50 protein-coding genes and 3 pseudogenes are annotated in these 55,681 nt (G+C 67.2%); 30 read left to right on the plus strand and 23 right to left on the minus strand.

Going from position 1 to position 55,681, the window contains the following annotated elements; genetic code table 11:
• The coding region (locus tag ABZ909_RS40140; RefSeq protein ID WP_357011052.1) for an HNH endonuclease signature motif containing protein at positions 1-522 on the plus strand (522 nt) is incomplete at its 5' end.
• Between the two features lie 340 nt (positions 523-862).
• Positions 863-1,225 carry a hypothetical protein gene (locus ABZ909_RS40145; RefSeq protein WP_357011054.1) on the plus strand — a complete coding sequence of 121 codons (363 nt, stop codon included), beginning with the start codon at positions 863-865 and terminating at the stop codon, positions 1,223-1,225.
• 193 nt (positions 1,226-1,418) lie between these two features.
• On the opposite strand, the gene ABZ909_RS40150 is transcribed toward ABZ909_RS40145, so the two are convergent.
• Entirely contained in the window at positions 1,419-2,531 is a 1,113-nt protein-coding gene (locus tag ABZ909_RS40150) for a hypothetical protein (protein ID WP_357011056.1), read from the minus strand.
• Between the two features lie 3 nt (positions 2,532-2,534).
• Positions 2,535-3,671 carry a phosphotransferase family protein gene (locus tag ABZ909_RS40155; RefSeq protein WP_357011058.1) on the minus strand — a complete coding sequence of 379 codons (1,137 nt, stop codon included), beginning with the start codon at positions 3,669-3,671 and terminating at the stop codon, positions 2,535-2,537.
• Between the two features lie 324 nt (positions 3,672-3,995).
• Here ABZ909_RS40155 and ABZ909_RS40160 point away from each other — a divergent pair, with 324 nt between their 5' ends.
• Positions 3,996-5,354 (plus strand): DoxX family protein, encoded by a 1,359-nt coding sequence (locus ABZ909_RS40160; RefSeq protein ID WP_357011060.1) that lies wholly within the window; start codon positions 3,996-3,998, stop codon positions 5,352-5,354.
• Here the strand turns inward: ABZ909_RS40160 and ABZ909_RS40165 are convergent.
• Positions 5,341-6,300, minus strand: coding sequence for a hypothetical protein (locus ABZ909_RS40165; RefSeq protein WP_357011062.1), 960 nt, complete (start codon positions 6,298-6,300; stop codon positions 5,341-5,343). The genes ABZ909_RS40160 and ABZ909_RS40165 overlap by 14 nt on opposite strands.
• A 209-nt stretch (positions 6,301-6,509) precedes the next feature.
• Here ABZ909_RS40165 and cobA point away from each other — a divergent pair, with 209 nt between their 5' ends.
• Together cobA and ABZ909_RS40175 are read left to right on the plus strand one after the other, a co-directional pair.
• A complete protein-coding gene (gene cobA / locus ABZ909_RS40170) occupies positions 6,510-7,718 on the plus strand; it encodes a uroporphyrinogen-III C-methyltransferase (RefSeq protein ID WP_357011139.1) in 1,209 nt (402 codons plus the stop codon).
• Positions 7,719-7,794: 76 nt separating this feature from the next.
• Complete coding sequence (locus ABZ909_RS40175) at positions 7,795-9,258, plus strand: MFS transporter (RefSeq protein ID WP_357011141.1); 1,464 nt, start codon at positions 7,795-7,797, stop codon at positions 9,256-9,258.
• Positions 9,259-9,275: 17 nt separating this feature from the next.
• Here the strand turns inward: ABZ909_RS40175 and ABZ909_RS40180 are convergent, their stop codons facing one another.
• On the minus strand, positions 9,276-10,265 hold the full coding sequence (locus tag ABZ909_RS40180; RefSeq protein WP_357011064.1) for an SMP-30/gluconolactonase/LRE family protein: 990 nt from the start codon (positions 10,263-10,265) through the stop codon (positions 9,276-9,278).
• Between the two features lie 56 nt (positions 10,266-10,321).
• On the opposite strand from ABZ909_RS40180, the gene ABZ909_RS40185 reads away from it, so the two are divergent.
• Together ABZ909_RS40185 and ABZ909_RS40190 are read left to right on the plus strand one after the other, a co-directional pair.
• A complete protein-coding gene (locus ABZ909_RS40185; RefSeq protein ID WP_357011066.1) occupies positions 10,322-10,897 on the plus strand; it encodes a TetR family transcriptional regulator in 576 nt (191 codons plus the stop codon).
• A gap of 74 nt (positions 10,898-10,971) precedes the next feature.
• On the plus strand, positions 10,972-11,625 hold the full coding sequence (locus ABZ909_RS40190) for a metal-dependent phosphohydrolase (protein ID WP_357011068.1): 654 nt from the start codon (positions 10,972-10,974) through the stop codon (positions 11,623-11,625).
• 15 nt (positions 11,626-11,640) lie between these two features.
• Here ABZ909_RS40190 and ABZ909_RS40195 read toward each other — a convergent pair whose 3' ends face one another.
• The gene (locus tag ABZ909_RS40195) at positions 11,641-12,117 is read right to left on the minus strand and encodes an Lrp/AsnC family transcriptional regulator (protein WP_357011070.1); all 477 of its coding nucleotides are present in this window, start codon (positions 12,115-12,117) and stop codon (positions 11,641-11,643) included.
• A gap of 122 nt (positions 12,118-12,239) precedes the next feature.
• Here ABZ909_RS40195 and ABZ909_RS40200 point away from each other — a divergent pair, with 122 nt between their 5' ends.
• On the plus strand, positions 12,240-13,367 hold the full coding sequence (locus tag ABZ909_RS40200; RefSeq protein WP_357011072.1) for a metallophosphoesterase: 1,128 nt from the start codon (positions 12,240-12,242) through the stop codon (positions 13,365-13,367).
• A 10-nt stretch (positions 13,368-13,377) separates the two neighbouring features.
• Here the strand turns inward: ABZ909_RS40200 and ABZ909_RS40205 are convergent, their stop codons facing one another.
• The 4 genes from ABZ909_RS40205 to ABZ909_RS40220 all read right to left on the minus strand — a co-directional run bounded on the left by ABZ909_RS40205 (position 13,378) and on the right by ABZ909_RS40220 (position 19,478).
• Positions 13,378-14,793 carry an FAD-dependent oxidoreductase gene (locus tag ABZ909_RS40205; protein ID WP_357011074.1) on the minus strand — a complete coding sequence of 472 codons (1,416 nt, stop codon included), beginning with the start codon at positions 14,791-14,793 and terminating at the stop codon, positions 13,378-13,380.
• Positions 14,794-15,085: 292 nt separating this feature from the next.
• The gene (locus ABZ909_RS40210) at positions 15,086-16,558 is read right to left on the minus strand and encodes a gamma-aminobutyraldehyde dehydrogenase (protein WP_357011143.1); all 1,473 of its coding nucleotides are present in this window, start codon (positions 16,556-16,558) and stop codon (positions 15,086-15,088) included.
• Positions 16,559-16,610: 52 nt separating this feature from the next.
• Positions 16,611-17,975, minus strand: a complete 1,365-nt coding sequence (locus ABZ909_RS40215) for an aspartate aminotransferase family protein (protein WP_357011076.1) — start codon at positions 17,973-17,975, stop codon at positions 16,611-16,613.
• 12 nt (positions 17,976-17,987) lie between these two features.
• A complete protein-coding gene (locus ABZ909_RS40220; RefSeq protein WP_357011078.1) occupies positions 17,988-19,478 on the minus strand; it encodes a CoA-acylating methylmalonate-semialdehyde dehydrogenase in 1,491 nt (496 codons plus the stop codon).
• A 104-nt stretch (positions 19,479-19,582) separates the two neighbouring features.
• Here ABZ909_RS40220 and ABZ909_RS40225 point away from each other — a divergent pair, with 104 nt between their 5' ends.
• From ABZ909_RS40225 to ABZ909_RS40240, 4 genes are all read left to right on the plus strand, one after another.
• Positions 19,583-21,184, plus strand: coding sequence for a PucR family transcriptional regulator (locus ABZ909_RS40225; RefSeq protein ID WP_357011080.1), 1,602 nt, complete (start codon positions 19,583-19,585; stop codon positions 21,182-21,184).
• 44 nt (positions 21,185-21,228) lie between these two features.
• Positions 21,229-24,036: a BTAD domain-containing putative transcriptional regulator gene (locus tag ABZ909_RS40230; RefSeq protein WP_357011082.1), complete on the plus strand. Its 2,808-nt coding sequence runs from the start codon at positions 21,229-21,231 to the stop codon at positions 24,034-24,036.
• 80 nt (positions 24,037-24,116) lie between these two features.
• The gene (locus ABZ909_RS40235; protein ID WP_357011084.1) at positions 24,117-25,331 is read left to right on the plus strand and encodes an FAD-dependent monooxygenase; all 1,215 of its coding nucleotides are present in this window, start codon (positions 24,117-24,119) and stop codon (positions 25,329-25,331) included.
• A gap of 119 nt (positions 25,332-25,450) precedes the next feature.
• A complete protein-coding gene (locus tag ABZ909_RS40240; RefSeq protein WP_357011086.1) occupies positions 25,451-26,023 on the plus strand; it encodes an isoprenylcysteine carboxylmethyltransferase family protein in 573 nt (190 codons plus the stop codon).
• Between the two features lie 2 nt (positions 26,024-26,025).
• On the opposite strand, the gene ABZ909_RS40245 is transcribed toward ABZ909_RS40240, so the two are convergent.
• Positions 26,026-26,868: a hypothetical protein gene (locus tag ABZ909_RS40245; protein WP_357011087.1), complete on the minus strand. Its 843-nt coding sequence runs from the start codon at positions 26,866-26,868 to the stop codon at positions 26,026-26,028.
• A 250-nt stretch (positions 26,869-27,118) separates the two neighbouring features.
• On the opposite strand from ABZ909_RS40245, the gene ABZ909_RS40250 reads away from it, so the two are divergent.
• From ABZ909_RS40250 to ABZ909_RS40270, 5 genes are all read left to right on the plus strand, one after another.
• Positions 27,119-28,633 (plus strand): APC family permease, encoded by a 1,515-nt coding sequence (locus tag ABZ909_RS40250; RefSeq protein WP_357011089.1) that lies wholly within the window; start codon positions 27,119-27,121, stop codon positions 28,631-28,633.
• Positions 28,634-28,646: 13 nt separating this feature from the next.
• The gene (locus tag ABZ909_RS40255) at positions 28,647-30,035 is read left to right on the plus strand and encodes a cytosine permease (RefSeq protein WP_357011092.1); all 1,389 of its coding nucleotides are present in this window, start codon (positions 28,647-28,649) and stop codon (positions 30,033-30,035) included.
• 5 nt (positions 30,036-30,040) lie between these two features.
• Positions 30,041-30,490: a nucleoside deaminase gene (locus ABZ909_RS40260; RefSeq protein WP_357011094.1), complete on the plus strand. Its 450-nt coding sequence runs from the start codon at positions 30,041-30,043 to the stop codon at positions 30,488-30,490.
• Complete coding sequence (locus tag ABZ909_RS40265; protein ID WP_357011096.1) at positions 30,487-31,446, plus strand: 2-oxoglutarate and iron-dependent oxygenase domain-containing protein; 960 nt, start codon at positions 30,487-30,489, stop codon at positions 31,444-31,446. Before ABZ909_RS40260 ends, ABZ909_RS40265 begins: the two co-directional genes overlap by 4 nt.
• Positions 31,447-31,574: 128 nt before the next feature.
• Positions 31,575-32,252, plus strand: coding sequence for an NAD(P)-binding domain-containing protein (locus ABZ909_RS40270; protein ID WP_357011098.1), 678 nt, complete (start codon positions 31,575-31,577; stop codon positions 32,250-32,252).
• Positions 32,253-32,328: 76 nt separating this feature from the next.
• Here the strand turns inward: ABZ909_RS40270 and ABZ909_RS40275 are convergent, their stop codons facing one another.
• Entirely contained in the window at positions 32,329-32,691 is a 363-nt protein-coding gene (locus tag ABZ909_RS40275) for a DUF4189 domain-containing protein (protein WP_357011100.1), read from the minus strand.
• Positions 32,692-33,050: 359 nt separating this feature from the next.
• Between ABZ909_RS40275 and ABZ909_RS40280 the strand changes: the two genes are divergently transcribed.
• Both ABZ909_RS40280 and ABZ909_RS40285 read left to right on the plus strand, forming a co-directional pair.
• Positions 33,051-33,599, plus strand: coding sequence for a phosphoribosyltransferase family protein (locus ABZ909_RS40280; protein ID WP_357011101.1), 549 nt, complete (start codon positions 33,051-33,053; stop codon positions 33,597-33,599).
• Positions 33,600-33,865: 266 nt separating this feature from the next.
• Positions 33,866-35,131: an FAD-dependent monooxygenase gene (locus ABZ909_RS40285; RefSeq protein WP_357011103.1), complete on the plus strand. Its 1,266-nt coding sequence runs from the start codon at positions 33,866-33,868 to the stop codon at positions 35,129-35,131.
• A gap of 85 nt (positions 35,132-35,216) precedes the next feature.
• Here the strand turns inward: ABZ909_RS40285 and ABZ909_RS40290 are convergent, their stop codons facing one another.
• From ABZ909_RS40290 to ABZ909_RS40300, 3 genes are all read right to left on the minus strand, one after another.
• A complete protein-coding gene (locus ABZ909_RS40290; RefSeq protein WP_357011105.1) occupies positions 35,217-35,417 on the minus strand; it encodes a hypothetical protein in 201 nt (66 codons plus the stop codon).
• Positions 35,418-35,727: 310 nt separating this feature from the next.
• The gene (locus ABZ909_RS40295) at positions 35,728-36,651 is read right to left on the minus strand and encodes an NADP-dependent oxidoreductase (RefSeq protein WP_357011145.1); all 924 of its coding nucleotides are present in this window, start codon (positions 36,649-36,651) and stop codon (positions 35,728-35,730) included.
• A gap of 74 nt (positions 36,652-36,725) precedes the next feature.
• Positions 36,726-37,460, minus strand: a complete 735-nt coding sequence (locus tag ABZ909_RS40300) for an SDR family NAD(P)-dependent oxidoreductase (protein ID WP_357011107.1) — start codon at positions 37,458-37,460, stop codon at positions 36,726-36,728.
• On the opposite strand from ABZ909_RS40300, the gene ABZ909_RS40305 reads away from it, so the two are divergent.
• From ABZ909_RS40305 to mraY, 4 genes are all read left to right on the plus strand, one after another.
• Positions 37,344-38,405 carry a LysR family transcriptional regulator gene (locus ABZ909_RS40305; RefSeq protein WP_357011109.1) on the plus strand — a complete coding sequence of 354 codons (1,062 nt, stop codon included), beginning with the start codon at positions 37,344-37,346 and terminating at the stop codon, positions 38,403-38,405. The two genes, ABZ909_RS40300 and ABZ909_RS40305, sit on opposite strands and share 117 nt — an antisense overlap.
• Positions 38,406-38,957: 552 nt before the next feature.
• Entirely contained in the window at positions 38,958-39,830 is an 873-nt protein-coding gene (locus ABZ909_RS40310) for a DJ-1/PfpI family protein (RefSeq protein WP_357011111.1), read from the plus strand.
• Complete coding sequence (locus ABZ909_RS40315) at positions 39,827-40,381, plus strand: serine hydrolase domain-containing protein (protein ID WP_357011113.1); 555 nt, start codon at positions 39,827-39,829, stop codon at positions 40,379-40,381. Before ABZ909_RS40310 ends, ABZ909_RS40315 begins: the two co-directional genes overlap by 4 nt.
• Before the next feature lie 335 nt (positions 40,382-40,716).
• Positions 40,717-41,793: a phospho-N-acetylmuramoyl-pentapeptide-transferase gene (gene mraY, locus ABZ909_RS40320; protein ID WP_357011115.1), complete on the plus strand. Its 1,077-nt coding sequence runs from the start codon at positions 40,717-40,719 to the stop codon at positions 41,791-41,793.
• Positions 41,794-41,909: 116 nt separating this feature from the next.
• Here the strand turns inward: mraY and ABZ909_RS40325 are convergent, their stop codons facing one another.
• On the minus strand, positions 41,910-42,338 hold the full coding sequence (locus tag ABZ909_RS40325) for a hypothetical protein (protein ID WP_357011117.1): 429 nt from the start codon (positions 42,336-42,338) through the stop codon (positions 41,910-41,912).
• A gap of 274 nt (positions 42,339-42,612) precedes the next feature.
• Between ABZ909_RS40325 and ABZ909_RS40330 the strand changes: the two genes are divergently transcribed.
• Positions 42,613-42,756 carry a hypothetical protein gene (locus ABZ909_RS40330; protein WP_357011119.1) on the plus strand — a complete coding sequence of 48 codons (144 nt, stop codon included), beginning with the start codon at positions 42,613-42,615 and terminating at the stop codon, positions 42,754-42,756.
• Positions 42,757-42,924: 168 nt separating this feature from the next.
• Complete coding sequence (locus ABZ909_RS40335; protein WP_357011147.1) at positions 42,925-43,173, plus strand: DUF6400 family protein; 249 nt, start codon at positions 42,925-42,927, stop codon at positions 43,171-43,173.
• A 307-nt stretch (positions 43,174-43,480) separates the two neighbouring features.
• On the opposite strand, the pseudogene ABZ909_RS40340 reads toward ABZ909_RS40335, so the two are convergent.
• The 4 genes and pseudogenes from ABZ909_RS40340 to ABZ909_RS40355 form a co-directional block, all read right to left on the minus strand.
• Positions 43,481-43,630 (minus strand): annotated as a pseudogene (locus tag ABZ909_RS40340) (IS30 family transposase); the annotation flags it as partial.
• Between the two features lie 170 nt (positions 43,631-43,800).
• Positions 43,801-44,358 carry a dihydrofolate reductase family protein gene (locus tag ABZ909_RS40345; RefSeq protein WP_357011121.1) on the minus strand — a complete coding sequence of 186 codons (558 nt, stop codon included), beginning with the start codon at positions 44,356-44,358 and terminating at the stop codon, positions 43,801-43,803.
• Positions 44,359-45,057: 699 nt separating this feature from the next.
• Positions 45,058-45,342, minus strand: a pseudogene (locus tag ABZ909_RS40350) (response regulator transcription factor); the annotation flags it as partial.
• Positions 45,343-45,851: 509 nt separating this feature from the next.
• Positions 45,852-46,691 (minus strand): LysR family transcriptional regulator, encoded by an 840-nt coding sequence (locus ABZ909_RS40355; RefSeq protein ID WP_357011123.1) that lies wholly within the window; start codon positions 46,689-46,691, stop codon positions 45,852-45,854.
• Positions 46,692-46,796: 105 nt separating this feature from the next.
• Here ABZ909_RS40355 and ABZ909_RS40360 point away from each other — a divergent pair, with 105 nt between their 5' ends.
• The 4 genes from ABZ909_RS40360 (at position 46,797) to ABZ909_RS40375 (ending at position 50,522) form a co-directional block, all read left to right on the plus strand.
• Positions 46,797-47,522 carry an SDR family NAD(P)-dependent oxidoreductase gene (locus ABZ909_RS40360; RefSeq protein WP_357011125.1) on the plus strand — a complete coding sequence of 242 codons (726 nt, stop codon included), beginning with the start codon at positions 46,797-46,799 and terminating at the stop codon, positions 47,520-47,522.
• A gap of 525 nt (positions 47,523-48,047) precedes the next feature.
• Entirely contained in the window at positions 48,048-48,542 is a 495-nt protein-coding gene (coaD, locus tag ABZ909_RS40365) for a pantetheine-phosphate adenylyltransferase (protein ID WP_357011149.1), read from the plus strand.
• A 196-nt stretch (positions 48,543-48,738) separates the two neighbouring features.
• Entirely contained in the window at positions 48,739-49,722 is a 984-nt protein-coding gene (locus ABZ909_RS40370; protein ID WP_357011127.1) for a nitronate monooxygenase, read from the plus strand.
• Positions 49,723-50,054: 332 nt separating this feature from the next.
• Entirely contained in the window at positions 50,055-50,522 is a 468-nt protein-coding gene (locus ABZ909_RS40375; protein ID WP_357011129.1) for a hypothetical protein, read from the plus strand.
• A gap of 110 nt (positions 50,523-50,632) precedes the next feature.
• Here the strand turns inward: ABZ909_RS40375 and ABZ909_RS40380 are convergent, their stop codons facing one another.
• Positions 50,633-51,136 (minus strand): hypothetical protein, encoded by a 504-nt coding sequence (locus ABZ909_RS40380; RefSeq protein ID WP_357011131.1) that lies wholly within the window; start codon positions 51,134-51,136, stop codon positions 50,633-50,635.
• A gap of 450 nt (positions 51,137-51,586) precedes the next feature.
• Positions 51,587-51,985, minus strand: a complete 399-nt coding sequence (locus ABZ909_RS40385) for a DUF4870 domain-containing protein (RefSeq protein WP_357011133.1) — start codon at positions 51,983-51,985, stop codon at positions 51,587-51,589.
• 282 nt (positions 51,986-52,267) lie between these two features.
• On the opposite strand from ABZ909_RS40385, the pseudogene ABZ909_RS40390 reads away from it, so the two are divergent.
• Positions 52,268-53,399, plus strand: a pseudogene (locus ABZ909_RS40390) (FAD-binding oxidoreductase).
• Between the two features lie 282 nt (positions 53,400-53,681).
• On the opposite strand, the gene ABZ909_RS40395 reads toward ABZ909_RS40390, so the two are convergent.
• Together ABZ909_RS40395 and ABZ909_RS40400 are read right to left on the minus strand one after the other, a co-directional pair.
• Positions 53,682-54,197: a DUF4442 domain-containing protein gene (locus ABZ909_RS40395; protein ID WP_357011135.1), complete on the minus strand. Its 516-nt coding sequence runs from the start codon at positions 54,195-54,197 to the stop codon at positions 53,682-53,684.
• A gap of 233 nt (positions 54,198-54,430) precedes the next feature.
• Positions 54,431-55,048: a hypothetical protein gene (locus ABZ909_RS40400; protein ID WP_357011137.1), complete on the minus strand. Its 618-nt coding sequence runs from the start codon at positions 55,046-55,048 to the stop codon at positions 54,431-54,433.
• Positions 55,049-55,681: the final 633 nt, after the last annotated feature.

Raw genomic sequence — 55,681 nt, forward strand, 5'->3', positions numbered from 1 at the left:
GATCTCGAGCGTGGGGCCGGGGTCGCGACGACCGCTTCGGGTGGCCACGTGAGCATCAGCGAGGCGTTGAAGCTGGCCGAGGGCACCCGCCCGGTCCTGGCGGTCCTCGACGCGGACGGGTTGCCGCTGTTTCTGGGTCGCTGCCAGCGGCTGGCGACCCCGGCTCAGCGGTTGGCGTTGATCGCCCGCGACAAGGGCTGCACCCGCCCGGGCTGCGACGCACCGGCGAGTATATGCGCGGTGCACCACATCACCGACTGGGCCAAAGGCGGCCCCACCGATCTGAGCAACCTGACCTTGGTGTGCGATCGCTGCCACGCACTCGTGAACGACACCGCCGAGGGCTGGAAAACCGTTGTCATGGACAAGGATTCCCCCTATCGGGGGCGTGCAGGGTGGGTTGCCCCGAAACGTCTCGACCCCACCGGTATTCCGCGCGTGAACGACAGACATCACGTGGGGCAGTGGGTCGCGGCTGCGATCGATTCCAGTTGCCGGAGGTGGGGTTCACGGGCGGCGTGATTCCCGGACCGTTCATGTCGGGCTGGCGTGCGCAGCGTGACCGCCAGCAACCATCCCCGGGCACCGCCAGCTCACCGAGCATCTCCGATCCCCGAACGCCCGCACCGGCATTCCTGCCACCGCCACTGCCGCCGCCACCACGCCGTCGACAACCATCATGTGGCGACCCCAACCCCGTGATCTGAAGGAATACCTCCTCCTGCAGTAACCCCACATGCGGCTTCGAAGGTGAGCGGGCTGGTAGGCGCAGGCGCGGACGTGAGCCCGGCCCCCTCCCTTCTCTGCGTCCTTTGTCCTTTGGTCTTTTGTCTTTTGCGTTTTGTTCTTTATCTTTTGCCTTGTGGCCTATCCCACCCTGGTACCCGACGGCTGGCGCAGCTTCCTGATGTGGTGGCGTTTCTGGGGCACCGTCGGCTTCTGTGCCACAGCCTTCCTGTCCTTCCTCATCATCAGAGACCTGGACGGCATCCCAGAGTTCTGCGGCTGGCGGCACCCGTGCCCACCTCAGATCATCCTGGGTTTGGGCACGTTCCCTCTGTACACCTGGGCAGCCGGTGGAGCCGTCTCCTGGCAGCTCGGTCGCATGGCCCTACGCCATGGCTGGCGTCCCACCTGGGGAATCGCGATCGGTGCCCTGATCTTCGTCGCAGGCTTGGCACTCAGCATCTACATGGTCGTCAATTACTGGTGGCCCACCACCTGACCGGCCCCTCAACGGCCTCAGGGAGATCCGTCGTCGGGGAAGAGAATCGGGCTGAGGAGATATGGCCTGCGGCCCGGCCCCGGCTTGTTCGCGGGTTCGTGGCACGTCGGGCAGCCGTTCCCGCGGCTGAGACCCACACGCCGCAGCCCCCGCCGGGTGGTTGGATACCGGCGAGGGCTGCGGCTGTGCGCGATCAGGGTGCGACAGAACCCCAATCGGCGAATCCGGTCGGATCGTGGCGACCCATGGTGCCGTGCTCGAACAGTCCCCAGCCCTCGGCATCGCCGCAGCGCGCCTTGCCGACGTGGTCGATGACGCCGAACGGAATGCGCCCGGCGATGGCCGGGTCGGTCAGGTCGTAGAGCTTGCTCTCGGACCAGTCGCGACCCTTCCATTGGCCGTGCTGCCAATCGGGGTCGCCGCCGTAGCCGCAACCGACATTGAGGGCCATGAAGGTTCCGGCCTCGACCTCGACCTCGAGCGGCTTGCCGTCGGGTGTGGTGAGATCCAGGCGCACCCGCGTCGGGATGCGCGTGCCGGACTTGTACGTCAGATGCACACGGGGCCAGCCCAGTTGCTCGACTCGCCCGTCCTTCCAGATCCGGGTGGCGTCATTGAGCGTGCGGAAGCCGTTGGGCTCCTCCTGCACGATGACGATGATGGAGAACTCGTCGAACAGCAGCGGCACGTACAGCCACCAGAAGCCTTCGGACGGTTCGGACGCCAACCGGCCGGGGTGATCGGATTCGCCGACCGGACGGATCCCCCAGGAGCGGTCGCGGGTGCCGCACCAGGCGGACGGGTCCACGCTGATATCGGTGCCGTCGACATGCAGTGTGCCCGACCAGGTTCCGACCTGCGCGAAGCGCTGCGCGTCGATGATGGGCCGGTGCACGCCGGTGAGGATGGTGTGCGGCTGTTCGGCCATGGCTGGGAAGGAACCCTCCCAGGTCAGGTCGAAGGACAGGTCCTCGTGTTCGCAGAGCACGCGGATCTTCTGCAGCGGTTCGGCAATCTCGATCCGGTAGCCGCCGACCTCGGGCTCGAGGCTGCGCTCGGCCAGGGCGTCGGAGAACCGCACGGCTCGCTGCGTGTCGCCGCGGCGTACGGTCGCGAACGCGTCGGTCACGCCCAGGTTCGGGTACACGCCGAAACCGGTGACCAGGAAGGTGTCACTGCCGGTGTCGAGCGCGTTGAAGTAGTTGCGGTCGTAGAAGTTTCGATCACTGGTCCCGACCCGCGACATGGACAGCGGGGTCTGGTGGATCGGATATTCGTCGAGCGCGTTGATCTGATTCTGCGTCATCTCTCAATCCCACGAGTAGGTGCCGTCGAGCATGGCTTCCAGCAGATGCCGGTGCATCACGTAGTCGTCGCGATCGTCGTTGTCGGCCGCCTCGCCGAAGTGGATCATCCGCCGCCGGATACGAGCCATCACGATGCCGTGCCGTAGCGCGGCGTACATGAGGTACCAGTCCAAGTCGCGCACGGCGTGCCCGCTGGCCTCCTCGTAGAGCTTCTCCACATCCGCGCGCCGCATGTAGTCGGCCAGGCCCGGCTGATCGAACCGCGTGGCGATGTCCTGGAAGAACCGGTGGATGAGAATCGTCCAGGCCACGTCGAGTTCCCGCGGGCCGATGGCGGCCATCTCCCAGTCCAGGACCGCGACCGGATCGAACTCGTCGAACATGACATTGCCCGGCCGGGCGTCGCCCCAGCTCAGCACGTCCGGTCCGGTATCGGTGGGGAAGTTCTCCTCGAGCCAGTCGAAGGTGCGCTCCAGCAGCGGGATGCGGAAGCCGTCGCGCGCGAGCGCCCAGTCGTACCACGCCCGCTGGGACTCGAAGTGCCGCCGCAGCGCCGAGCCCTCGCCCGCCAGCATCGGGAACCGCTGGGCCGGATCGGGAATCGAGTGCACCTCGGCGATGATCTCGATGGTCCGGCGGGTCACCTGGTAGCGCTGCTCCGGCGTGGCCTCGTGCAGCCAGCCGATGAACACGTACGGCGGATTATCCTCGGGCACACGGCCGTTCACGCGTCGCATGACGAAGAACGGTGCGCCGAGCACATTGTCGGAACCGGTTTCCAGCCAGCACAGCGGCGGCACCGGCAGGTCGGTGGCCTCGGCGACCCCGGCCATGACCGCGAACTGCGTTGCCAGGTCGTAGTTCTCGAACACCGGGAAGGAGTTCTGATCGGGCGCGAGCCGCGCCACGAAGGACCCGCCGGCCGCCTGCCCCTGCTCGGTCCACTCGGCGTCGAAGAGCAGCGTGGTGCTGGACATGCCGCCGGCCTGCGGCCGGGTGATCGAGGTGACCTGCGGCGGCTCGTCGGCCTCGACCTTGGTCCCGAGCCACTGCGCGAGTTCGGTCGCGAGCTCGTCGAGGTTCTGGTCGGAGACGGTGAGTTCCATCCGCTGGTTGGGATCGGCGTGGGCCGAAGTCATGGGGTCCTCCCTGCGCGGGTGTGGCGAGTATGTCTGCGGGCTACCGGATGCGGCCGGGTCGCCGCTGTGGTAAGCCCGGTCGGCACGTTGGGTGAAATGTAACGCGTTCTAAATAGCTCCGGTAGGGGATCGGCGAGACCCGTTTCGCCAGTACCGGTGACCGGGATGCGGCTTGGTCGCCACGTCGCGGTCGTGCTGACACGTACTCCTCGAGAAGTAGTTCCTATCAGGCATATTCCGGGTCGGCTCAGGGTGATTCCGGAAGCGTGCGGGCCGCCGGACCGCCTACCGTCGAACCTTCCGAATGGAAGCGAGGGATGGGGCATGAGCGTGCAGACAATCGACACCACGACCGATCGGGGAGGGCAGGACACCGAACCGGGACGGTCATGGAATCCGATCGGACGCATTCTCTTCCGCTTCGGATTCCTCTACTTCGGACTGTTCTGCGTCCTGTATCCGCAACCGCTGTTCGCTTTCCTGGGGCCGATCGATCACTGGCTGCCGGCGAACTGGATGCGCCACTGGATGGAGGCGCCGCTGCCGGTGGTGAAGTGGGTGGGCCGCACCGTCTTCGGGGCCGATGTCGACCTGCACGACTCGGGTAGCGGCGACCAGGCCGTCTTCTGGGTCCTGGTGTTCTGCATCCTCGTGGTTGCGGTGGCCGGGACCGTGCTGTGGACCGTGCTGGACCGCCGTCGCGTCGAGTACCACCGGCTGTCCGCGTGGTTCCTGCTCTTCATCCGGCTCTGTCTGGCCGGTCAGATGCTGGGATACGGCTTCGCCAAGGCGATTCCGAACCAGATGCCGCAGCCGGCGCTCACCACCCTGCTGACGCCGTTCGGCGACTTCGCTCCCATGGGCGTGCTGTGGAGCCAGGTCGGCGTGTCGCCGGTGTACGAGAGCCTGCTGGGGACCGCGGAGGTGCTCGGCGGTCTGCTGCTGTTGCTGCCGCGCACCCAGCTGGCGGGGGTGCTGCTCAGCCTGGTCAGCATGGCGCAGGTGTGGGTGCTGAACATGACCTTCGATGTGCCGGTGAAGCTGCTCTCGTTCCATCTGATGCTGCTGTGCCTGGTCCTGCTGGTGCCCGAACTGCCGCGGCTCACCGCGCTGCTGACCGGCCGGGCAGCCGGTCCCGCGGCCACGCCGCAGCCGTTCCGCACACGCCGGGCGGTGCGCATCGCGGCGGTCGCACAGGTGCTGCTGGCCGTCTGGTTCTCGGCGGGCGATCTCTGGAACGGGGTACGCGGTTGGAACGAATACGGCTCCGGCAGCCCGAGATCCGAGCTGTACGGCATCTGGACCGTCACCGGCTTCGACCGCGACGGCCAGCCGGTCCCGCCGCTGCTGACCGACCAGACCCGCTGGCGGCGACTGGTTTTCGACCGGCCCGAGCTGGCGGTCGTCCAGCGCACGGACGACGAGCTGATGCCGTTCGGCGCGCAGATCGACAGCGGCGCACACCGATTGGTGCTGCACTCCGCGAAGGAGACCACCGATGTCGCCGACCTCACCTACGCACAACCGGCGCCGGATCGCCTGGTCCTCACCGGTCAGCTGGACGGCCACCCGGTCACCATCACCCTCGACCAGGTCGATCTCGATCGCATGCCGCTGCGTCGGAGCCGCGGACTGCACCTGATCCAGGAATATGCGAACTTCGGCAAGGTCATGGGCGAGTGATATCGCTGATCTGATTGGCCCAGACGGGATTCGGCGCGAGGAACTCGCCGGTCCCGGCGACGAAGGCCTGCTGGGCGTCCGCGCGGCCCAGCAGGCGGGCGGCCAGCCAGGCCGTCGGATAGCCGAGGTAGCCGGAGACGCCGGAGGTGCACGGCCAGGAGGCGTCGGCGCAATCCGGTTGGCCCTGAACATCATTGTGATTCGGGCCGACGAGAGTGCCCCACGCCTTCGTGATACCGGCGGGCACCGCGTCGTAGAAGGCTCGCAGTGATTGCAGGCCGACGGCCGTCGGCGGCAAGGTCTGCTCGGACGGTGAGATGACGGTGTCGGCCGAACCGTTCACGAAGAACACCGAACCGCCGGCCAGTCCGTGGGTATCGGGGCACGAGGCCAGGAGGCACGACAACTGGATGGGCAGCTCGATCGGCACCGCGGTCTTGATCCGGCCGCCCGAATGCATCATGGCGTTGAGGGCGCCGGTCGCTCCCTGCGAATGCCCCACCGCGCCGATCGCATCCGGGTCGAGCCGGTCGTGGAAGACGCTGCCCGGGTCCGTGGCCAGGGACAGCAGCCGGTCGACCGCCCCCGCGATGTCGATCCCCGACCCGGTGGCCGAGTTCTCGGTGGCGATCACCACGAACCCCCAGGACGCGAAATGCCGCAGCAGATACTCGTATTGGCGCGGATGCGCGTTGGTCCCGTCGCCCCAGGTGATGATCGGATGCCGGAACCCGTTGGCCCCCAGCTCGGTCGGATACCAGATATCGTAGGCCGCACCGGTCGAATCGCAGCAGGTGAAGGCGTGCTGTTCGGTCACGGCCCAGGGCCCCGGCTGCGCATAGACGGCCTCCACCGGTGGGTCCGCGTGACCGATGCCGAGGGGAACACCGAGCACCACCAGTGCGGCGAGCAGGCAACAGCGAACAAGCACCGTGGCACGTGTCATAGCTATTCAGCATAGAAATGACCGGCGTGTTAACGGCACACGATGGCCGCGACCGTTGTGAACTCTGTATCGATTGCCACCCGGATGCCGGGCGATTGTCGTGCGCCGCCGCTCACGCCGTACGCTGAATCCTTGTGCAGAACCCCGTAGCCACCCCCGATGACCAGCCGGTTCCCGAGTCCCGGGTCGACACCGGTGATCCGAACTACCTGGTCGGCCTCGATCTGAACGGTCGCCGCGTGGTCGTGGTCGGTGGTGGCACGGTGGCGCAGCGGCGGCTCGGGCTGCTCATCGCCTCCGGCGCGGATGTGCACGTGATCAGCCGCGAGGCCACGCCCGCGGTCGAGGGCATGGCCACTTCGGGACAGCTGACCCTGGAGTTGCGCGCCTACGCCGACGGCGATCTCGACGGCGCCTGGTACGCCATGGCCTGCACCGACGAGCCCGAGACCAATGCGGCCGTGGTCGCGGAGGCCACCCGCCGCCGCGTGTTCTGTGTCCGCGCCGACACCGCGCGGCTGGGCACCGCGGTCACCCCGGCCACCGCGCGCTACGACGGCATGACGCTGGGCGTGCTGGCCGGCGGTCAGCACCGTCGCTCGGCCGCGGTGCGCAACGCGCTGCTGGAAGCCCTGCAATCCGGTGTGGTGACCGATGATTCGGCCCCCGTGACCCCGGGCGTGGCGCTGGTCGGCGGCGGCCCCGGCGATCCGGATCTCATCACGGTGCGCGGCCGCCGCCTGCTGGCCCGCGCGAATCTCGTTGTCGCCGACCGGCTTGCGCCGCCGGAGCTGCTGGCCGAGCTCGGGCCGGAGGTGGAGGTCATCGACGCGGCCAAGATTCCCTACGGCCGGGCCATGGCGCAGGAGGCCATCAATGCCGCGCTCATCGAGGGCGCGAAGGCGGGCAAGTTCGTGGTGCGGCTCAAGGGCGGCGACAACTATGTCTTCGGGCGTGGCTACGAGGAACTCGAAGCCTGCGTCGACGCCGGTATCCCGGTGACCGTGGTTCCCGGTGTCACCAGCGCGATCTCGGTGCCGGCCCTGGCCGGTATCCCGGTCACCCACCGCGGTGTCACGCACGAGTTCGTGGTCGTCAGTGGCCATGTCGCCCCCGACCACCCGGATTCGCTGGTCGACTGGCCCGCGCTGGCCCGGCTGCGCGGCACCATCGTGCTGCTGATGGCGGTGGAGCGGATCGAGAAGTTCGCCGATGCGCTGATCTCGGGTGGCCGTGCCGCCGACACCCCGGTCACGGTCATCCAGGAGGGCAGCCTGCGCACCCAGCGCATTCTGCGCGCCGATCTGGCCACCGTCGCCGAGCGGGTGCGAGCCGAGGGCATTCGCCCACCCGCGATCATCGTCATCGGCCCGACCGCGGGCTTCACGGCGGGGGCGCCGGACCAGGACAACTCCTGACGTCGCGTGATGAGTTCGGTTCGCCGGATAGCGCATCCATTACAGTGGGCGGGTGCTCGATAACCCCGCTGCGACGATGCAGTATCCGGTGACCAAGCGGGCGTTCGGGCTCGCGATTCTCGTCCTCAGCGGGCTTCAGCTGATGGTCGTGCTGGACGGCACCGTCATGATCCTGGCGCTCCCGCGACTTCAAGAACAGCTCGGCCTCTCCAGCGCGGGCAGTGCGTGGACGGTCACGGCCTATGGCCTTCCGTTCGCGGGCCTCATGCTCTTGGGTGGGCGACTCGGCGACTCGTTCGGCCGCAAGCGGATGCTGATTCTCGGCGTCGCACTGTTCACCCTCGCCTCGGCGCTGTGCGGCACCGCGCAGAACGAGGCCTGGCTGATCGCGGCCCGCGCCCTGCAGGGCACCGGCGCGGCCATTGCCGCGCCGACCGCCTTCGCACTGGTGGCGAGCACCTACGCGCCCGGCCCGGCCCGCAATCAGGCGGTCGCCATCTTCGGATCCATGGTCGGTATCGGCTCGGTCGGCGGTCTGGTCATCGGCGGCGCGCTCACCCAGGTCGACTGGCGCTGGATCTTCTGGATCAATGTGCCGATCGGCCTGCTCATCGTGTGGGGCGCGATCTTCCAGCTGCGCGACACCGCCCACCGGCGCATGTCCATGGATGTGCGCGGCGCGATCCTGGGCACGCTGGCCTGTGTGTCGATCGTCTTCGGCGCGACCGAGGGACCCGAAATGGGCTGGGGCAGCCCGGTCATCCTGGGCGCGGTGATCGGCGGCCTGATCCTGCTGATCGTGTTCGTCTTCGCCGAGCGCGATGTGGAGAACCCGCTGCTGCCGTGGTCGCTGTTCTACAGCCGCGACCGTGTGATCACCTTCGTGGCCATCTTCCTGACCTCCGGCGTGCTCGGCGCGACCACCTTCTTCGTGGCGCAGTTCCTGCAGAACGTGTTGCGCTACAGCCCCTTGCAGGCTGGTCTGGCCAGCATCCCGTTCACCCTCGGCGCGGGTGTGGGCACCGCGGTGGCGTCCAAGGCGTGCATGTACGTCCGAGCGCGCTGGCTGCTGCTGGCGGCGGCCCTCGTGCTTGCCGGTGCGCTGTATTTCGGTTCCACGCTGGACAGTTCGGCCGACTACTTCCCGACGCTGCTGGTCATGATGTCGGTCGTCGGCTTCTGTGTCGGCACCGCGATCGTGATCCTGCCGCTGTGTGTCCTGGTCGGCGTCGACATGGCCCATATCGGCCCGTTGTCCGCGGTGGGGCAGATGTTCATGAACATGGGCACACCGTTCGCGGTCGGCATTCTGAGCCCGGTCGCCCTGTCGCGCACGCTGTCGCTGGACAAGAGCGCGACGGGCAAGGTGAGCGAGATGTCGCAGCATCAGATCGACGCGCTCGGCAGCGGGTACACCCTCGTCCTGCTGGTGTGCGCCATCGGCACCGCGATCATGGGCCTGCTGGCGCTGACGTTGCGGTACACGCCGCCGCAGCTGGCCCAGGCGCAGCACGCGCAGGACGAGGCTCAGAAGAGCTAGGACACAGCTCGGCGGAGTCAGGGCACCCGGGTCACGGCGATCGCCGGTTCCGAGAGGCTGCCCAGATAGATCGTGCCGTCCTGCTCCGCCACCCCGGTGACCATGGCGTAGTCGGTGCCCTCGCGCTGCAGGTCGTGGACGAGATTCCCGTCGAAGTCGAAGGCCTGCACCCACACCGTGCGCGCCGGTTTCGGTTGCAGCGCTTCGGGAATCGCCCACACCAGGCGCCGCAGCACGCCGGGAAGCGGAAGTAGCGTGTCCAGCAGCGGATTTCGCGGCGACACCAGCGCCACCCAGGCCAGCCCGTCGCTGCCGAGGCCCATATTGTCGGGGAAGGCGGGCAGGTTCTCGGCGAAGTAGTCGTGGGTGCCCGCTTTCGGCCCGGTCAGCCAGTAGCGGGTGATGCTGTAGCCGCCGGTCTCCGCGACCAGCACACACGAGCGGTCCGGGGCCAGCACGATGCCGTTGGCGAATTTCAGCCCGTCGACCAGGGTTTCGACGCTGCCGTCGGGATTGCGCCGCAGCAGCCGCCCGGTCTCGGAGTGCTCGAGCATGTCGCCCATGTACTCGCCGAGTTTCCAGTGCCGGGTGGATTCGGAGAAATAGATGGTGTCGCCGTCGGCTACCACATTGCTGGCGAAGTTCAACGGCACCCCGTCGACCTCCGACACCAGCACCTCGATCTGTCCGCCCGGCTTGTCGAGACGGAGGAGTCCGCGCTCGGCGTCGCAGATCAGCAGTGAGCCATCGGCATTGGCGTGCAGTCCCAACGGCCGTCCGCCGGTGTGCCCGATGCGCTCGACCGCGCCGTCGGCCGACTCGACCGCGACGAGGGTCCCGTCCGCGAGTCCGGCGAGAACTCTGCCGTCGGGGGCGATCACCACATCTTCCGGCCCGTCTCCGGGCACCTCGAGCCGCCGCACGGGCGGCATGGGTGGCGCGCTGTGGTTTTCGTGGGCGCGGGCCGTCGCCTTGGGCGGCGTCCAGCGCTTGGGCTGCATGGACATGGCACACTGTAACCCGGCACTTGGTAGTCAACAGTTGTTGGCCTACACTTGTGGGCATGACTGTGGAGACGGGTCCGCGGCGGTCGGATGCGACCCGCGCGGCAATTCTGGAGGCAGCGCGCCGCCGCTTCGCCGAGGACGGCTACCGGAAGGCGACCATCCGGGCGATCGCGGCCGACGCCGGGATCGACCCGTCGATGGTGATGCGCTACTACGGCAACAAGGACGGATTGTTCGACGCCGCACTGGATGTCGACCTGGAGCTGCCGGATCTCGGTGCGGCCGCGCCGGATTCGCTGGGCGCCCTGTTGGCCGAGCGCTTCCTGGAGCTGTGGGAGCAGCCGCCGACCAGCGAGATCCTGCTCACCCTCATCCGTTCGTCGCTGACCGACGAGGCCGTGGTGGAACGTACCCAGCGCATCTTCGCCCAGCAGCTCATGCCAGCCGTGCTGCGTTTCGGCGATCCGGCCGACGCGCCGCATCGCGCGGGCCTGATCGCCACCCAGATCCTGGGACTCGCCCTGTGCCGCTACGTCTTACGGCTGCCGCCGGTGGTGGCGCTGAGCTCGGAGCAGGTCGTGGCCGACATCGGACCCACCATTCAGCGCTACCTCACGCTCGGGAACGCTTGACCGTATGTGCCAGTGGTGAAAACCACGCTGCCGGAGGGGTTTTCTCCGGGCCGAAGATTCGGCACACTGCCCGGATGGGGATGAGTCTGGACGCGGATCTGCTGGACCGCTGGACGAAATTGGCGGGGCCGCAGGCGCGCGTGGTGGGGGAGGACCTGGTCCGCCGCTACCGTGAGCCGCACCGCCGCTATCACACCGTCGAGCACCTGGCCGCCATGCTGGCGGTCATCGACGATCTGGCCGCCGACGCCGAAGATCTGGACGCGGTGCGCTATGCCGCCTTCTTCCACGACGCGGTCTACGCCGTCGACGGCACCGACAACGAGGAGGCCAGCGCCCGCCTGGCCGAAACCGCCCTGCCCGCACTGGGAGTCGGCGCGGGCACGGTGGCGGAGGCCGCACGGCTGGTCCGGCTGACCGGCGGCCACCACCCCGACCCGTCGGACCGCAATGGCGCGGTGCTCTGCGATGCCGATCTGGCGATCCTCGCGGCAGACACGGCCGCCTACGCCGCGTACACCGCAGCCGTCCGCGCCGAGTACGCCCACGTCCCCGACCCGCTCTTCCGCTCGGGCCGGGCGGCCGTGCTGGCGGCGCTCGCCGGGCAGCCCGCCCTCTTCCGCACGCCTACCGCCCGGGCCCGCTACGAGTCCGCGGCCCGCGCCAACCTCGCGGCCGAACTCGCCACGCTCACCGTGGAGCAGGCGCGCGAACCCGGGGCCGAGTGAGGGTTCGCGACCCGATCAGCGGGTGCCGTACTTGTAGGTCTGCTTGCGCAGCTTGAGGTACACCATGATCTCGGCGTGCCGGACCCCGGCCAGTCCGCGGATGCGGTTGGACACCAGGTCGAGCAGGGCTTCGTCGTCCGGGCACACGGCCTCGCAGAGAATGTCGTAGCGGCCGGCGCACACCACGACATAGTTGATTTCCTCGATGGCCGCCAAGGCGTCGGCCACCTGCTGCACCGGCCCATCGACGGTGATGGCGATCATGGCCTGCCGGAACAACCCCACCTGCAGGGGATCGGTGACCGCCACGATCTGGATCACCCCGGCATCGGCCAGCTTCTGCACGCGCTGGCGGACGGCGGCCTCCGAGAGACCGACGGCCTTGCCGATGGTGGCATACGCGCGCCGCCCGTCCTCTTGGAGCTGGGCGATGATCCGCTTGGAGATGTCGTCGAGGATCGGAGCTCCCCGGCCGGAGTACTGGTCGATCACGAGATCATCCTTCCTCATCGCGGCCGGTCGGGCGAACGCCCGACCGGCGGCCGCGAGCGCGCGGGTATGTTGGGATCGGTCGCCGGGTCCGGCGGTTCTCGGTCCGACAAGGATGATCTCCCGTGAAGTACGTTCCGCGCGCGGTTCTGTTCCTCGCCATTCCCGCACTCCTGTTCGTCCTCCCCTGGTGGCTGCTGGTCTATACGACGATGTCCGGGACGTGGTTCTGGCTCGGGTCGGCGGTGTTCCTGCTCGGCTATCTGGCCCTGCCCGCGGGCATGCTGCTCGGGCACGGCCCGCGGCAGTCCGACGCGGCGTCGCTGGTGGGCGACACCATGCTGGGTGTCATGTGGGTGGTGTTCACCTGGTCGGTGATCGGCGCCGCCGTCCGCGGTGCGCTCGCTGTCGCGGGGGTGGATGATCCGGTGCGCTCGCGGGTGGTGGCCGTCGGGGTGCTGGCGGTGTCGGTCGTGCTGTCCGCCTGGGCGATCTACGAGGCGCGCCGGGTACCGCGCGTGCGTACGGTCGAGGTCGAGATCCCCGGTCTCGGTGCGGGTTTGGACGGCTTCCGGCTGGTGGTCGTCACCGACACCCATTACGCCGCGACCGATCGGTTGCGCTGGTCGGAGCGGGTGGTCGAGGAGGTCAACGCGCTGCGTCCCGATATCGCCTGCCACGCGGGCGATCTCGCCGACGGCTCGGTGGACAAGCGCAGGGCGCAGGTCGACCCGCTGGGCAAGGTCGAGGCCGAGTACGGCCGTTTCTACATCACCGGCAATCACGAATACTTCGGCGACGCACCGGGCTGGATCGACCACATGTCCGGCCTGGGCTGGCAGCCGCTGCGCAACCAGCACGAGGTCATCACCCGCGACGGCGACAGCCTCGTGCTGGCGGGCATCGACGACCCCACCGGTCGCAGCCTGCCCGGCCACGGGCCCGATATCACCGCGGCGCTCGCCGGTGCCGATCCGGCACTGCCGGTGGTCCTGCTGGCCCATCAGCCCAAACAGGTCACCGATGCGGTGTCGGCCGGTGTGGCCCTGCAGATTTCGGGCCACACCCATGGCGGGCAGATCTGGCCCTTCCGGTACCTGGTCCGCCTGGATCAGCCCGTGGTGGCCGGGCTCAGCCGCCATGGCGAGCGCACCCAGCTCTACACGAGCCGGGGCACCGGGTTCTGGGGGCCGCAATTGCGTCTGTTCGCGCCGAGCGAGATCACCGCGCTGATCCTGCGCCGGCCCAGCTGATCCCGGCCGGTCAGCTGTCGAAGCCCAGGCCGGTGTAGTCGAGGGTTTTCAGCCACAGATTGCGCCGGCCCTGGTGCGCGTCGGCGCGGGCCAGGGACCAGCGGGTGAGGTGAATTCCCGCGGAGCGCAACGGTTCCGGCGGCAGCGGCAGGGGCCGGGAGCGGACCATGCGCAGGCGGGTGCGCTCGGTGTCACGGCCCCACAGCTGGTCGAGCATGACCTCCGCACCGAAGCGGGTCGCGCCCACACCGAGCCCGGTGTAGCCGGCGGCGTAGACGAGCCGGCCCTTGTAGGCGGAGCCGAAGAAGGCGCAGAACCGGCCGCAGGTGTCGATGACCCCGCCCCAGCGGTGGGTGAAGCGCAGGCCGTCGAGCTGCGGGAAGGTCTGGAAGAAGTGTTGGGCGAGGGTTTCGAAGGTGGCCTCGTTGTATTCCAGGGCGGGGGCGATGCGATTGCCGAAGTGGTAGATGGCGTCGTAGCCGCCGAAGAGGATGCGGTTGTCGCTGGTCAGGCGGTAGTAGTGGAAGCGGTAGGAGGCGTCGCCCAAGCCCATGCGGGTGCCCCAGCCGATGCTGTCGAGCTGTTCGGCGGTGAGCGGCTCGGTCATGAGCGCGTAGTCGTAGACCGGCACCACATGGCGTGACACCTTGGGCACCGGGCCCGCGAAAGCGCTGGTGCACAAGGCGACCCGGGGCGCGCGGACTTCACCGTGCGGGGTGTGCAGGGTCAGCGTGCCGCCGTGGGATTTCGAAAGACGTTGCACCGGAGTGCCTTCGAAGATGCGCACACCGGAATCCAGGCAGGCGCGCCGTAGGCCCCAGGCCAGCCGGGCCGGATCGAGCATGGCGACGCTGTCGCGGTCCCACCAGCCGCCGAGGTAGGTGGGGGAGTGCACCATGCCCTGCACCTGGCCGGCGTCGAGCAGTTCGGTGCGGTAGCCGAGGGACTCGGCGGCATCGTGGCTCTCCTGTAGCCATTCGACCTCGTGGGGCGCGGTGGCGACCTCCATTTCGCCGGTGCGTTCGAAATCGCAGTCGATGCCGTACCGGAGGATGGCCTTCTCGATGTCGTCCAGGTTGGAGCGGCCGAGGCGTTCGAGCTCGCCGATCTCGTCGGGGAAGCGTTCCATGCCATTGACCAGGCCGTGGGTCAGGCTGGCGGAGCAGAATCCGCCGTTGCGGCCCGAGGCCGCGTGTCCGCAGAGACCGGACTCCAGCAGCACCACATCGGTGCCGGGATCGCGTTCCTTGGCCAGCAGCGCGGTCCAGAGTCCGCTGTAGCCGCCGCCGATGACGGCCAGATCCGCGGTGGTGGCGGTGATGAGGGGGTCGGTGGGGGTCGGCCGCTCGGGCCGGTCGGTCCAGAACGGCGTCGGCGCTGCATCGATGAGTGCCGACGCCCACAGTTTGCTTCCTTTGGCCGACATGGCCGATCAACTCCTTCTCTCTCGTGCCGATACGGCGAACGTTCGCGCCTGCGAGCTCGGGGTACGCGGAAGCCGCCGATGGTCACCCGTGGGGGGACCAGTCGGCGGCTTTCGAGAGAGTCAGCTGGTGGCGGCGCGATCCTCGGAGCGGCGGGGCATACGCACGGTGGACCGCAATACCTGCGTCGGCGACGTCGGCCGGTCCATTTCCGCCTCCTCCTGTGTCATGAGGATAGCCCAGAAATTCGCGGGCGGGCCCGATCGGAGCCCGCCCGCCCGATATCGTCGCCGTTTACCCGGCCCGGAAGATGACGTCGTGCCAGGGCTTGTGCGCCGCGCCGGTGATATCCGACATGACGTGCTTGATATTCGTATATTCCTCGAATGCGTAGGCGGACATGTCCTTTCCGAATCCGGAGGACTTGTACCCGCCGTGCGGCATTTCGCTGATGATCGGAATATGGTCGTTGATCCACACGCAGCCGGCCTGAATTTCCCGGCTCGCCCGCTGGGTGCGGAACACATCGCGGGACCAGGCGGAGGCGGCCAGCCCGTAGACGGTGTCATTGGCCAGGGCGATGGCCTCGTCGTCGGTGTCGAAGGGCAGCACGACCAGCACCGGGCCGAAGATCTCGTGCTGCACGATCTCGGAGTCCTGGGCCGCGCCGGTGATCAGGGTCGGCTCGAAGTAGGAACCGGCCGCGGGGGTGTGTTCCGGAATCCGGCCGCCGCGCACGATTTTCGCGCCGGATTCACGGGCGCGTTCCACCATGCCCAGCACTTTGTCTCGGTGTGCGCGCGAAATGAGCGGTCCCATATCGGTTTCCGGGTTCTCGACCGGACCGAGCACCACCCGGTCCATGAGATCGGCGACGCGGCCGACGAATTCCTCGAACAGCGGTCGTTGCACATAGGCGCGGGTGGCGGCCGTGCAATCCTGGCCGGTATTGATGAGTGCGCCCGCGACCGCGCCCCGCGCCGCGGCTTCGGGGTCGGCGTCGTCGAAGACGACGAAGGGGGCCTTGCCGCCGAGTTCGAGATGAACCCGCTTGACCGCACCGGCGGCGGTGGCGGCCACCCGTTTGCCGACCCCGGTGGAGCCGGTGAACGACACCATGGCCACGGCCGGATGCTCCACCAGCGGTTGTCCCGCCTCGGCGCCGGTGCCGGTGAGCACATTGATCACGCCCGGCGGCACGCCCGCGTCGGTAGCGGCCTCCGCGAACAGCAGCGAGGACAGCGGGGTCAGCTCGGAAGGCTTGAGCACCACCGTGTTTCCGGCGGCGACGGCGGGCAGGATCTTCCAGGCCGCCATTTGCAGCGGATAGTTCCACGGCGCGATGGATCCGATGACGCCGAGGGGTTCCCGCCGGATCGACGAGGTGTGGTCGCCGGAGTATTCGGCCGCCGCCTTGCCCTCCAGGCGCCGGGCGGCTCCGGCGAAGAAGGCCGTGTTGTCGATGGTGCCGGGCACGTCGAATTCCGTGGCGAGGCGAATCGGCTTGCCCGCGTTGACACTTTCGATCGTCGCGAGGTCCCCGGCCCGAGCGCGCAGGATTCGCGCCCATTCGTGCATGAGATCCGACCGTGCGCCCGGGGTGAGCCCGGCCCAGCCGGGGAAGGCCGCCCGGGCCGCGGTCACCGCCGACTCCACGTCGGCCGCGTTCGCGCCGGCGCCCGAGGCGATGTCCGCGCCCGTGGCCGGCGCGATGATCGACAGCGGCGCGCCCGACCCGGATCGTCGTGCGCCGCCGATGAATTGCAGTTGTTCCTGGCTCACCGCGCTCCTCACATTCTCGAAAGTCACTGTCTCCGTGTCACACGGTATGGGCGTCGGCCACCGTGAGCGCCTGGTCGAGGATGGCGAGTCCCTCCTTGGCCTCGGCCTCGCTGATGGTGCAGGGCGGGACCACGTGCAGGCGGTTGAAGTTCACGAACAGCAGCAGTCCGGCGGCCCGGGCGGCGGCGACGGTCTGGTTCATGGCCGGGCTGGTGCCGCCGTAGGGCGCCAGGGGTTCGCGGGTGGCGCGGTCGCGGACCAGTTCCACCGCCCAGAACACGCCAAGTCCGCGGACCTCGCCGACGCTCGGGTGCCGCTCGGCCAGTTCCCGAAGGCCCGGGCCGATGACGCGCTCGCCCATGTCGGCGGCGTTCTCGACGATGCCCTCCTCGCGCATGGCGGTGATGGTCGCGACGGCCGCGGCCGTGGCCAGCGGATGCCCGGAGTAGGTGAGCCCGCCCGGATAGGCGCGGTCGTCGAAGGTGGCCGCGATGTGCGGTGCGATGGCAACGCCACCCAGCGGCACATAGCCGGAGTTGACGCCCTTGGCGAAGGTGAGCAGGTCCGGCGCCACGTCGAAATGGTCGATGGCGAACCATTCTCCGGTGCGGCCGAAGCCCGCCATCACCTCGTCGGCGATGAACACGATGCCGTACTTGTCGCACAGTTCGCGCACGCCGGCCAGGTATCCCGGGGGCGGCACCATGATTCCGGCCGTGCCCGGCACCGATTCCAGGATGACGGCCGCGATGGTGCTCGGCCCCTCGAACGCGATGGTCTGCTCGAGGTGCTGCAACGCCCGTTCGGTCTCCTCGGCCTCGGTCGTGGCGTGGAATTGCGAGCGGTACAGGAACGGTCCGAAGAAGTGCACGACTCCCGCATTGCCGTGGTCGTTCGGCCAGCGCCGCGGGTCGCCGGTCAGATTGACCGCGGTCTCGGTGCCGCCGTGATACGAGCGATAGCGCGCGAGCACCTTGTACCGCCCGGTGTGCAGCCGGGCCATACGCACCGCGTGCTCGACCGCGTCCGCGCCGCCATTGGTGAAGAAGATCCGGTTCAGCTCACCGGGAGTGCGTTCGGCAATGAGCCGCGCTGCCTCCGAGCGGGCGTCGTTCACGTACGCCGGGCCGATGGTGCACAGGGTGGCCGCCTGCTCCTGGATGGCGGCCACCACTTTCGGATGCTGGTGTCCGATATTGGTGTTCACCATCTGCGAGGAGAAGTCGAGCAGCCGGTTGCCGTCGCCGTCCCACACGTAGCAGCCCTGGGCGGCGGTGATCACCATGGGATCCAGCGACTTCTGCGCGGACCAGGAGTGGAAGACGTGCTTGCGGTCCAATTCGTAGGCGCGGGCCGCCTTTTCGCGGGCCGCCTCCGGGGTCAGCCCATTGGGCAGGGTCATCGCGGACTCCGTTCAGTGGTTCTGGGGGAAGCCGAGGTTCAGGCCGCCGTGGCTGGGGTCGAGCCAGCGGGTGGTGACGGCCTTGGTGCGGGTGAAGAAGTGCACGCCGTCGGTGCCGTGCGCATGCGAATCGCCGAAGAGGGAGTTCTTCCAGCCTCCGAAACTGTAGTAGGCCATGGGGACCGGAATGGGGACATTGATGCCGACCATGCCGACCTCGACCTCGTTGTGGAAGCGCCGGGCCGCGCCCCCGTCATTGGTGAACAGGGCGGTGCCGTTGCCGTAGGGGTTGGCGTTGATCAGGGCCAGCGCCTCGTCGTAGCTGTCCATGCGGACCACCGACAGCACCGGGCCGAAGATCTCGTCGGTGTAGACGCTCATATCGGTGGTGACGTGGTCGAGAATGGTGGGACCCAGCCAGAATCCGTCGGCCGCGCCGTCGGCGGCCACCGCGCGGCCGTCGAGAACCACGGTGGCGCCCGAGGATTCGCCCGCCGCGATGTAGGCGGCCACCTTGTCGCGGTGCGCCTCGGTCACCAGCGGGCCCATATCGGTGCCGCGGGTGCCGTCGCCGGTGCGAATGGTCTTGGCGCGCTCGGTGATCCGCGCCACCAGGTCGTCGGCGATATCGCCGACCGCCACCAGCGCGCTGATGGCCATGCAGCGTTCACCGGCCGAGCCGAAGCCCGCGTTCACGGCGGCGTCGGCGGCCAGGTCCAGATCCGCGTCGGGCAGCACCACCATGTGGTTCTTGGCGCCGCCGAGAGCCTGCACGCGCTTGCCGGCGGCGGTGCCGTGCTCGTAGACGTACTTGGCGATCGGGGTCGAGCCGACGAACGACACCGCCTTGATGGCGGGGTTCGCCAGCAGTTCGTCCACCGCCACCTTGTCGCCCTGGACCACATTGAACACCCCGTCGGGCAGCCCGGCCTCGCGCCACAGCTCGGCCAGCCACAGCGAGGGCGAGGGATCCTTCTCGCTCGGCTTGAGCACCACGGTGTTGCCGGCCGCGATGGCGACGGGGAAGAACCACATGGGCACCATGGCCGGGAAGTTGAACGGCGAGATGATGGCCACCGGGCCCAGGGCTTGCCGCACGGAGAAGATGTCGACCTTGGTGGAGGCGTTCTCGGTGTAGCCGCCCTTGAGCAGATGCGGTATGCCGCAGGCGAATTCGACGACCTCGAGGCCGCGGGTGACCTCGCCCAGCGCGTCGGCGAGCACCTTGCCGTGCTCGCTGGTGATGAGGGCGGCCAGCTCCTCCTTGCGCTCGTTGAGCAGTTCGCGGAAGCGGAACAGCACCTGGGTGCGCTTGGCCAGGGAGGCGTCGCGCCAGGCGGGGAACGCGGCCACGGCGGATTCGATCACGGTGCGGACGTCGGCCGCGGAGGCCAGGGCGACCTGTCCGGTCACCACGCCGGTCGCGGGATTGGTGACCGGTGCGGTCGCCGTGCTGGAACCGGTGAAGGACTTGCCGTCGAGCCAGTGTGCGATGGTCTGCATATCTCCTCGATTCCGTGAGTGTCCGTCCCTACTCTGCGCCATTACCCGCCGGTTGATTCCCGACGTTGTGTATCCATTTTCCAACTTCGTATTACGATTCGTCGGTGCTCCTCTCCGTTGCTGATGTGCTGGCCATGCCGGTCGTGCGGGCCGGGCAGCCGCGGGTCGTGGGCGGCGGTCCGCTGGATCGGCCGGTGCGGTGGGTGCATGTGAGCGAACTGCCGGACGTGGCGAAACTACTGGTGGGACGGGAATTGATTCTCACCACCGGACAGGCCCTGGCCGGTAGCGACGCGGCCACCGTGGCCTATCTGGAATCGCTGGCCGTGGCCGGGGTGTCCGGGCTGGTCATCGAATTGGGCACCTACGTGCGGGAATTGTCGCCGGTGGTGGCCGAGACCGCCGACCGGGTGGGGTTGCCGATCGTGGCGCTGCACCGGGTGGTGCGGTTCGTGGAGGTCACCGAGGCCGTGCACCGGGTGATCGTGGCCGACCAGTACGCCGAGCTGGAATTCGCGCGCACGGTGCACGAGACGTTCACGGCGCTGAGTGTCCGGCGGGCGTCCTTGGCCGAAATCGTGAAGACGGCTGCCGGGATGCTGGACGCCTCGGTCGTGCTCGAGGACCTGGCGCATCGCGTGCTGGCCCTGACCGCGCGCCACACCGGCACCTCGGCCCTGCTCGAGCACTGGGAGACCACCTCCCGGCTGCTGCCCGACACCGACCCGAATGTGGTTCCGGTGGGCCCGCATACGCAGCGCTGGGGCCGGCTCATCCTGCGCTCCAGCCGGGTGCCCACGGCCCGCGCGCGCACGGTGCTCGAACGCGCGGCGCAGACACTGACCCTGCACCGGATGATCGAGCGCGACCGTTTCGGCCTGCACCGGCAGGCCCAGACCGGGCTCATCGACGATATGGTCAACGGCCGCCTCACCGACGAGCGCGACGCCGTGGCGCTGGCGGCGGCGCTCGGGCTGGCCCGCCGCGCCCGCTATGTCCCGCTCGCGGTGGATGTCGCGGCGGCGGCCGAAACGGATCCGGTGGCGCAGCAACGCCGTACGGCCGCACTGCTGGACGCGGCGCTGCACGGGGTTGCGCTGGCCAAGGCCACCGCGCTGGCGGCACCCGACCACGGCAATCGGGTCACCATCGTGCTGGGCGTCTCCCGGAGCGGCGACCTGGACAACGCGCTCACCGCGATCTGCTCGGCCATGCTCGCGGAGATCCGCCGCGTGGCGGGTGTGGAGCGCGCGGTCATCGGCGCCGGCGGCGAATCGGACTCCCTCCTCGACACCGCGCGCGAGCTGGCCCAGGCCGCACACGTCGCCGAAGTCGCTCTCTCCCTGGACCCTTCGGTCCCGCGCCCGTTCTATCGCAGCGGCGACGTCCGCCTGCGCGGCCTACTGTCCCTTATCCGCGACGAGCCGGGCGTCCAGCGCTTCGCCGAGACCGAGCTGAGCGCCCTGCTCCGGCACGACATCCGCAATGCCACCGACCTCGCCCGCACCCTGCGTCAATTTCTCGACCTGGCAGGCAACAAGACCGAACTCGCCAAACGCCTCAATATCAGCCGGCCCACCCTCTACGACCGCCTGTCCCGCATCGAACGCATCCTCGACGTCGATCTCGACAACGGCGAGACCCGCACCTCCCTCCACACCGCCCTGCTCATCCGAGACCTGGTCGCTGCTCCCGAACCCCGCTGACCGCAGCCCGCGGGATCCTCCGCCCGCCCGGGCATACTGGCCGCGTGGAGTTCGGGATTCTGGGTCCGATCGAGGCACGGCGGGCCGATGGAGGCCCGTTTCCGATCGGAGGTCCGCAGGTGCGGGCCTTGCTGGCGGTGTTGGCATTGGATGCCGGGCGGGTGGTCGGCCGGGAGCGGCTGATCGACGACCTGTACGGGGCCGAGCCGCCGGGGGATGTGGGGCACGCGTTGCAGTCGCAGGTGTCGCGGCTGCGGCGGGCATTGCGGAATGCGGTGGGGGACAGGGAGTTCGTCGAGTCCGCCGGGGCGGGTTATCGATTGGCGGTCGATCCGGAGGCGGTGGACGCGCTTCGGTTCGCGCGGCTGGCCGAGCAGGGACGGAAAGCCCTGCGGGACCGGGATTCCGGCGCGGCGATGACGCTGCTGGACGAGGCGCTCGGATTGTGGCGGGGTCCGGCGCTGGCCGATGTGCGGGACGCGCCCTTCGCCGAGAGTCGGGCCGCGCGGCTGGACGAGGCGCGGCTGGCCGCCGAGGAGGATCGGGCGGAGGCCGCGCTGGCGGTGGGGGAGTCGCAGGCCGTGGTGGCGACCCTGTCGGAATTGGTTGCGGCACATCCCCTCCGGGAGCGGGCGCGCGCTCTGCTCATGCGTGCCATGTATGCGGCGGGCCGCCAGGCCGAGGCACTGGAATCCTTCGAAGCGGGACGACGGCTGCTCGCCGACGAGCTCGGGGCCGATCCCTCGGCCGAGCTCATGGACGCCCACCTGGCGATCCTGCGCGCGGATGAGGGATCGGCCGTGTCGGATCGGCGGCTGCCCACACCGCTCACCAGCTTCGTCGGCCGGGAGGACGAACTCGCGCGGCTGGTGCCACTGGTCGCCCAGGCTCGCCTCGTCACCCTGATCGGCCCCGGCGGCACCGGGAAGACGCGCCTGGCGCTGGCGGCGGGCAGCCGGGTCCGCGGCGACGTCTGCTTCGTCGAATTGGCGCCGCTGGTGGACGGTGTGCAGGCGGCCCAGGCGATCGCGAGCGCCCTGGGCGGCCGCGACCTGTCGGCGCATGCGGCCCTCGGACCCCGCGATTCCGAGTCGCAGCTGGTCGCCATGCTCGCCGACCGTCCGCTGCTGCTCATCCTCGACAATTGCGAGCACGTCGTCCTCGACATCGCCCGCCTCGCGCACCGCCTGCTGGTGGCCTGCCCGAGCCTGCGCATTCTCGCCACCAGCCGCGAAGCGCTGCGGGTCACGGGCGAAACGCTGTTCCCGGTCCCCCAGTTGCCCATGGCCTCAACCGATTCGGTGCTGGCCGACCAGCTGGCCGCCCCGGCCGTGCGCCTGTTCGCCGACCGCGCCGCCGCGGTCCGCCCCGGCTTTCTCCCGGACGCGGGCACCATCGCGGTGGTCGCCCGCATCTGCCGCCGCCTCGACGGCCTCCCGCTCGCGATCGAGCTCGCCGCCGCCCGCCTGCGCACCCTCGACCTCCCCGAGATCGACGCCCGCCTCACCGACCGCTTCCGCCTGCTGGCCCGCGGCGACCGCACCGCCGAACCCCGCCACCAGACCCTGCAAGCCGTGGTGGCCTGGAGCTGGGAACTGCTCGACCCCGCCGAACAGCAACTGGCCCAGCACTTCTCGGTCTTCGCGGGCGGCGCGACCACGGAACAGGCCCGCCGGGTGTGCGACATCGACGATATCGACGACCTCCTCGCCGACCTCACCGACAAATCCCTCCTGGACCTCGCCGCCGGGCGCTACCGCATGCTCGAAACCATCCGCGAATTCGCCCGCACCCGCGCCATCGAATCCGGCGAGCACGAGAGAACCCAACGCGCCCACGCCGAATACTTCGCCGACATAGCCGAGACCGCCGACCCCCAACTACGCACCGCCACCCAACTACAGCACTTGGCCCGCCTCACCACCGACCACGACAACCTCCAGTCCGCCCTGCACTGGTCCGCCACCGCCGACCCCGCCCTCGCCGCCCGCCTCATTGCCGCCCAAGCCTGGTACTGGTGGCTCACCGGCCACTCCGGCGACGGCCCCGCCCTCGCCAACCGCCTGCTCTCCGAACTGTCCCGGTCCGGGTCGCCGGTTGCCGTGGATGCCGAGCAATACGCGTTGGCGGTGGCGGTGGCGGCGCGGGGACGGGATGATCTCGCGGCCGAGGTCGAGCGGGCGGCGGCGAGGGTTGCGGCGCAGGAGTATCCGATGCGGCGACCGCATCTGATCTTTCTGCTCGCCCTCACGGGCGGGATGCTGCCGGGGAAGCCTGCGGAGTTGCGCCGGCTGTTCGGGGCGGATGACTGGTCGCAGGCGTTTCTGCGGCTGGGGGACGGGATGGGGTTGTTCATGTCCGGGCGGGTCGACGAGTCCGAGCCGGAGTTCGCCGTGGCGCTGGTGGGATTCCGGCGGATCGGGGACCGGTGGGCGATCGCTGCCACCTTGGACAAGCTGGCGGCCGTGGCCGAGCGGCGTGGCGATCGGGCCGCCTCGCTGGCTCTGATCGACGAGGCGATCGCGGTGAACACCGAATTGGGTTGGGCCGCGGACACTGCCGACCTCTTGACCCGTCGCGGCGACATTCACCTCGGCGGGGCGGCGGAGCGGGATACCGACGCGGCACGCGCGGATTATCAACGGGCGGCGGAGCTGTCGCGGACGCACGGCGCGATCGATATGTACGCCGGTGCACTTCGTGGCCTGGGGGATATCGCTCGTGCCGAGGATCCGGCCGCAGCGCGGAGCCTGTACAGGTCGGTGCTGGAGATCCCGGCCGGTGGTTCGATCGCCATCACCGAGGCGCACGAGCGGGCGCGGGAGGGGCTCGCACTCGTGGGAGACGCCTGAAATAGCAGGTCATGGTGTTGATGAGGGCCGGTGAGCCGACGGTGAGGAGTTGGTGAGCGCCCCGGCCGAAGCTTTGTGACATGACCAGCACACAGCAGTTCGCCAACAAGACCGTCCTCATCTCCGGCGCCAGCGTCGCCGGCCCGGCCCTCGCCTTCTGGCTGGAGAAGTACGGCTTCACCGTCACCGTCGTGGAGCAGGCACCGGCCCTGCGCGAGGGCGGGTACAAGGTCGATATCCGCGGCGTGGCAATGGAAGTCGTGGAGCGCATGGGACTCACCGACGAGATCCGCAAGGCTTCCACCGATATGCGCGGCGGCGCGTGGGTGGACGCGACCGGTAAGGCGATCGCCACCCTCGGACCCGACCTGATCGGCATGCGTTCGCCCGGCGACGACGAGGTGCTGCGCGGCGACCTGGCGCGAATCCTGTTCGACGCCACCAAGAGCGGCGTCGACTACCGGTTCGGCGACGCCATCACCGAGCTGATCGAGCACGCCGACGGCGTCGAGGTGCACTTCCGGCACGCCGCTCCCCAGGTGTTCGACCTGGTGATCGGCGCGGACGGCATGCATTCCACGGTGCGCCGCAGCGTCTTCGGCGCGGAGGATCAGTTCGCCCGGCACACCGGCATGGCCGCCTGCGTCGTCTCGGTGCCGAACTACCTCGACCTCGACCACTGGGAGCTCATCCACACCGCCCCCGGCAAGGTCGTGCAGGTGTACAGCACGCAGCGCTCGGCGGCCAAGGCGCAGTTCATCTTTCCCGCCCCCGAGCAGCTGCCGGACCGCCGCGACACCGCCGCACAGCAGCGGCTGGTGGCCGGGGCCTTCGCGGACGGCGGCTGGGAGACGGCGACCCTGCTCGACGCCATACCGGACTCGCCGGACTTCTATTTCGACACGGTGAGCCAGATCCACCTGGAGCACTGGTCCGCCGGCCGTATCGCCCTGGTCGGCGACGCCGCCTACTGCCCCTCCCCGCTGTCCGGGCAGGGCACCAGCATGGCTCTGGTCGGTGCGTACGTGCTGGCCGGTGAGCTGCGCGCCGCCGCGGGCGACCATCGCGTCGCCTTCGCCGCCTACCAGGACCGCATGCGCGAGTACGTCGACGAGAACCTGACCCTGGGCTGGAACAACGCCACCCGGATGGTCGCCGCCGACGCCCGCGCCCTGCGCATGCAGATGACCATGATGCGCATGCTGCGCTGGATGCCGTGGAAGGGCATGGCCCTGCGCCCGATCATGAAGCCGATCGAGAAGGCCGCCAATGCCATTCGACTCGAGCGGTACTGATCGGGCCGCGGTCTCGGCATCAGGTCTGATCCGGGGCGCCCAGAGTTCATTCTCCGGGTGGATCCCTGATGCCGGCCGATCCCGTTTGATGGTTATCTCGAACTGGAAGGGAGTCCGACGTGACCATCGCCGTGTACACCACCTGGGCGTGGATGGCATTCGAGATCGCGCTGCGGGTGCGGGATCGCATGCGCGGCACCGGCTCCACCGCCGGGGACGGCCACACCAGGCTGCTCATCTTCGTGCTGGTGGCCGCCGCCATGACGGTCGCCAGCTTCGCCGGCATCTTCCTCCCGGCCGACAGCCCGCTGCGCTTTCCCGGACCGGTCCTGTCGTGGCAGATCCTCGGCGTCGCCCTCATGTGGCTGGGCCTGGTCGTGCGAGCCTGGGCGATCGCGGTGCTGGGCAAGCACTTTCGCACCACCGTCGAGGTGGACCGCGACCAGCCGGTCATCAGCAACGGCCCCTACCGGTGGATCCGGCACCCCTCCTACACCGGCATCCTGCTGCTGACACTGGGCTTCGGCCTGGCAGCCGGCAACTACGTGTCCCTGCTCCTCACCACCGTGGTCCCGGTCTACGCGTTCCTGCGCCGGATCACGCTCGAGGAGAAGACACTGGTGGCGACCCTGGGCGCACCCTACGAGACCTATCGGCACATGACCAAGCGCCTGGTTCCCGGCGTCTGGTGACCTCAGGCGGGGTCGGCGCCCATCGGGTTCGGGTAGGGGACCTCGCCGCTGCGGACCACGGCGCGGGCGGCGGGGGTGAGGGCGGACAGCGTTTCGAGGATGCCCGGGACGCCGCGGTAGGCGGTCATGGCCAGGGCGTCGGTACGGGCCTCGATGTGCGCGCGCAGGGCGCGCCCGGCCTCGGTGATGCCGTCGGCGTTCAGCAGGCCGCGGTCGGTGAGCCGCTCTCGCGCTGCCTTCCAATCGGTTTCGCTCCAGCCGCGATTGTCGCGCCACAGCTGCGCGGAGGTGCCGGTGGACGCCGAGAACAGCACGTGCGCCTCGCAGCCGTCGATGCCCTCGCTCAGCAGGCACGCCACATGGCCGTCGCCGCGGTGTTCGCGCAGGGCCGTGACCGCCTGCCAGAGGGCGTGGACGGAGTCGTCCGGGACGGGAAGGTCGCGATTGGCGGCGAAGAGCGGGCGGCCCGCCGCCGGCGCGGTGGCAATGGCCTGCTGCAGGCGCGGGACGGCGCGGGCGGCGATGTCGGCGATATCGGGCACCACGGTGCGCAGGACCGCGGCCGCGGCGATGGTGCGGGTGGCGATGATCGCGTCCGGTGCGGCGAAACCCCAGGCGTCCGGGATGGCCCGCCGGACCATGGCCGGATGGAAGTTGTAGAAGGTAGCCTCGACGACCGACGGTCCGACCGCGCCGAGCGGGGCCGAGCGCGCCGCGAAGTAGCCCATCCAGAAACCGCGCAGGCCAATGGCTTTGTTGGCGGCGATGCAGTCGGCGGCGAAATAGGTGACGGCGTGCAGAGGCTCCAGCACGCGCCACGCCTCGCGGGCGAGGTCGTTGTCCATGCACTCACCCTAGCGGCTGAATTCAGCGAGGTGAAGCCAGATCGGTGATGCGGGCAGCTGGGGAGTGCGCATCAAAATTGCTGTGCGCCATACGATCCGTAAAATACTGGCCCGCCTTTCCGGCCGACTGTAAGAATAGTGACCTGAGTCACGTCTTTGGTTTCTACCGGTAACTCCGTTTCATATCCAGGCAACATTCCCGCCCGAACATTCCTCGCAGGTCAGTCGACCAAGATTGAGGAGCTTCACCATGGAATCGAGTGCACCAACCGTACTTTCAGGGGGATCGGACACATCCGCAGCGGGGGTGTCGCGGCTCAAACCCAATGTGGTCGGTCTGCTCGGCGTGGTGTTCATGGCCGTCGCGACGGCCGCGCCCATCACCGCGATGACCGGGAATGTTCCGTTCATGATGTCGGCCGGCAGCGGAATCGGCACGCCCGCAGCGTTTTTGATCGCCATGGTGGTGCTGGCCACCTTCACCGTCGGCTACACCACCATGGCCAAGCACATCACCACCACCGGCGCGTTCTACGGTTTCATCTCCTACGGCCTGGGCCGCACCGCGGGCCTGTCGGCCGGGCTGCTGGCCACCTTCGCCTACATGGTGTTCGAGCCGTCGCTGATCGGCATCTTCTCGAGCTTCGCGCACAACACCGTCTCCGATCAGGTCGGCGTGAACATTCCGTGGTGGGTGTTCGCCATCCTGATGCTGGTGATCAATGGCCTGGGTACCTGGTTCGGTGTCGCCGTGGCCGAACGGCTGCTCATCGTGCTGCTGGTCACCGAGGTGACCGTGCTGACCGTCATGGGGCTGTCGGTGCTGCTGCACGGCGGCGGGCCGGACGGGTTGTCGCTGGCTCCGATCAATCCGGTCAACGCCTTCCACGGCGCGTCCGCGGGCCTGGGACTGTTCTTCGCCTTCTGGTCGTGGGTCGGGTTCGAATCCACCGCCATCTACGGTGAGGAATCCAAGGATCCGAAGCGAATCATCCCGCGCGCCACCATGATCGCCGTTCTCGGTGTCGGCGTGTTCTACCTGTTCATCTCCTGGATGACCATTTCCGGCAACGGGCAGGGCAGAGCCATGGAACTGGCGGCCTCCGACAATCCGATGAATCTCTTCTTCGCGCCCACCGAACGCTATGTGGGGCACTGGGCCGTGGACACCATGCAGTGGCTGATGGTCACCGGTTCGCTGGCCTGCGGCATGGCCTTCCACAACTGCGCCTCCCGCTACCTCTACGCGCTCGGCCGCGAGGACGTGATTCCCGCGCTGCAGCGGACGATCGGAAAGACCCACCCGCAGAACGGATCCCCGTACATCGCCGGCCTGGTGCAGACCGCCTTCTCGGCCATGCTGGTGCTGGCCTTCGGCCTCGCGGGCAAGGACCCCTACGCCAGCCTCTACACGTTGATGGCGGTGCTCGGCACCATGGCGATCCTGATCGTGCAGGCCGTGTGTTCCTTCGCGGTCATCGCCTACTTCCGCAACCACCACCCCGAAACCCGGCACTGGTTCCGCACTCTGGTGGCCCCACTGGTGGGTGGCGTGGCCATGATCGGCGTGGTGCTGCTGCTGGTCCTCAATATGGACACTGCCGCCGGAAGCGAGGCCGGATCGCTGATCCTGAAGGCGACGCCGTACCTGGTGGCCGCCGTCGCCATCGCCGGTATCGGCTACGCCCTGTACCTTCGGCGCACCGATCCCGGTCGCTACGCGCTGCTGGGCCGGACCGTGCTGGAAGAATCCCACGAGCGCTGAGAGGCGGAAAGCCATGACCGACACCGAGATCCGGCCCGCCTACGGCGACCGCGTGATAGCCGTCGAGCCCGGCGGCGACGACTGTATCCCGGAGGATGCCCGGCACGGCACGCCGCGAAAGCTGTTCTGGACGTGGATGTCTCCCAATATGGAGTTCGCCACCGTCTTCGTGGGCGTGCTCGCCGTGACCGCGTACGGCATGAACTTCTGGCAGGCGAGCCTGGGCATCGTCGTGGGTACCGGGCTGGGCGCGGCCGCCCACTACCTGCTGTCGGCGCGTGGGCCCCTGCACGGCGTCCCGCAAATGGTGCTGGGGCGCTTGGCCTTCGGCTATCGCGGAAATACCCTGCCCGCCGCGTTCATGGCGGTCATGTGCGGGGTGGGCTGGTTCGCGACGAACTCCGTCAGCGGCGCGTTCGCGCTGAATTCCCTGACCGGCATGCCGAAACTGACCGCGCTGCTGGTGATCGTGGTGGTGCAGACCGCCTTCGCCTTCTTCGGCCACAATCTGGTGCAGGCGGTGGAACGCATCGCCTTCCCGCTGCTGACCATCGTGTTCGCCATCGTCACCGTGGTGATCTTCAGCAAGGCGTCGCTGGGCGCGCCCGCACCCGCCGGGGGTGTGGGCGGCATGGGTGGATTCCTGCTCACCGTCGGTACCGCCTTCGGCTACGGCGCGGGCTGGAATCCCTACGCGGCGGACTACTCCCGCTATCTGCCCGCGACGGTGTCACGGGTCGCGACGGGCGCGTACGCCTCGGCGGGCCTGTTCATTTCCTGTGTCTGGCTGGAGGTGGTCGGCGTGGCCTCGGCGACCGTGGCGAGCGCCGCTCAGGGCAGTCCCACCGATGTGTTCACCGCCAACCTGCCCAAGCTGCTGGCGGACCTGACCCTGCTGGCCATCGCGGTGGGCGCGGTGGCCGCCAATGCGCTCAATGTCTACTCGGGCGCAATGGCTTTCGTGACCATGGGTTTCACGTTCTCGGTGCGCACTCAGCGGGCGCTGGTGTCGGCGGCCTTCGGGGTGATCGGGTTCCTGGTGGCCTGGTGGGCGCTGCCGGATGCGGCGGCCAGCTACGAGGGCTTCCTGCTCATCGTCGCGTACTGGATCGGCCCGTGGCTGGGTGTGGTGTTCGCCGACGAGTACCTGCGTCGCGGTCAGCGCATCGACCATCTTCTCTACGACCGCGGCCACCGCAATTGGGCCGGCGTGGCGGCGTTCCTGGCCGGGCTGGTGGTGTCGGTGCTGCTGTTCTCCAATCAGGAGAAGTTCGTCGGCTTCGTCGCCAAGGCGGTGCCGCAGCTGGGCGACATCACCTTCTTCGTTGGCTTCCTGCTCTCCGGCGCGGCCTATCCGATCGTCAACCGCTTCCGGATCTCCCGCGCCGCGGTGGCAGCATGATCGGCATGATCAATGCGCAGGATCTGCTGGTCACCGCCTACGAAGAGGCGCAACTCGGGCTGCGGGAAGGCGGGATTCCCATCGGGGCGGCCCTGTTCGACAGCGCCGGCATGCTGCTCGGTCGCGGCCACAACCGCCGCGTCCAGAACGACGACCCCAGCGTGCACGCCGAGACCGACGCCTTCCGCAATGCCGGCCGCCGCCGCGACTACCGCGACACCATCATGGTCACCACCTTGTCCCCGTGCTGGTACTGCAGCGGTTTGGTCCGCCAGTTCGGCATCGGCGCGGTCATCGTGGGGGAGTCGCGCACCTTCACCGGTGGCCACGACTGGCTGGCCGCACACGGGGTTTCCATCACCGTGCTCGACGACCCGGCCTGCGTGGACATGATGACCCGCTTCATCACGGAACGGCCCGAGCTATGGAACGAGGACATAGGAGTAGCCGAATGACCCCGATCGCGACCGTCGACCTGGACCGCTGGCGCGAAGGCGGCGAGTCCGCGGCCGCGGTGCTGCGCGAGGTGGACGCGGGCATGCAGCGCGCCGGATTCCTCCTGGTGCGCGGACACGGTGTGCCGCACGGGCTTCCGGCCGACCTGAGGGCGGCGGCCCGGCGCTTCTTCGCGCTCCCGCCCGAGGTGAAACAGCGCTACGCGGTCTCCGTCGGCGGGCGCGGCTGGATCGGTCCCGGCCTCGAGGCCAATGGCTACGCCGAGGGCACCGAGACCCCGCCGGATCTCAAGGAGACCTTCGCGATCGGCGCGGACACCCGCACCGGCGACGCGCTGATCGACACCGTATGGTTCCTCGACAATGTCTGGCCCGAGGAGGTGGGCGAACTGCGCGAGCTGTTCCTCGCCTACACCGCGGCCATGCGCACCCTGTCCGACGAACTGCTCGCCCTCTTCGCCGCCGCACTCGACCTGCCGCACAACCCCTTCGAGGGCCTGGCGAGCCACCCGACCTGGACCTGCAATATCAACCGGTACCCGCCGCTGGCCGAGGTCGGCCCGCCCGAACCCGGCCAGTTCCGGATCGGTCCGCACACCGACTTCGGCACCGTCACCGTCCTCGACCGCGAACCCGGCGCGGGCGGATTGCAGGTCTACACCGCAGACGGCGGCTGGGAGGACGCCCCCTACGACCCATCCGCCGTGACCGTGAACATCGGTGACCTGCTGGCCTACTGGAGCGGCCAGCGCTGGCCCGCGGGCCGCCACCGCGTACTCCCGCCCCAGGAGTCCGCACCCGACGAGGACCTGGTGTCGCTCATCTACTTCTACGAACTCGACCACGACGCCCGGGTGACACCCCTCGAGCCGCCCGTCGGCCGAGTCTCCGGCCTGGCGCCGGTCGTCTCCGCCGAATTCCTGCGCACCCGCCTCGACGCCATCACCCTCGGCTGAGACCGCCCGGCGAGCTCCCACGGCCGTCGCGTGCCGGCGGCCGTGGGTGCGACCCGTATCCGCCCACCCGGTGACCGCCGGAGAATCTCGCGGGAACATTGCCCGCCGCGACCGCGTTGCCAGCGGGCATGACAACGCTCGGATTGATCGGAAGCGGAAAAATCGGCGGCACCCTGGCCCGGCTGGCCGTGGCCGCAGGGATCGATGTGGTACTGAGCAATTCACGAGGGCCGGAGAGCCTGGCGGAGCTGGTGGCCGAACTGGGGGAGCGGGCCCGTGCCGCGACCCCGGCCGAGGCGGCCGCCGCGGGGGACATCGTGGTGGTGACGGTACCGCTCAAGGCGTACCAGCAGGTACCGGCCGATCCACTGGTCGGCAAGGTGGTCATCGACACCAACAACTACTATCCCGACCGCGACGGCGAATTCGCCGATCTGGTCGCGGGTGTGGCCACCAGTTCCGAACTGCTGCAACGGCATCTGCCGCGCTCACGGGTCGTGAAGGCGTTCAACAACATCCTGTTCAAGCATCTGGCCGTGCTGGCCCGCCCCGCCGGGGCGGCCGATCGCACCGCGCTGCCCATCGCCGGTGATGATACCGCGGCGAAAACCGCTGCGGCCGAACTGATCAGCAGACTCGGCTACGACACCGTCGACATCGGCTCGCTCGCCGACAGCTGGCGCACCCAGCCCGAAACCCCGGTCTACGGCACGCCCTACGCCGTCGCCGCGCCGTTCTGGGAGAACGAGGCGGCCCCGGCCGATGTGGAGACGGTGCGTAAGGCGGTCGAAGCCGCCGAACGCTGAAGCCTCCGAAAGGGCTTCAGCGCAAGGAATCCGGGGTCGGCCGACCAGGTCAGGGCGGTCGTCCGGCCCCGGTGGTTCAGTCGTTGCAGATGGCCGTTCGCACGAGGTACGAGTCGGGGTACCACTTGGCGGAGTTCTCGGCGTCATCCGGCGTCGCGCCATAGCCGCCGGTGTACTTGTTCATCGACTCCGAGAAGGCCACCGCGCCGCAGCCGGTGAAGGTGGTGACGGTCGAGCAGCTGGCCTTGGCGCACTTGTCGATGGCGGCCTGGCTCGCCGCGCCCTCGGTGTCGTAGTTCCAGGACCAACCCAGGTCGCCGTAGTCGGACACCGCGATCGCGCCCCAGGAGCCGGGGGCGGCCTGTGCCGGGGCCGCGGGCAGCACCGCGGCGGCGGTGGCGAAAGCGAGTCCGGACAGGGTGAACAGAGTCTTGCGCATGTTGTTCCTTGTGTTGATCGAACCGGCGCGCGCATCCCTGTGGGGTGAGGGTGCGAGCGCCACTGTCGAGTCAAGATCGACGGGCCTCGAAAACGCGTTAACCGGCAAGTGATTGGGGCACAGCGTGTCCGGGGTCGGGCGAACGCCCGTATCGCATCCTTGGATTGGCTCGGTAGGGTAGCTGTGCAGCAACGTATTTGACGTCGACGGACGGGCCGAGCGGATGATCGTCACCGCCCAGTCCAGGGCACCGGCGAGCATCAGCCCGGCGCGTAGACCACGGCGTATTGACCGTAGTGGATACGCCTCATGTGAAATCCATTTGAGTCCAAGGGGCGACGACCACCACACTGCCCGTTGTGTCCCTGTCCGCACACGATGCCGTTGCCGATCATTTCCGTTGGATCGATGGCCACGCCGACGTCTGGGCGATCTTCAGAGACGCCGAAGCCCTTGCTGTCGTTGTCACGGCCCTGGCAGAGCCATTCCGCGGCACCGGCGTAACCGCCGTGTGCGGCGTCGAGTCCCGCGGTTTCCTGCTGGGCGCCGCTGTGGCGGTTGAGCTGGGCGTCGGTTTTGTTCCGATCCGCAAGGGGCTGGGCATGCTTCCGGGTACGAAGCTCGCCCGAAGATCGGCCCCGGACTATCGCGGCATCGCCCATACGCTTCGTCTTCAACGGTCGTCACTGAGAGGGGAGGATCGTGTCGTGCTGGTGGACGACTGGATCGAAACAGGGAACCAGGCCGCCGCCGTGAAGGAGATGGTTGAGCAAGCAGGAGCCGGCTGGGCTGGGTGCAGTGTCGTTATCGACCAGCTCACCAACGATACCCACCGAGACATCCTGGGCCCGGTCATCTCACTGCTTGCCGCGCAGCAACTCCCACCGCAACGCAAGTCCGCCACATGAAGTCCTCGGCACACTCTCGAGCCGCATACCGCGCTGACCGAACCGGCCGGCGCGGGTGCGTGGAAGATCAACTGGCAGGAGTCATCTGAGCCCGCCGACCGAACGTCGTCAGTGCCCGGTAATGCCGAGTGCAGGGCGTTCGCGGAGGCGTGGACACGATCTCGGCGGTACCGATGAATTCTGTGTGGGTGCGTCGTCGATACCGCTGAATACACCGACAGCGGTGACCGCGTTGTGCAGCGCGGAAGGACCACATGGAGGCAGTGATGAGCGTCGATCCCGCGCAGGGGCAATCGATCTGGACAGGTGGGCAGGGAGACGCGGTGAGCGGTCCCCGGGTGTTGGTTGTGGGGGCGAGCATCGCGGGGCCCGCGGTGGCCCACTGGCTGCGCCGACGCGGGGCCGAGGTGACGGTGGTGGAGCGGGCACCCGAGTTGCGTCCCGGTGGGCAGGCGGTGGACGCACGTGGGGTGGCCAAGGAAGTCATCCGGCGAATGGGGTTGGACGCAGCGGTGCGCGCGGCCTGCACCGACACCGCAGGCGCGCACACCGTGGATGCGGACGGGAACGTGCTGGAGACCTTTGCTGCCGAAGATGACGGTGGCGACGGGTTCATCGCAGAGATCGAGATCCTGCGCGGGGACTTGTCGCGGGTGCTCTATGAAGCCACCTGTGACGATGTCGAATACATCTTCGGCGACCGGATCGCCGAGCTGATCCAGGACGCGGACGGGGTCGACGTGGTCTTCGCGGGCGGCGACCGGCGGCGCTTCGAGTTGGTGATCGGGGCGGACGGTCTGCACTCATCACTGCGCGCGATGGTCTTCGGGCCGCACGAGGGGTTCCTCCACCACCTGGGGCACGTGCTGGCCTTCTACAGTGTGCCCAACGAGTTCGGGCTGGACCGCTGGCTGCTCGAGTACCAGGAGCCCGGGCGCTCCGCACTGCTGCGCCCCATCCAGGACGCCAGCCGGGCGATGTCCATGTTCTACTTCGCCGCGGCTGACTTCGACGTCGACTACCGTGACGTCGAGGCCCAGAAGCGTTTGCTGCGTGAGCAGATGGCGGGCCTGGGCTGGTTGACCCCGGACATCCTCGCGCATCTGGACGACACCCCGGACTTCTACCTGGATCAGGTCGCCCAGGTGGTGATGGACCGCTGGTCGTGTGGACGGGTGGGGTTGCTCGGGGACGCGGCGTTCAGTTCGTCGCCGATGTCGGGCCAGGGCACCGGGCTGGCGCTGGTCGGCGCCTATCTGCTGGCCGGTGAACTGGCCGCCGCTAATTGGGATCCCGAGGCCGGGTTCGCCCGCTACGAGGAGCGGATGCGCTCGTTCGTCGAAGCCAACCAGGAGATCGGCCGATTGAACGCCCGCAGCCGCGAGGTCCCCGGTCCGAACGCCGAGCCGAGTCCCGATTTCACCGGCGAATGGTTCGCCGAGCTCCTCGGCCGCGCGATCAACGGCGTCGAATTGCCCGACTACACAGAGATTCCAGATTCCGGAGCTCCGGCCCTCAAAGGCGGCAACTGAACACACCTCATGCCGCGCCCCGCGTTGACCGAACCGGCCAGCGCGGGGCGGGCGACAGGCGGTGTCGGCGCGGCAGTCTTGGCCCTCAGGTGTAGACGTTGCGACCGTACTCGCCGTGCGGCAGCGTGAAATCGTCTGGTCGTTCCTCTCTCAGACGGTTGTATCGCAGCCCGAACTCGTCGATGGCTTCGTGGATACTGCAGTCCATTTCGGTCCTGATGGCTCGGAGCGCCTGGACCACCTTCTCAGCGACGATCAGATCGTCCACCGAGGTCTCGTCATTCACCTGAGCAGTGTGTCGGGTGCTCTGCGGGATCGGCAACCAGATTCCGACACAGCCCCAAAACGAGAGGGTGCGGCCGATGCGGCGAACGTACTCAATTGCCGCATACCGCGCTGACCGAACTGGCCCAGCACCGGGCATCGGAAGATCAACTGGCCGTGCCGATCCGAGGCTGGCGGAACATCGGCTACTGCCGAATGCCGGATGTGTAGCCGGCAGTGTCGTGGTCTTGGGGTTGCAGACAACCGTGCTGACGGGAATCAGCCCCCGCGGTTGAGCAGTCCTTGAAAGCGCGCCGCATTGTGTGTGTCAGCTAGGGCCTCAGCACGATTTTGCCGTGGGTGTGTCTGCGTTCGAGTTCGGTGTAGGCCTGACGAACCTGCGTCAACGGGTAGACGTTCGCGATCGGGACTTCGAGGTGTCCGTCGGCAATCAGGCCGGCCAATTCGGCGAGCACCTCGGCGCCCGGCCTGCCGTTGGGCCCGGGTTCGGTCTTGACCCCGTGCTTTGCGGCTGCTGCGAAATCGATGATGGTGTCGATCCGCTCGATTGCGACGCCGAGGGCAAGGGCCAGTTCGACGTACCCGTCGCCGTAGGTGTCGATGAAGGCATGGATGCCGCCCGGTGCGGCGGCCTTGATCCGGTCGGTGACGCCGTCACCGTATGCGACGGGGATCACGCCGTGGCTTTGCAGCCACTCGTGGTTGCCCTCGCTCGCCAGGCCGATGACCGTGGCTCCGGCACGGCGCGCGAGCTGAACGGCGAACGAGCCGACTCCTCCGGCGGCTCCGGAGATGACGACGGTCTCGCCCTTCTCGAGCTGTACGGAATGCACTGCCCCCCATGCAGTCACGCCGGCAATGTATAGGCCGCCCGCCACCTCCCATGGGACGTTCTTCGGTTTGGGGGTGAGGTTGTCGACGTCGACGAGGACCAGCTCGGCCTGGGCGGCCCGCTTCTCGGAGAATCCGATCACCTCGTCGCCGGGCGAGAATCGGTCGGCTCCGGCGCCGATCTCGACGACGACTCCGGCGAGATCGCTGCCCTGCCCGGAGGGAAAGGTCGAGGGAAAGATGTCCGTCATCGCGCCGGCGCGTAATGCCGCCTCACCGGGGTTGATGCCTGCCGCTCTCACCTGCACGAGGACCTGCTCGTCCCCGGGCACGGGGCGGTCGATCTCCGCGATCCGCAGGACGTCGATTCCGCCGAATTCGTCGTATCTGACTGCCTTTGTCATTTTTTTTGCTTCTCCTCCGGCGCGCCATGCGCGGCCGACTTCGGGAACGGGAATGGTTCGCACGGGTGTGCCCGTCACCAGGGCACTGTTCCGGCGTCGTTGAGGAATTCGCCGGTCGGTCCGTCGTCGGGCAGGGTCGCGAGGTGAATCGCGATGGCCGCTCCCTGTTGCGGTGTACGGTCGCCGCTAAAACCGGTGAAGTCGGTGGCGGTCAAACCGGGACAGCCGGAGTTGATCAGGATGTTGGTATCACCCAGTTCCTTGACGTACTGGATAGTGACGGCGTTGAGGAAGGTCTTCGATGCCAAGTAGGCAGCAGGAACTGGGCCCATGTCGATGCCGGGTGTGGTTTGCAGGGCGAGCGAACCGACGCTGCTGGACATGTTGACGATTCGCGGTGAAGCCGAAGCGCGCAGCATCGGCAGCATCGCGTTGGTCACCCGAATGACCCCGATCACGTTGGTTTCCACGATAGCTCGCACGGTCGCGGGATCGACCGTGGTCGGTGTCTGCGGCATATCGCCGGTGACGCCGTTGATCGCGGCATTGTTCACCAGGACGTCGAGCCCTCCGGCATGGTCGGCGATCAATTCGGCTGCCGCGGCCACACTTGCATCGTCGGTCACGTCCAGCGGCACACCGAACGCATCGGTCCCGGCCGCGCGCAGCTTCTCCACCGCGGTGTCGCGGCGTTGCCGATCACGCGCGCCCACACCGATTCGCCAGCCGAGCGCGCCCAGGCCCGCCGCGATCTCGTATCCGATTCCCTTGTTCGCGCCGGTCACCAGCGCAATCGTCTGTTCACTCACATCGGCGATCCTGCTGCGAATCCGGGTGCAGCGTCCAAGACCGATCAGGTCGGCGGCAATACCGCACGGGTATCGGTCGTGGTCATCGCTGGATACCATGGCCCGGTGGAGACGCGGGAGATGCGATATTTCGTCGCCGTCGCCGAGGAGTTGCACTTCGGGCGGGCGGCACAACGGCTCGCGATGGCGCAACCGCCACTGTCTCGGGCGATCCAGCAGCTCGAACGGCGGCTCGGAGTCGTTCTGCTGCACCGCAATACTCGCGCGATCGCTTTGACCGAGGCCGGGTCGGTGCTCCTGCGGGAAGCCCGGCTCGCTCTCGAAGCGGTCGAAGCCGCCGAGCGCCGCACCCGCCGCGCCGCTGCCGAGCGGCCCGGTGTGGTGCTGGCCACCAAGGCAGGAGCGTCCAGAGAACTGTTGTCGAAGCTGCTGGACGCCTACGCCGCCGACCACACCGCTGTCGCAGTCGAGGTAATGCTGTGCGGGCCCGGCGAACCGGAAGGCCTGCTACGCAACGGGCGTGCCGACGTTGCTCTGCTCCAGCGGCCCTACGACATGACGGCCGGATTCGACATCGAGGATCTGCACACCGAACAGCAAGTCGTGGTCCTGCCCGCGGGGCATCCCCTCACCAACCGACCCCACATGTCGATGGCCGAGGTCAACGCCCTGACGGACCTACCCCTGCCGCGCTGGCCCCGACGGGATGGGAGTTATCCCGATGGCCCGGGCCCTCAGGTTCGCGACTTTACCCAGCTGACCCAGCTGATCGCGCTCGGACGGGCCTGCGCGCTCATGCCCGAGTCGCTGCGAGCCCAGCTACGCGACGATCACGCCATCGTGCCCGTGCCGGACGCACCGGCCGTCACGACCGTCATCGCCTGGCCACCACACAGCAGATCCAAAGCCGTTGCCGACCTTGTCCGTACGGCGATGCGCCTCTAGCCGATAACATCCGCAAATGCCGCATACCGCGCTGACCGAACCGGCCAGCGCGGGCGCCGGCGGCCGGAACCTGGTGCGGTGCAGAACGTCCGCTACTGCCGAGTTCCGTGCGACCGGTGCAATCCCTCACAATCCGGCGTGGAGCAGCAATTTCACGCCAATTCCTCAGCTGTAGTGCACGTTTAGAACAGTTGGGTTGGCCGTTCATGCCCGCATGGCCGCGCACTCTCCTGCCGCACACCGCGCTGACCGAACCGGCCAGCGCGGTGCGGCTGGCGGCGAGACCGACGGCGGCCCAAAGACATCCGCTTCTGCCGACTTTCGTGCGGTGTCGGGTCAGCACTGGAATACGTGGCTGATGCCAGTGCCCTTGGGACATCCCAGGTGGGCTGGGCCAAGGGCTGACTTCCACGTCGCCGCGACAGGCGACTAAGCCTCATCCATGGCCAGTAGGGGGCCGTCCATGGACAGCCATCTCCCGTAACCACTTCTCCCGCAAAGGGTTCAGCTTCACTGTGGCAATCTCCTACGTGCAGTAGTAGAAAGGTGGGTGTGTGGCGTCAGCGAAATCTGTTGCACCGCAATCCGAGAGATGGCTGCGCTGGGAAGGCAGAGATGTTTGCTGGTCGCCGGGATTTTCTGATGGGCGCTACCGCGGCTTTGGCCGGTGTGCCGTGGCTGCGCGAACAGGCCGGATCGCCGGGCGATAATTCAGCCCCGGTCCAGTCTGTCGATGAACCTCTGCTCAGCGGAAAAGAGCAGATCGCCATGGTCCTCTACCCTCGGTGCACGGCACTGGATTTCATCGGTCCCCAGTACGCGTTCGCATGCCTGTCAGGTGCCACCGTGCACCAGGTCGCGGCCACCATGGACCCGGTAATCACCGATACCGGAGTGACCCTGATGCCGACGACAACCTTCGATCAATGCCCTCGCGATGTCGATGTGCTGTTCGTGCCCGGCGGGACCGATGGAACGCTGGCCGCGATGCGCGAGGACAGCGTGGTTCGGTTCGTTGCGGATCGCGGCGCCAGAGCGAGATGGGTTACCAGTGTCTGCACCGGTTCACTGCTGCTGGGTGCGGCGGGGTTGTTGCATGGTTACCGGGCGACATCGCATTGGGTCGCACGCGATCTGCTCGCCGAAGCAGGTGCGATACCCACTGATTCACGCGTCGTCGTCGACCGCAATCGAGTCACCGGCGCGGGCGTCAGTGCCGGATTGGACCTGAGCTACGTCATCCTGTCGCTGTTACGGGACCAGCGCTACGCCGAAACGGTGCAACTGATGGCCGAATACGCGCCACGGCCACCATTCGACGCAGGCTCGCCCACTACCGCCCCACCGACGACGAAAGCCATGGTGGAGGCCATGTTCACCGAGTTCCGCACTGGGGTGACGGACACCTTGCGCGCCACGCGGTGAGGGCTGGATCGCCATATAGGTGGTGGTCTCACCCTGGTTCAGGGCGGAGGTCAGGGGTTTCCCGGATGCTGGCGATCGCCCTGCGCCAGCCGGCGCAGTTCGCGCCCGGATCCCGATACGCCTACACCAACTACATCATGCTCGGCATGCTGATCGAGAAGCTCACCGGTCGCGGCTATTCCGATGAGCTGACCGAGCGAATCATCGGCCCGCTCGGCCTGCACGACACCTATTTGCCCCCGCCCGGTGAGCGCGAGATCCGCGGCGAGCACCTGCACGGCTACCAGGCGACAGCGGCCGATGCGCCCAGGATTGAACCCTCCATTCCCTGGGCGGCGGGAGCGCTGGTGTCGACCGGGCACGACCTCAACACGTTCTGGCGGACCCTGTTCGATGGGCGGCTGGTCCCGGCTCCGCAACTGGCCGCATACCGCGCTGACCGAACCGGCCAGCGCGGGGCCGCTGGCGGCCGGAACCTGGTGCGGTGCAGAACGTCTGCTACTGCCGATGTCCGCCTCGCGGCCCTCCCCCCAGGTCCGGGAATCCAATAGTTGGTCACCATGACCGCAAACGGCATGGGATTCGACTTCAAGGCCGGGATCTGTTGCGGCTGAACGCCATTCGGTATCGGTAACCGTATCGGTCATGCTCCCCGAAACACGGTGAATGCCCCGCAATCTGCGCTATCCTCGCCTGGGCTTGTCGCATACGGCGCTGAGCGAAGCGGTCGGCGGCGACACCCGGTCCTGCCCACAAGTCTCCAGGTAGCCGAATGGCGTGCGCCACACAGGCAGCGGTCGCTCTCGGTGGTGTGCTTGGCTGACATCTGACCGTTTGGGTTGTGTCGATGCGGCGGGCCGCGATGGGAACGCTCGCAGGGGGGCAGATGAGGCAGATCTTGTTCGCGGCGATGGTCGCTCTGGCAGTGTCGATCACGTTGACGCCGCTCTTGATCCGGTTGTTCACCGAGAAGAAACTCGGTCAGGAGATCCGCGCCGAAGGACCCAGTAGCCACCAGGCCAAACGCGGAACGCCCACCATGGGCGGGATCGCGATCGTGATCGGCATGTGGGCGGGCTATCTGGGCTCGCATCTGATCGGCTTGCGCTATAACGCATCCGGAGTCACGGCCTCCGGGCTGCTGGTTTTGGGTCTGGCCACCGCGCTGGGTTTGGTCGGATTTCTCGACGATTTCATCAAGCTCTATAAGCGGCGCAATCTCGGGCTGACCGCCCGCGGCAAGTACGTCGGCCAATTCGGTGCCGCGATCATTTTCGGCGTGCTGGCACTGCGTTTCCCCGACAGCACCGGCCTGACCCCGGCCAGCAGGCACTTGTCGATCCTGCGCGATGTCGGCTGGCTGTCGTTCGTCCCGGCGTTGTTCCTGCTGGCGGTGTGCATCATGGTGGTCGCGTGGTCGAACGCGGTGAACATCACCGACGGGCTCGACGGTCTGGCCGCGGGATCGATGGGTCTGACTCTAGGCGCCTATGTGCTGATCACGTTCTGGCAGTACACCAACGCGTGCACGACCCGTCCCGGGGTGGGGTGCTACACGGTTCGCGACCCGCTCGATCTGGCCCTGGTCAGCGCTGCGGCGGGCGGGGCCTGCGTGGGGTTCCTGTGGTGGAACGCGGCACCGGCGAAGATCTTCATGGGCGATACCGGATCGCTGGCGTTGGGCGGGTTGCTGGCCGGGCTGTCCATCACGACCCGCACCGAACTGCTCATGGTCGTGATCGGTGCATTGTTCTGCGCCGAGATCCTCTCGGTTCTGTTGCAGATAGTCGTTTTCCGGACCACTCGCCGGCGCCTGTTCCGCATAGCCCCGATGCACCATCACTTCGAACTCAGCAGCTGGCCCGAGACCACGGTATCGATCCGATTCTGGCTGCTCGCAGCTATTTCCGCGGCTACCGGCCTGATGATGTTCTACGGAGAACACCTCGCAGTTGCCCGATAATGAAAACGTCCGCGACCGCCGCGCTGCGCGCAGCCATACTGCATATCTCGGTAGGGGGATCGATGGCGAACGTGCGGCTGCGGGTCGATGCGCGCCGACGTTCGTTCGCGCTACAGCTACCCTCCGCGCCGCGTCCGGACCCGCCGCGGGTTCTGGTTCTGCACGGCCACCGCTCGTCGGTGCTCGGACCGGTTCAGCGCTTGGCAGATTCGAGATCTCGACGCACGACCGGTTTCGGCGCGTGCGCCGATCGGTACGGCATCGCGGTGGCCTATCCGGATGCCTTCGCCGGTGCTTGGGCCGACGGCCGCGGTGTCACCACCGGTGATGAACACGGCATCGACGACGTCGCTTTCCTGCGCACGATTGCCGAGTGGTGCGCCGATCGGCACGGGACGCGGCGTGACGGCGTGCTCATGGCCGGCATCTCCAACGGCGCGTTCATGGCCCACCGGGTCGCGCTCGAGGCTGCCGACCTGGTGGCAGCGTTCGCCGCGGTCGCGGGCGGACTGCCCGCCGCATTGGCCGATCTGCGGCCGACTCATGCGGTCTCGGCTTTGCTGATCAACGGAACTGCCGATCGGATTCCCGATCGAGGGTGGATACTCGCGGCGTCGCGGCCCGAACGGCGAACTACGCGGGCGCGCCCTGTCGCTTGCCGAAACCGCCCGTCGCTGGGCCGAAATCAATCGATGCGCGCCCGACGAGACGGCCGAAGAGCGCCCGGCCGATGCCAACCCGACCCACCTGGCGGTCACTCGCTGCGCCGTCGGCGGCGGTGTCGGCGGAACTCAGGTGGAGGCGTGGACCATTCACGGTATGGGCCACACCTGGCCCGGCACACCCGTTCCCGCTGTCCTCGAGCCGATACTGGGCAAGACCCCGCAGAACCTCGACGCGGCCGATCAATTCTGCCGCTTCGCTCTTCCTCTACTCATCCCGGGCGACGACCGTCGACTCTGATCATCGAGTGCCGGACCGCATCGCACTACTCGACACAGTGGACGCATTTACTCCGCGGTCCAGTGCACGGGCATCGAATGTGACGAAGTCCAACCCTGGAACGTGATGCAGGTCATTGCTCGAGAAAGCGTGGTTGGGCATCGTCGTCAATTCGTTTTTGGAAAGAACCTGGTTGGAGATGCCCAAATGGCCGACCACAATTTTGCTTACGACCTCACGCTGGACGAGGTACGACGGCGCAGCGCCGTAGTCGCGGCGCTCGGCGACGACTGGGATCCGGTCGCGGTGCTCGCCGAGGAAGATCTGGCGTACGACATGCTGTACTCGAATCTCGATGATGAGCAGCAGCGGATCTACGAGGAACTCGTCCAGGCCGGGATCCTGCCGGATCGGGCGATGCGCCGTATTGCCGACTGATCTCACCGCCGAGTACGAGCCATGACGGGTCTTCGGCTGGTTGCCTCCAGCGAGTGGTGACCTGGCTGCTCCGGCTCTCGGCTGAGTTTCGTGAGCAGCGGATGCGCAGTGCCAGCCGACCGGAGCACTCCGCCTCCGGGTCGCCGAGGTGTTCGACCATGTAATCACGCACATCGTCGCGAACCGCCGCGGCCGAACATCCGCGCCGATAACAGGTCTCCGTCCGCATACACTGCCGGGGCAGGTGGCTCTATGTCCTCGGTCCTGCTCAGTTCGTCGGCTTGGCTGTAGGTGCGCAAACCAGGTGACGGGGAAGGTATTGGTGGAGAAGACCGTTCGTGTTCTCGTTGCTACCGCGCTGCCACGGACTCCTCGGATCGCAGAGAAAGACCGGGACACCAGTAGCAACGGTGAACACGGCATGTTCGGCCATCTCGTGGCCTTGATCCCAGGTCAGGTGTGATTCGCCTTCTTCAGCCATGGTGAGATGGTTGCCGCGGGCCCGCCGCCGACGTGACCGCGGCCAGCGCGTAGTCCAGGCCGGTGCGATCTCGCCCGGAACTGAACGGCACCGGGACGGGCAGACGCCTCCCGGTGCCACTGTGACTGTGCCTCGCTTGCGGGGTCTTACTTGTCGGCTGGCGCGTACACCAGTTCGAGGATTCCGGAAGGGAAGGCCGTGCTTTTCACCAGGCGCAGGTTCACGGGATGATCCAGCTCGGGGAACAGTGGCGCGCCTTTGCCCGTGGCGGCGGGCAGCACCCACAGCCGGTACTCGTCGACCACGCCGAGCTTGATCAGGGAGTGCATGAACTCGGTGCCGCCGGCGGCGACGAGGTCCTTGCCGGGCTCGGCCTTGAGCTTGGCGATCTCCTCGGTCGTGTCACCGCTGGCGATCCGGGTCTCGGGCCAGTCGTCGGCGGATTTCAGGGTGCGGGAGAAAACGACCTTGGGGATCTCGTTCATGGCCTTGGCTGACGGGTGGTCGGAGGTGGGCCAGTATCCGGCCATGATCTCGTAGCTGTTCCGGCCCATGAGGAAGGCTCCAGCCTCCCACAGCTGGCTGACAAAGTACTCCTCCTGCTCCTGGTCGTCGACGCTCATCATGACGTCCCGGATTCCGTTGTCCGCGTCAGCGCTTTTGCCGTCGAGCGAGACGTAAAAGCTCAGAATCAACTTCCGCATCCCAGTGCCTCCATGTGTTTCTTCCTGCGTTGGAACGGTCCCAGCACAGGCCGACTGCTGTCTGTCTCGGTACATCCAGAGGTATCGACGACGGATCCACCCGAAATTCATCGGTGCAGCCGAGATCGTGTACACGCTCGTGCGAACGTCCCGCAGGCAGTAGCGAACGTTCTGCGCCGCACCGGGTTCCGGCCGCCAGCGCCCCATGTCGGCCGGTTCGGTCAGCGCGGGAAGCGGCTTCTTAGCGGATATGCCAGCTCACTTTCGTGTGTTGAGAGCGAAAACTGCTCGACAGTGGTGGCTGGGGTGCCGTTTGATCACCCCCATGGGTTTGGCACGCAAAGGGACTCGAATTATCCACGTGGATGGTGTGGACTACCGATGGGTGGTGGCTCCGAACGATGAACGAGGACTGGCCATCGTGGTCGAGATCGCCCACGGTGCTGGGCAGCGAATGGCGACCTGGGTCAATCACGACACAGTGATAGCCCCGGGTCTGGTCGCGGAGGTGATCCGGGCCGCGCTCAGTCGAGGATGGACGCCTCAGAGACTCGGTGTACAGGCGACCTACTAGCGAGAGCGCTCCGTCCCGACGGGCAGCTCGAGATCGCCTCGGGTCGTTGATCATCGGCAGAAGCGGATGTCCCCTGGTGCCGAACGCGTGGATTGCCTGCTGGCTTGCGATGAAGCGCCGGAGCTTTACAACGTGACGTCGAGCCCGCGCGCCAGGGCTGTTGTGACCGCGGCAGTGCGGTCTGACACGTCGAGCTTGGCGAATGCTCGCTGGAGGTGGGTTTTGACGGTTGTTTCGCTGATGTGCAGGGCTTGACCGATCTCGGCATTGGTCGATCCGTGTGCGACGTGTCGTAGGACTTCGAGTTCACGCGCTGACAGCTCGGTGTGCGACTGGCGGTTTCGGCGATGCAGCCGGGCGCTCACCGAGGGTGTCAGGACCGTCTCGCCGCGTGCGGCCGCTCGCACGGCGAGGTCTTCCTCCGTCCAGGTCCAGTCGAACGATGTTGCGACGGTGGCGATGTGCTCGACCTTGTCACTCGCGACATACGTGGGGCATGCGCTTTCTGTTGTGCAGTGGGTCCGCTGCCTTGCCCTGGACGGGCCGGTTTCACAGATCATGCCCGGCTCTGACTGCCGAGATGTTCTCTACTCCTTGATCTTCCGCAGACCCGCACGTGCCACTCGCTCATCGGCAGTTGCGGATGTTCCCAGGGACGCAAACGGCCCGAGATAGTCTCAGCTCGTTGATCTTCGGACCTGTCAGGTGGCCACCCCGAAACGCCCGGGTCGCGGCAGTAGAGTGCGCTGCCATGCGGGCATGAACGGCCAACCCAACTGTTCTAAACGTGCACTACAGCTGAGGAATTGGCGTGAAATTGCTGCTCTACGCCGGATTGTGAGGGATTGCACCGGTCGCACGGAACTCGGCAGCGGCGAGCTTGCAGGGTGGATTCCTGAACCATGCGGAGAGGCATCGGCTAGAGGCGTAATGCGGTGCGGACGAGGTCGGCGACGGCTTTGGATCTGCTGTGCGGTGGCCAGGCGATGACGGTCGTGACTGCCGGCGCGTCTGGTACCGGCACGATGGCGTGCTTGTCGCGCAAGTGGGTTCGGACGGACTCGGGCATGACCGCACAGGTCCGGCCGAGCGCGATCAGCTGGGTCAGCTGGGTATGGTCGCGAACCTGCGGGCCGGGGCCGTCCGGATAGCTCCCATCCTGTCGAGGCCAGCGCGGCAAGGGTAGGTCCGTCAGGGCGGAGACCTCGGCCAAAGACATATGGGCCCGGTTGGCGAGGGGGTGCCCCGCGGGCAGGACCACGACCTGTTGTTCGGTGTGCAGGTCCTCGGTGTCGAATCCGGCCATCGTGTCGAAGGGCCGGTGGAGCAGGGCAACGTCGGCGCGACCGTCACGCAGGAGTCTTTCCTGTTCGCCGGGCCCGCTCAGCATCACCTCGACGGTGACGGCGCCCGGTTCGGCGGCGTAGGCGTCCAGCAGCTTCGACAACAGTTCGCTGGACGCTCCGGCCTTCGTGGCCAGCACTACACCCGGCCGATCGGCAGCGGCGCGGCGGGTGCGGCGCTCCGCGGCTTTCACCGCGTCGAGCGCGGCCCGCGCCTCCCGCAGCAGCACCGACCCGGCCTCGGTCAACGCGATTCCGCGAGAGGTGCGGTGCAGCAGCACCACTCCCAGCCGCCGTTCGAGCTGCTGGATCGCCCGAGACAGTGGCGGTTGCGCCATTGCGAGCCGCTGTGCCGCCCGCCCGAAGTGCAACTCCTCGGCGACGGCGACGAAGTATCGCAACTCCCGCGTCTCCACCGTGGCATCGTATCCGGCGCTGACCGCGACCGATATCCGTGCGGTATGGCCGCCTACCCGGTCGGTCTTGGACGCGCTACCCGAGGCCGGATCAGGATGGACGGTATGAGTGCACAGACGATCGCGCTGGTGACCGGCGCGAACAAAGGAATCGGATACGAGATCGCGGCGGGCCTGGGCGCGCTCGGCTGGCGAATCGGTGTGGGCGCGCGGGATTTACAACGCCGCGACACCGCGGTGGAGAAGCTACGCGCGGCCGGGACCGATGCGTTCGGTGTACCGCTCGACGTGACCGACGACGCGAGTGTGGCCGCCGCGGCCGATCTCATCGCCGATCGAGCCGGAGGCCTCGACGTCCTCGTCAACAACGCCGCGATCACCGGCGGAATGCCACAGACGCCCACGACGGTCGATCCCGCGACCGTGCGAGCTGCCGTGGAAACCAACGTGATCGGCGTCATCCGCGTCACCAACGCGATGCTGCCCATGCTGCGCGGCTCGACATCACCGCGAATCGTGAACATGTCCAGCAGCGTCGGCTCTCTCACCCTGCAGACCACGCCCGGCACCGAGACCGGCCCGATTTCCGCCGCGTACTCAGCGTCGAAGACCTTCCTCAACGCCGTCACCGTCCAATACGCAAAAGAACTGAGCGACACCAACATCCTGATCAACTGCGGCTGCCCCGGTTTCACCGCCACCGACCTCAACGGCTTCCGCGGCTACCGCACCCCCCAACAGGGAGCGGCAATCGCGATTCACCTCGCGACCCTCCCCGATGACGGACCGACCGGCGGATTCTTCGACGACGCCGGAACAGTGCCCTGGTAACAGGCTCACTGGCGAACGGACACATCCTGTTTCGGCATAGTGCGTTCGGCCGGCCTCGGATCGGCGGGCAAGTCGACCCGGCCGCCCGGCGTCGGCCAGGCGGCCGGCGATGGCTGTGTCCTCGGCGCTCCGGCCTTCGGGTCGAAGGTCAGGTGAGATCGGCGGTTTCGGGCACCGCGGTCACCAGGCAGGTGCGAAGTTTCTGCGGGCGCCCACAGGTCGACGCTGGTGGTGTCACACGGCACCTGCCATCGGACTTTGCCGGAGTCGAGATCGAAGCGCGAGATTGGACCGTCATCCGCAACTCGGTGCGGGTGTGCTGCACCGCACCAGGTTTCGGCCGCCCGTGACTCGCGCTGGCCGGTATGGTCAGCGCGGCATGCGGCAATATGGTGCGTCGAGAGCCGCGCATCCGGAAGCATCCGGCCGTTTGGGAGCACGGGCAGTGGGACGGCTGACCTCCCGGGCCCTCACCCGGACGGTGACGACGGCGAAGATAGCGAAGTGATCATGGGCGAATCGGTCATCCGGTGCGTGGTCTGCCCGGGCTCCTTCGACCCGGTGACCAACGGCCATTTGGACATCATCGGCCGCGTCGCGACGCTGTTCGACGAGGTGATCGTCGGCGTCGGCAAGAACGTCGGCAAGCGCGCGCTGTTCACCGCCGAGGAGCGGATCGCCATGATCCGCAACGTCACCGGCGAATACCCGAACGTCTGCGTCGAGGCCATCGACGGGCTGCTCGTCGACTTCTGCGTGCAGCACGGCGCGCGCGCCGTGGTGAAGGGCCTGCGCGCGGTGAGCGACTACGAGTACGAACTCACGATGTCGCAGATGAACCACCGGCTGTCCAATGTGGAGACGCTGTTCGTGGCCTCCGATTCGGAGTACAGCTACGTTTCATCGTCGCTGATCAAAGAGGTCGCGGGGCTCGGCGGCGACGTCTCCGGGCTGGTTCCCGATCATGTGCTCGCCCAGCTCACGACGCGACTGGCTGAGCGCAAGGCGAAGTCCGATTGACCTCCTACCGTCCGCATCGGCGTCATCGAGCATCGTGACCGGGTCCCAGACCTCGGATCGGCACGGCCAGTCGATCTTCCGATGCCCCGCGCTCGCCGGTCCGAACAACGCGCTCTGCGGCAGATGAGTGCGTTCGCGGCAGGGTGACATCGGTTGTCCACTGCCGGTTCTCACCGATCGGATTAGGGTCTGGTCTGTGGATCTTCTGGATAGGCTTCGGCTGGATGTTCCGGTCGCACAGGCTGGAATGGGCAGTATCGCCGGTGGCCGGTTGGCTGCGGCGGTCGCGGCTGCTGGTGGGCTCGGGACGATCGGGTTGCGTCCACCGGAGGAGTTGCGTGCCGCGATCCGGCGAGTTCGCGACGAGGCCGCGGAGCGCGCGGTGGTGGTCAATCTGTTGATGCCGGGAGTTCGGCGTAGGCATGTCGCGATGTGCCTGAGTGAACGGATCGATGCGGCGGTGATCGCATTTGGCGGCGACGCGGGCCTGGTGCGCGAACTCCATGAAGCCGGGGTGTTCGTCATCGTGATGGTGGGAACCGAAGCTCAGGCGCAGGAGGCGATGGCATGGGATGCCGATGCGCTTATTGCTCAAGGATGCGAAGCCGGTGGCCATCTGCTGGGAACTGTTGCGGCGCTGAAATTTCTGCCTCGTGCGGTCGAGATCGCTGCGGGTCGTCCGGTATTGATGGCGGGTGGAGTGGCGTGCTCGGCTGACACCGCCGCCGCGATTGCGGCGGGTGCTTCGGGAGTGGTCGCCGGGACTCGTTTCCTTCTGACGGTGGAGTCGGAGGCTCAAGAGGAGTATCGGCAGCGCGTGCTGACCGCCGAAAAGACTATCGAGACATGCCTGTTCGGGCTGGGATGGCCCGCTCGGCATCGAGTGGTCCCGAACGCCGTCACCCAGCGCTGGTGCTTCCCGGACGGGACAGCGCGGCGGTTGCCAGCACTGATCAATGCGCGAAGCGGCCCGCTCGGACGCCTCGCACCGGAAAGCAGTACTGCGGCTGCGATCAAGGTTCAGCGGTCGTTTCTACCACTGTTCAGTCCGCTGGCTCCGCTGGAAGGAATGCCGGAATCCTGGGCGGATCGGGCCGCGCTGTACGCGGGTGAATCCGCGCTGCGAATCGCCGAAACCGTGACCGCGAAACAGGCTGTGGCCGAGCTTTCCGGTTGCTAGGTCACAGCTTCACGCGCCGGGGCATTTCCAGCCGTGTCCTCAACTCGGCTAGCGGACGTTCTGCGCCGCACCAGGTTCCGGCCGATGGCGCCCCGCGCTGGCCGGTTCGGTCAACGCGGTATGCGGCAGTACAGGACGTTTGCATCGTGTTGGTGTGCATGGTGTTCGCTTGTACGACCGTGACCTCCGCGCCGTACTCCGCCGCGGACTGACCCCGGTTTCGGTGCCCCTGTAAGTCGGGGGTCACCCATTTTTGTGAAGCGAGAACATTTCACTGCGGGTGAAGGCAGGATTCCGCTCGACCAGAAATCTGGACTAGCAAGGAGTCTCCAATGCCCGCCACAAACCGCCGCGCACGCCACATCGCCTGGGCTGCAACCCTTGTCAGCGTCGCCGGAACCCTCACCGCACTGTTCCCGGCCCTCGCCACCGCTGGTATCCACGGCATCGAGGTGCAGGACTGCTCGAGCGGAACCTGCACGACGCCCGCGTCTTTCGTTGTCGGACAAAGCTATTCGTTCACCGCGCCCTACGATGGCGTGAGTATCCAAAGCCCTGTCAGCAGCTTCTACGACAACGGTGCCTGCATCGGAAGCTCGAGGGTGTCCGTCACCTGGGTTCCACTGACTGCGGGAACTCACACCCTGTCCACCCGCGGCGGCAGTTTCGCGGATTCGTTGACGGTGGTCGTGGTTGCCGCACCTCCCGGAACGCCGACGGCGCAGCAGCCCCAGCAGGGTGGCTGCGGTGGCGGCGGCAGCATCGGATCCGGCAGTTCGAACCTGCTGCCCGGCAGCTAGCACTCCGCTCCGGCACTCTGGCATCCGAGCTCGTCACAGGGAGCGAGATCCTCTCATGCCCACCACCCCGTTCGTGCGCCATACGCGGCAAGGTAGTACGTTCGCCGTTATCATTCCTCGGACGCGACGGGGTCGATCGCACCGACGTAGAAGTTCACGGGTACCGCCGGCAAACGTAGTTCCCTGCGTGCCGTTTCGATGAAGCGATCGAATGCCTGCCGCGCGGGTCTTCCGGCCTTTCTCCACTCCTCGATCGACCCAACCTGCCGGTCCAACGCGTCGTAGAAGAGCTTCGCAATAGCTCTGTCGAGAGACACGGCGGCGAGCACCACGTCTCGGTCACCGTGCAGCCACAGGGCGGCGAGCGCACTGTCCCATGCCGGGAACTGCTCTGTACGAACTTGGTCGACCAAGCGCTGGTAGTCCGCAGACGACGGATCAGCGAATGCAACGACGCGGAGGGCTTCGTCGAAGGCCTTGAACTGCTCGGCGAATCGCTGATAGACGGTCGTGGTTTGATCTCTGCGCCAGCGCACCGACTCTGCGCGGGTGTCCCAGTAGCGGCCTACCGAAATACCGAGAACCCCAGCGAAGGCGGCGATCAATGCGGTCATCATAATTCTCTACCCCCCAACCGATCTCGGCGATTGTACAGGCATGCGTGCGGCTCGCTGGGAATGAAGTTCGAGGGCTCGACATTCGGCATTGGCGGGCATTCGCAAGCCTCGGATCGACACGGCCAGTTGATCTTCCGTCACCCCGCGTTGGCCGACTCGGTCAGCGCGGGAAGCGGCAGGAGAGTGCGCTGCCGTGCAGGCATGAACGGCCAACCCAACTGTTCTAAACGTGCACTACAGCTGAGGGATTGGCGTGAATTTGCTGCTCTACGCCGGATTGTGAGGGATTGCACCGGTCGCACGGAACTCGGCAGTTCCGGACGTTCCGCGCGGACGCCAACGGCCCGAGATAGCCCCGGGCCGTTGATCTTCGGACTGTCGCAGCTGGCCGCAGTGCCGTCAGCATCATCGAATTACGAAATCCAGCTGAGGACTCCGAATGCGCCGCTACTTGACCGAATTGGCCAACTGATCGGCATAAGGGGCGATGAACTTCCCGACAATGGGAAGCTCCGCGCGGACACCGCCGGTGTTGTTCGCCTGGACCATGGCCATGATCCAGACGACGACCGAGAAGACCGCGACTGCGAGTCCGGCGAGGCTGAAGATGATCCCCAGGGCTCCGAGGAGCGAGCCGACGATGCTCAGAACAATGTTGACCACCGAGACCGCCCCGAAGAAGACGATCGATTGCGAGGCATGGAATTTCACATCGGGATCGTTCTTTCCCACAAATAGGAAGATGATTCCGGTGAGCCACCCCAGCGCGTACGACAGGATCGCGCTGGTCTTTTTGTCCAAGCCGGCGGACTGCGGTTGGTCCGAGGGAGGTTGAGAAGATGTCATGGGGTAAGTAGATACCAGGCGCGCCGCCTACCGATCCCAACTTTCAGCACGAACCCACAGCTAACGGGCCAGCCGACGACTGGGATCCCGGACGTGGTTCTCGCGACGAGATGACTGCCAACGAGCTCGAAACGCCTGGGCGATGGCTCATTACAACCCATTGAGACCACACCGCATGGTGCGCGGTTCGAATCGGTCCAGACGTCGCCTGCACGTCCGTGTTGGCAGCGTCCTCCGGTGCACGGCTACCGTGACGAGGTGAATTTCATCCAAGGGGGATCGATGATCGACCAACGTCCGCTGTCCGGGTGGGCCCGTACCGCATCATCTGTGGCGCAGGTACTTTCCACGCCCGACCTCGACATGGTCGCTCGAGCGGTCAGCACGGCGGGATCACGCGGGGTCATCGCCCGCGGGCTGGGCCGCAGCTACGGCGATCCCGCGCAGAACGGCGGTGGCCTCGTCATCGACATGACCACCTTCGACCGCATCCACGACATCGACCCCGACACCGGCGTAGTCGACGTCGATGCCGGCGTCAGCCTCGACACACTCATGAAAACCGTCCTGCCCCAAGGTTTGTGGGTTCCGGTGCTGCCGGGAACCCGCCAGGTCACGGTCGGCGGCGCGATTGCCTCCGACATCCACGGCAAGAACCACCACTCCCACGGTAGTTTCGGCAACCATGTGCTCTCGCTGGATCACCGGCGCGAAACTCGGCCGTGCCGGCTTCAGCCGCGGCTCACTGGCCACGCTCGATCAGCTACCGGCCAAGCTGCGCCGCGAACCTCTGAAATTCGATGCACCACAACTGTTCACCGTGCCCGACGTCTTCCCCAACGGCATGGTCAACAACCTCACCATCCGCATCGCGGCCGAAGCCGCACATCGGGTGTATCCGCGCCAGGCGCGCGGACGGATCCAGAATCTCACGCAGTTCTATCACCCGCTGGACCTGCTGGGTGAATGGAACCGCGCCTACGGTCGCCGCGGATTCCTGCAGTACCAGTTCTCCATGCCCTTCGGTGCCGAGCAGAAGTTGGCCGATGCGGTGCGCGCTATCGCGCACTCCGGGCACCGGTCATTCCTGAACGTGTTCAAACGCATGGGCCCCGCCAACGCAGCCCCGCTGTCGTGGCCGCATCCGGGATTCATGCTCAGCCTGGACTTTCCGCTCAAACCAGGGCTGGGTGAATTCTGTGTCGAACTCGATCAGCGGGTCCTCGATGCCGGCGGGAGGCTGTATTTCGCCAAGGACTCCCGCACCACCCCGGAGATGATCCGCGCGATGTACCCGCGATTGGAGGAATGGCGGCGCATCCGTGACGGCGTCGACCCCGAACGGGTCTTCGTCTCCGACCTGGCTCGCCGCCTGCACCTCATCGACGACAACCTCGTCACTGCAGGCCACTGATCACCGAACGGCGTTGCCTGCCGGGAAATGCACGCAGGCAACGCCCAACCAAACGCATTACATTGTCGCAACCCACGTGGGTCGAGTCGGCCATCGAATCTCCTTGGAAGAGCAACGGTGAGCACCAAACCGGGGCGGTTCAACCGACCGAGACCCGCCGGCGTTGGAAGATCAACGCGTAGAGATCATCTGTGGTAGCCGACTCGCGGGCGAACGTCCTGGAATGCGTGCGGGTTCAGGGCGTTTGCGGGTCGGGATTGAAGATGGTGGGCCATATTGTGGTCACTGGTAGATGCGACGCACATACAGCTGCTGGGTGGCTCGGGCAACTAGAACGCCTTGATCGGAAACAATTTCGGTGGTGTGAGCCGTGATCGACTTGCTGCCGTCGCTCGTGGCGTCACGGATCGCCGCCGCGTGTTCAGACGGGAGCGACATGGTGGCGGTCACCATCTCACGGCCGGGAGCGATGAACTCAATGCTTGCGGCGCTCGTCCAGACCCGATAGCCGCGCCCGAGCTGACCGCGGGCCATGATCCCGAAGAACGGATCTGTCATCGAGTACAAGGTGCCACCGAATGCGGACCGGTTCGGGTTGCAGTTCCATGGACGAACCCTGTGGGTAGCACGCACAGAGGTCCAGTCGTCCGCGATATGAGCGACGCGCACACCAGCGAACAAGAGTGGCGGGTATGCGCTCATAATCAGCCGAAGTACCTTAGGGCTGGGCAATTCTCGTGTGCCTCGGCTCCCAGCGATGGAATCGGATGATTGACGCTCTGCTGAGGCGGACATCATTTCACCTGTCTACAGTTCGGTATCAGACTCGTTGCGGGGCTCATCCTTTCGGACGCAGCTCTGCGGGGCAACATCCGCTACCGCATACCGCGCTGACCGAACATGCCTGGGACCTGCGGGGCGGACGAACGAATCGGTCACGGGTGAACGATTGTGAACACGCAATCCGAATCCTTCGTAAACCCCGCAGAGCCCCAACTCGACCGGTTGGCCTCTATTTCACCTGTCCGTGATCACGGCTGGCCGGTGGCCCACGCTTGTACGGCGTCGGAGAACTCCGGGCCGCCCGTGACGTATCCGCCGATGAGTCCACCGATCAGCGCACCCACGGGGATGGCGATCCCCCATATCAGGAACATACAAGCCCCGAGGAGGCCGCCCACGATGGCGCCGGTGACGATGCCAGGCAGGTTCTTGTTGATCTGCTCCTTGAGTCGGTCGTAGGAGCTGATGTCCTTCAGTTGCGCAATATCTTCCGCTGCCGGGGTCGGTGTCAGCGTCAGGGTGCGGCCGTCCGCACCGATGTGCTGCGCAATCGCGATTGAACGCCCGTCGACCTCGAACCATTGCGGCACTTCGGTCACCGCCGCTCCGTCGCCGGACTCGAGCACCGCGGCACCGTCCTGTGCGGTCTCGAACTTGCCATTCTCGACGGTGGTGACAATGACCCTGTCGACTGGCGAAACGGTGATCCGGTAGTTGATTCCATGATCCACACCGGAAGTCGTGTCCCCCGCAGTCACAGCAGTCGGCTGCTCCGATATGGCCGGCTCCGCATGGGCGGTTGCCGCGGTGATACCCACGGCCGAGATGGCCATGAAGACGACAGCAGTGATTTTCTCGAACTTCATTCCTCGAACCCCTCCACTCAGCTGCCCCTGATGGGCGGACCGAGTCAGACCTTAGGCGTCGAATTCAATGGCGTGTGGTACGCCACACACAGTTCTGAGTCACTACACTCCTGTTTCCCATGTGACCGGCTGAGAAGCCGCATCCGGCGCGGTCCGAATCGGCCGGGGCGGCCGCGGCCGGCAGTGAGACCAACTGCGGCCCAGGACATCCTCTTCCGCCGAATCGAGCGCAGTGAAAGATGCTGTCCGAGTGGACTTTTCAACCGGGGGAATGCGCAGAGGCGCCGGTGTTTCCTGGCAAACGGTGTGTTACCAACGAACATCGGTACGTCTTGCATAGGTAGGCAACGCGATACACCGGATTGAGGCGGGCCTGATCCTGATCGAGCAGTGCGGCTACCCGAGCCGGCAGATCAAGAGCAGTGATTGTCCAACTGCCGGTACCAAGCAACCTGCGGCAACGACTGGAGCCAGTCATCCGGTGACCGTCCCTGGCCGTGCCCGGTGTAAATGGTTTCCCCCGTGAGCTCGAGCCCTTAGCCTCGATCCATGGACGTAATCAGCGGCGGGCCGTCCCCGGAATAGGGAAAGTGCCTTCCGAACTGCGATGATTGGTGTTCTCACGCATCAACC

The sequence above is a fragment of the Nocardia sp. NPDC046763 genome, from assembly GCF_040645495.1.
Classification (GTDB): Bacteria; Actinomycetota; Actinomycetes; order Mycobacteriales; family Mycobacteriaceae; genus Nocardia.

What these genes read in the sequence shown, in the direction of transcription:
- ABZ909_RS40150 (WP_357011056.1), bottom strand. Translation starts at nt 2,531, where the DNA reads ATGACGCAGAATCAGATCAACGCGCTCGACGAATATCCGATCCACCAG.
- ABZ909_RS40155 (WP_357011058.1), bottom strand. Translation starts at nt 3,671, where the DNA reads ATGACTTCGGCCCACGCCGATCCCAACCAGCGGATGGAACTCACCGTC.
- ABZ909_RS40160 (WP_357011060.1), top strand. Translation starts at nt 3,996, where the DNA reads ATGAGCGTGCAGACAATCGACACCACGACCGATCGGGGAGGGCAGGAC.
- ABZ909_RS40165 (WP_357011062.1), bottom strand. Translation starts at nt 6,300, where the DNA reads ATGACACGTGCCACGGTGCTTGTTCGCTGTTGCCTGCTCGCCGCACTG.
- ABZ909_RS40175 (WP_357011141.1), top strand. Translation starts at nt 7,795, where the DNA reads ATGCAGTATCCGGTGACCAAGCGGGCGTTCGGGCTCGCGATTCTCGTC.
- ABZ909_RS40180 (WP_357011064.1), bottom strand. Translation starts at nt 10,265, where the DNA reads ATGTCCATGCAGCCCAAGCGCTGGACGCCGCCCAAGGCGACGGCCCGC.
- ABZ909_RS40185 (WP_357011066.1), top strand. Translation starts at nt 10,322, where the DNA reads ATGACTGTGGAGACGGGTCCGCGGCGGTCGGATGCGACCCGCGCGGCA.
- ABZ909_RS40190 (WP_357011068.1), top strand. Translation starts at nt 10,972, where the DNA reads ATGGGGATGAGTCTGGACGCGGATCTGCTGGACCGCTGGACGAAATTG.
- ABZ909_RS40205 (WP_357011074.1), bottom strand. Translation starts at nt 14,793, where the DNA reads ATGTCGGCCAAAGGAAGCAAACTGTGGGCGTCGGCACTCATCGATGCA.
- ABZ909_RS40215 (WP_357011076.1), bottom strand. Translation starts at nt 17,975, where the DNA reads ATGACCCTGCCCAATGGGCTGACCCCGGAGGCGGCCCGCGAAAAGGCG.
- ABZ909_RS40220 (WP_357011078.1), bottom strand. Translation starts at nt 19,478, where the DNA reads ATGCAGACCATCGCACACTGGCTCGACGGCAAGTCCTTCACCGGTTCC.
- ABZ909_RS40235 (WP_357011084.1), top strand. Translation starts at nt 24,117, where the DNA reads ATGACCAGCACACAGCAGTTCGCCAACAAGACCGTCCTCATCTCCGGC.
- ABZ909_RS40245 (WP_357011087.1), bottom strand. Translation starts at nt 26,868, where the DNA reads ATGGACAACGACCTCGCCCGCGAGGCGTGGCGCGTGCTGGAGCCTCTG.
- ABZ909_RS40250 (WP_357011089.1), top strand. Translation starts at nt 27,119, where the DNA reads ATGGAATCGAGTGCACCAACCGTACTTTCAGGGGGATCGGACACATCC.
- ABZ909_RS40255 (WP_357011092.1), top strand. Translation starts at nt 28,647, where the DNA reads ATGACCGACACCGAGATCCGGCCCGCCTACGGCGACCGCGTGATAGCC.
- ABZ909_RS40260 (WP_357011094.1), top strand. Translation starts at nt 30,041, where the DNA reads ATGATCAATGCGCAGGATCTGCTGGTCACCGCCTACGAAGAGGCGCAA.
- ABZ909_RS40265 (WP_357011096.1), top strand. Translation starts at nt 30,487, where the DNA reads ATGACCCCGATCGCGACCGTCGACCTGGACCGCTGGCGCGAAGGCGGC.
- ABZ909_RS40270 (WP_357011098.1), top strand. Translation starts at nt 31,575, where the DNA reads ATGACAACGCTCGGATTGATCGGAAGCGGAAAAATCGGCGGCACCCTG.
- ABZ909_RS40275 (WP_357011100.1), bottom strand. Translation starts at nt 32,691, where the DNA reads ATGCGCAAGACTCTGTTCACCCTGTCCGGACTCGCTTTCGCCACCGCC.
- ABZ909_RS40285 (WP_357011103.1), top strand. Translation starts at nt 33,866, where the DNA reads ATGAGCGTCGATCCCGCGCAGGGGCAATCGATCTGGACAGGTGGGCAG.
- ABZ909_RS40295 (WP_357011145.1), bottom strand. Translation starts at nt 36,651, where the DNA reads ATGACAAAGGCAGTCAGATACGACGAATTCGGCGGAATCGACGTCCTG.
- mraY (WP_357011115.1), top strand. Translation starts at nt 40,717, where the DNA reads ATGAGGCAGATCTTGTTCGCGGCGATGGTCGCTCTGGCAGTGTCGATC.
- ABZ909_RS40325 (WP_357011117.1), bottom strand. Translation starts at nt 42,338, where the DNA reads ATGAGTCGGCCGCAGATCGGCCAATGCGGCGGGCAGTCCGCCCGCGAC.
- ABZ909_RS40330 (WP_357011119.1), top strand. Translation starts at nt 42,613, where the DNA reads ATGGGCCACACCTGGCCCGGCACACCCGTTCCCGCTGTCCTCGAGCCG.
- ABZ909_RS40345 (WP_357011121.1), bottom strand. Translation starts at nt 44,358, where the DNA reads ATGCGGAAGTTGATTCTGAGCTTTTACGTCTCGCTCGACGGCAAAAGC.
- ABZ909_RS40360 (WP_357011125.1), top strand. Translation starts at nt 46,797, where the DNA reads ATGAGTGCACAGACGATCGCGCTGGTGACCGGCGCGAACAAAGGAATC.
- ABZ909_RS40375 (WP_357011129.1), top strand. Translation starts at nt 50,055, where the DNA reads ATGCCCGCCACAAACCGCCGCGCACGCCACATCGCCTGGGCTGCAACC.
- ABZ909_RS40380 (WP_357011131.1), bottom strand. Translation starts at nt 51,136, where the DNA reads ATGACCGCATTGATCGCCGCCTTCGCTGGGGTTCTCGGTATTTCGGTA.
- ABZ909_RS40385 (WP_357011133.1), bottom strand. Translation starts at nt 51,985, where the DNA reads ATGACATCTTCTCAACCTCCCTCGGACCAACCGCAGTCCGCCGGCTTG.
- ABZ909_RS40395 (WP_357011135.1), bottom strand. Translation starts at nt 54,197, where the DNA reads ATGATGTCCGCCTCAGCAGAGCGTCAATCATCCGATTCCATCGCTGGG.
- ABZ909_RS40400 (WP_357011137.1), bottom strand. Translation starts at nt 55,048, where the DNA reads ATGAAGTTCGAGAAAATCACTGCTGTCGTCTTCATGGCCATCTCGGCC.